We start from the raw sequence: 56346 nt of genomic DNA, 5'->3' as shown, positions 1-56346 counted from the left end.
ATCCGACCTCGATGACGCGGTGGCCGACGCGATCGCCTCCCACATGGGCGCGTGGTATGATGGCCCCTATCCGTCGAACGACCTGGAGGACCTCGTCCACACCGCCGACATGGTGGCGTCGACGGCGTCGATCACGCCAAAGGTCCAGGGACCGATTCCGGAGGAACTCGAGCACTGTGGGCTCGAGGCGACCGACCTTCGATAGCCCTAGAGTTTCAATACCTCTGACGTTCACGAACAGTTATGGGTGAGATTAGGCAGAAAACAATCGTGGTATTAGGTGCTTTCGGGGCCGCAGCTTGGATCCTCGAAGCAAGTGGTTATCGTGAATATCTCGGCGCGTCCTGGGGTGATACGCTATCAATGGTTCCGGCGGAAATTGCTCTCGTCTTAGGAATCATGGTCGGCGCGGCTCTTCTGTTCGACATCTAATCCGACCCATTTTATCCGACCACGCGGCCAACACCGGCGATGCACCCACAGGACGACCTGCTCATCGTCGAGGCGCTCATCGAATACGCTCGCGAACGTGAACTTCACGACCCCGACCGACGCGATCGGGCGCTGGCACTCGCCGAGGACGTCGCTGGCGAGCACGGGCTGGGGCTCGAGGACGCGCTGTGGCAGATCGAGTAACGCTAAACTGTAAAATAGGCATAGGGTTTAATATCCGTGGAGGTATCAGAGGGGTCAAACAATGGTAGGAAAAACAGCAAAGGGCGTATTGGCCGTGTCGACGCCGCTCGTTGCCACGATGTAGCTTCGAGGGGTGGCTCCGCCTGGGAGGACGACGAGCACGGCGACCGCCGCGATGGCCGCGGAGATACCGGGGAGGTAGCCGACGATGGCACCGGACAGTGCGCCGGCGATAGCCGTCACCAGAAGGAGCGGTCGGGACATCCGGAGCATCGTTCCTCCCTGTGGCGGGACGCCGCCGCCCCGAACGGCGTCGATCAACACCGGCGCGCCGAAGAGGCCGGCGAACAGCGGCGCGAGCATCCCGCCGGCCTCGAGCGGCGCGTCCGGCGACAGGTCGAGCGTCGCCCAGCCGAGTGTCGCCGCGAGCGAAAACGAGAAGAGACCAGCGAACCGGCGTCGCCACGAGGATTCCGAGAGCACGAGGGCGAGAACGATGACCGCGAGCAAGACCGAGAGATTAGCTCGAAGCTGGGGGTAGACGGCCGTGACGGCGACGGTCACGGGAATCGCGAGTGGAATCGCCACGAGGACGGCCAGCAGGCTCCCGACCGCCGAGAGCCGAATCGCCTCGAAGCCCCGGCCCTCGAGTACCAGCTGGTGACCCGGCAGCGCCGTGACGGCCATCTCGGCGTCGGGGACTCCGAGCGCCATCGCCGGGACGGCGTTCAGGAAGGTGTGGACGACGCCCGCCGAGAGCATCGCACAGCCGACGAACAACGTCGGCCCCGGAATGGAGGGGGCGACGCCTGCGAGCAGGAGCGCGAAGTTATTCGCGTGCAGCCCGGGAATGAGGCCGCTGACCGAGCCGAGGGCGGCACCGCCGAGAATCCAGCACAGGAGGGCGACCGTGAACCGCGGGTCCACGGTCACCTCGAGGAACGCCTGTGCCATTGGTCGCGTTTGGGCGCGTTTCGGTACTTAAACTCGAGGAGTGTACAATGGTTGCTCGAGTGAGAGCGGTCGATAGTCAAAATAGGTGAAAACTGAACATAGGTGCGATTGCCAATCTGACTAACGTTACTAAATAGGCGACCAACCCCGTAGTAACGCAAGTACCTCACCAGCGGCTATAGCTCGACTGTGACTGCGGTTGCGACTCTCATTACGTGTGCGCGTCGCGCCAAAAAAATCGATGTGACTGTAAAACGTCGAAACCCGACTTAGCCGAAGAGTTCGCCGAGACCCTCGCCGCTGGCCTCCTCTTCCTCGTCATCGTCGTCGTCCGTCGTGTCCGGCACGTCGCTGGTCTCTTCGGCTTCCTCCTCGCCACCCTCCTCAGCGCCAGCAGCAGCCGCACCGCCGGCTGCAGCGCCGGCAGCGGGAACCGCGGCGGCCTCGGAGACGGCCTCGTCGATGTCGACGTCCTCGAGCGCGGCGACGAGCGCCTTGACGCGGGACTCCTCGACTTCGACGCCGGCGGCCTCGAGCACGCCGGTCAGGTTGTCTTCGTTGATCTCTTCGTCGGTCTCGTTCAGGATGAGTGCTGCGTAAACGTATTCCATTGGTCTAATCCTCGTAGTGTGTCTGTGTTTGTATCTGTGTTATCCGAACATTGCGCCGAGTCCTTCTGCGCCGTCATCGTCGTCGTCATCGTCCTCGTCTTCGTCGGCGGCCTCGGACTCGTCGCCGTTCTGGTCGTCGCTCGATTCTTCCTCAGACCCTGCCGCACCCGCGTCCGCAGCGGGGACCTCGACGCCCTGGAGTTCCTCCGGGAGCGCCTCCTCGTCGTCGATCTGGGCCGCAATCGCGCGCAGTTGCGCGTCGGCCTTGCGGACGAGGTCGGGCATGAGGTCGTCGTTCTCGATCGCCGCGTGCAGGCCGAGGCTCTTCGCCTCGCCCGTCGCCTTCGCGATGATCGTCGGCACGGTCTGGGCCGTCGGGTAGCCCGCGTTGATCGAGAGATTGCGTGCGAAGGCCGCGGCCGTCTGCACGTCGCTCTCGTAGGCCTCGACGTCGATGTCGAGGTCCTCGGGATCGAACAGCACGCCCTCGGAGAAGACGGCGCGCAGGTCGAGACCCACTTCCTTGGGCTCGATGCCGAGTTCGTTGAGGACGTTCGCGAGATCAGCCGAGACCTCCTCGCCGGTCTCGAGGACGGTCGAGTCCTCCATGACCTGGATCGAACCGTCTTCGATCCGGGCGTTGGCACCGATCTGCTGTAGATCGCCCACGAACGGACCGGGGTCGACCCCCGTATCACCCTCGGGGATGACGATGTCGTTTGGGGCCACCTCGCCAGCGTTGATCGGGGCGGGCGTCTTCGAGGCCTCGAGTTCCTTGTACAGGGCGAACGGGTTCGCGTTCGTCGCGACGAGGCCGACCTGTCCGTCGACGTGTTCGACGAGATCGTCGAGTCCGCCGGACTCGAGCGCGCGTCGTTGCAACGTGTTGCGACTGACGCGGACCACGGCGGTGCCGTGGAGGCCGCGACGCATGTCCTGCAGCTGCTTCGAGGGAATCCCGGTGATGCCGATGACGCCGACGCTCTCGTAGTCCTCGATGAGGGTCTCGAGTTCGTCGACCTCCTCGCGCTTCCACTCGGGAAGGTTCTCGGTCTTGCGTTCGGCTTCCGCCTGTGCTTCGGCGCTCATCTCAGGCCACCTCCACGGACGGCCCCATCGTCGTCTTCACGTAGACGGAATCGATGTTCTGGGGGCCCTTCTCGAGGTCGGCGTGCAGGCGTCGGAGGATGACGTCGATGTTGTCGGCGATCTCCTCGGCGCCCATATCCTCGGCACCCACGCGCGTGTGGAACGTGCGTCGGTCCCGTGAGCGAACTTGCACGGTGTTCTTCAGCCGGTTGACCGTCTCGACGACGTCGTCGTCGGGCGAGAGTGGGTCCGGCATCTTCCCTCGCGGGCCCAGGATCGTCCCTAGATGCCGCGCGATGTCCTGCATCATCGCCTCCTCGGCGATGAAGAAGTCGGTTTCGTCCGCCAGATCTTTGGCGTCGTCGTCGTCCAGATCGGCCACGTCACTCCCCGAAAGGACCTGGTCCGCGACCTCCTCGGCGCGGACGGCGGTCTCGCCTTCGGCGATGACCACGATTTGGGTCTCCTGGCCGGTTCCAGACGGCAACACGACGGACTCGTCGACGCGATTCGACGGTTCGTTGAGGTCTAGATCGCGCAGATTGATCGCGAGGTCGACCGTCTCGGTGAAGTTCCGATCGGGCGCGTCCTCGAGTGCGCGAGTGACTGCTGTTTCGATATCCGAATTTGCCATCGTTCACCTCCGTAGTACGCAGGGTATGCTCCTACGGGTCAGTGAAACAGGCCATGCCTGTCTCGCTTTGAGAAAGTGTCATGGCGAACTTAAACCCGTCGAACTCCGCGCCTCGAGGAGCGAGGAGTTTCGTGGCCTCGAATTAATCCAGTTGGACGCCACTCGAGCGTGCGGTTCACCCGGCTGAATTATCCAGATTGACCAATTAGAAATTGTGAATGTGCAACTGACCGAAATATACATTATCGTGGCAAGTGTAGGACGTGACAATGGGGCCGATAGATTTATACGCTATCGTTGGGGGCGTCGGGAGAGGGGGCGAGGGCGGGTCCGTTCGCGTCTACGAACAGGCGGTCGCGGCGTTCACCGAGCTGTCGCCGCTCGAGCAAGCCGCGATACAGGCCGTCGCGATCGTCCTGATCGGCGGGGTTGCTCTCGGAATCCTCCGGTATTCGGGACGGAAAACGCTCGAGGTTTCCAGACGGAGCCCGGTCATCTCCCTATGTATCGGGGTGCCAGGCGCGCTCGTCCTCGGCGGCCTGTTCTACACTGGCATCCTGCTTTCGTCCTCGTCGGTCGGAATTTTCTTCGCGATTCCACTCGTCGCCATCGGCGTGATCGTACTTCCGGTGAGTGCGGCGCTTGGCTACGTCGCTATCGGCGCGACGATTTCGACGCGGGTCGGCCTGTCTCGGACCCCCGCCTGGGTCATCGCTGGCGGCCTCCTCGGGGGAGTCGCCATGCTCGTTCCGGTCTTCGGGATCGCACTCGTCACGATAGCCACCGCGCTGGGAGTCGGTGCCGGTACTCGAGTGCTCGTCGGGAACGGTGGCGTTCGCCAGCCAGAAGAGCGGGTCGTACCACCAGCGAACAAGGTGTAAGGACTCGAGCGATTGCCGTATCAGACTTTGTTAGTGATGTGACGAAACGAGAACGATCGCGGCTACTACTCGAACCACCGAACGTTTGAGAAGTGGGTGACAGCTCGAAACTCGAGTCGTCACTCGACGAGAACGTCGTCGTACTCGCCGTCGTCGACTTTCGCTTTGAACTCTCGAGCATCGACGCCTTCGATGGTGACCCCCATCGAGGCGCAGGTACCGACGACCTCTTTGGCCGCGTTCTTCGTGTCGTAGGCGAGCAGGTCGGGCTTTTTCTGCTCGGCAATCGTCTTGACCTGATCGATCGAGAGGTCGGCGACGAAGTCCTTCTGGGGCTCGCCACTTCCCGTGTCGAATCCGGCCTCGTCCTTGACGAGAGCGGCCGTCGGTGGGACACCGACGTCGATCGAGTAGCTGCCGTCGTCTTCGTACTCGATGGTAACCGGCACTTCGGTGCCGTCGAAGGCTTCGGTCTGTTCGTTGATGTCGTTGACGACCGCCTGTACGTCGACGGGCGTCGGTCCGAGCTCGGGACCGAGCGGCGGGCCAGGATTGGCCTGGCCACCCGGGACGAGCGCTTCGATGGTTCCAGCCATACCCGAATGAATCCTCGCTCGAGTTTTAAGGGTTGCCATTCGGTCCAGTCCGGCTCGATAAACGTGTGAGAGGGTGACGTAGCGAGTTAGACGAGATGAGTAATCCTCGATGAGACTGTACTGAGTCAGCTCGAGGGGAGCCACTCGAAGGTTATCCGTGGCCCACCCACCCCACTGTGTCGAGTGTTTCCCTGCGTCGGCGGGGAACGGTCAGAATAGGAGAAGACGTCCAAAATATTCGGGCATCTGGGTGACCTACCCACCGTGTCGAGTGTTTAATCGGGCGACCGTCCGTCTCGAATCACATTCAATCGAACGAGGGTGAATATCCGTTGGCTTGAGGACAGGAAGTCTGCAGGTACACCCCCACCCCACTGTGTCGAGTGTTCTGCGAACGCTAGTGGAGGTTCGAAAAAGAGGTACTCGAGGGACTGCCAGGGAGCATCTCAAGAGTCGACGGAAGACGACGACTCGACGACTGGGATCAAGAGAGATCGACGGCGAGTAAACGGATCAATTGAGATTTACGGCGGCTCGAGTTTGCGATCTAATCAACTCGAACGGACGAGTAGCTCACAATCAGGTAGCTATCGTTCAGGCGGTTGTCGATCATAGTACTTCCCGCAGCCATCATACCCCCGCAGTCATCGTATTCCCCATAGTCACCGCATACCTGCAGTCACCGTAATCCACGTAGTTTCGCCCCACGAACCGCCTCGAGTGAGATGTCGACGTCCTCGAGTTCGTCGACGACGTCGAGGGCCAACTCGAGGGTCACGTCGAGGTCGTACTCGTAGTACTGCCCACCAGACCGACCGTGGTTGCGAGCGTACCGCTTCAAAATTCCCTGCATGGCCAGATCGGAGAGGTGGTCGTGCATCCGCCGGCGAACGAGTGGCTTCGTCCCGAACCGTTCGGCGATCGCCGAGTACTCGGGGTAGATTTCGCGAACGCGGGCGGGCGTTTCGTCGCCGATCGCGATGCTGAGCACCGCCGCCAGCGCCAGGTGACCGTGACGGGTCAACTCCATCATGCCCTGACGGATCTGTCCGCGCTCGAGCGCCTGCTGGGCGTCACGCACGTGCGATTCTCTAATGGTCGTCTCGTCCGCCGCACGCGTGATGTCCCCTGCCTTGTAGAGCAGATCCAGTGCCTGTCTCGCACTGCCGGTGTCCTGGGCAGCGAGTGCCGCACACAGCGAGAGTACGTTCGTCTCGTAGGCGGTTTCGTACAGGGCGTTCTCCGCTCGCTGCTCGAGAATCGAGCGCAACTCGCCGGCGGTGTAGGGTGGAAAGTGAACCTCCTCCTCACAGAGAGTGTCCTTGACCTTCGGGGAGAGACTGTCGTGAAAACTCAGGTCGTTACTGATGCCGATGATGCCGGGTTTGACCGACGAAAGATAGCCGTTCGCTCGAGCACGTGGGAGTTCGTAGAGGATGCCGTCGTCGTCGCCGATGTGGTCGATCTCGTCGAGGACGATCAGGACGGTACCGCCGATGCTCTCGAGTTCAGTGTAGAGCATGTCGAAGACCGTCTGTCGTGGGTAGCCAGTCGTACTGATCTGTTGGCTCGGCGGTCGCAGTTCGTTGACGAGATTCGCGGCGACCTGGTAGGAAGAAGAGAGGTTGTTACAGTTGAGCCAGACGACGGTCAGTGCGACGTCGTCGTAAGCGTCGACGTCACGCTCGAGGTGAGAGAGAAGATAGCGGGTGACGGCCGTCTTTCCGACGCCGGCCTTGCCGTAGAGAAAGAGGTTCCGTGGCTGTGCTCCGTTGATGACGGGCTGGAGGGAAGCCATGTACGTGTCGATCTCTTCGTCTCGTTCCTGGATCGACTCCGGTTGATAGTCCTCCCGTAGCACGTCCTCGTCGGAGAAGATCGACGTGTCCCGATCGAACAGCGGCATTAGTTGGACTGCTCGCTGCAAGATATATAAAACCACCGTGTCGAGTGCGTCGAGTGTTCAACGGAGCGTCCCCAATCGTCCCTACCGCCCCTCGATGAGATGGACACCCCACCGTGTCGAGTGTTCCGGACCGTTCCAGGAGCTCGAGTTGATCACCTTTCCGGATCAACCTATGGCACGTTGCGAGCGATCGTACCGAGATGCCAGATAGGCTGTCTCGATAGCCGAGTTCACCCCTCGAGTTTCCCACCGCATGCGTAGCCGGGAAACCCCTCTTCCAGTGACGTACGCTCGATTCCGATCTCTCATCTGCATTGACGGTCCCAATGAGCCATCCGAGTGAATCGCTCGTTACGTTCCGTTAATGGGAGTTTGCGTTCGACGATGACTATCTTTTCGATATTGCGATGCCGACGTTATTTTCTTCGTTGGTGATGTTACTATCACCTCCCCTGCCAGGAGCCTCACTGTCGAGGTACCGTCCTCTTTCTCGAGGTACCGTCCTTTTTTAGACCACTCCCCCAAAGATGCCTTGAGTTTACCCACCCTGGCCTCCTTCATCGGAGACGCCTCCGATTTGCTCGCCTCGCAGACATCACCACCCCCTGACCCGAAACACTCGACAAAGTGGGGTCTCTCACCCTACCACCCCTCAGACGACGGCCGGCCTCACTCCAAAAAACACTCGACACTGTGGGGTGGGACACCTCACAAAATGCCGACCGACCGTTCCGACCTCGAATTGGCCGTCCTCTTGCTTTAAGTCATCTGGACGAACATCTTCGCTCGTATTCCCAGCGGCTAATAACTGGCGTGACCCGCTATACTACGGGAGTTCATACGTTCGGGTGTACATGACCGATCACATCGGAGCCCCTGGAATTGGTATCTCGCGGCGGGAATATCTGGCTGCAACCGGCGGAACCGGTGCTGCCGTTCTCGCCGGCTGTCAGTCACCGATGAACCTGAGTTCCAAAGCAACTGCCCAATCAGACCTCCCGACGACGAGCCCACCGTCGGTCGTCCAGGTCGACGAGCAGGGCGGGGAAGTCACGCTTCGAAGCGTCACCTCCCGACACCCCGTGCACCCGCTCGAGTCGATGGGCGGTCCAATCGAGTTCCCACAGGTCTGGGCGTTCCAGGCCGACGACAGGGAACCCAGCGTTCCGGGGCCGATCCTGCGAACGACCGAGGGCAACGACATGGAAGTGACGCTCGACAACACGGACGGGAGTCACCCGCACACGCTTCACTTTCACGGCTCACACAAGACATGGGAGAACGACGGCGTGCCGACGACGACGGGTATTCGCGTCGACCCGGGCGAGAAACACACCTACACGATTCCGGCGAACGTTCCGGGGACGCACCTCTACCACTGTCACTACCAAACGAACCGGCACATCGACATGGGGATGTACGGCATCTTCCGCGTCGACCCGAAGGGGTACGAACCAGCCGACAAGGAGTACTTCATGACGGTCAAAGACTGGGACTCGCGCGTCCCCAGGCAGATGAACGGCGAGGACGTCGACTACAGCCCTCGCCAGCGTAACCCCGACGTGTTCACGATCAACGGAAAGAGCCTCCCCCGGACGCTCCATCCCGAAGACGGTTCACCGATGATCGTCGATTCGGGCGACACGGTCAGACTCCACTTCGTCAATGCGGGGTACATGTCTCACCCGCTGCACACGCACAACCACCGTTTCCGTCTGGTCGAGAAGGACGGCGGCCAGATCCCCGAAGCGGCGCAGTACGAGCGCGACATCACCAACGTCGCGCCCGCGGAGCGCCACACGATCGAGTTCGAGGCGAACGCCGATCCCGGCATCTATCTGATGCACTGTCACAAGGTCGACCACGCGATGAACAGGAACTTCTACCCAGGCGGCATGGTCAGTGCGATCGTCTACCGAGACGTCATGGACACCGACATCTTCAGCGACCTCATGGGGTACGCCGGCTACGAGGGCTGAGCAAGCTGCGCCCACTCTCGGACGCGCTCTCCTGTCTCTCTTTTTTGTCTCTCCCTCCTTACCTTTCCTCTTCTACCTTCTTCTCCTCATCTTGTATCGGCCTCTCCTCGAGTTCGACTCTCGTCTGAGTCTCGCTCTCCGCATCCCGTTCGATCACCGACCTCGCTCGAGACTGTTTCTCGAAGAAAAGGATCACTACCTCGACGAAGCCTCGATTACCCGCCGTAACAGTCGCTTCACGTTATTCCGGTGTCAGGAGTTGTTCTCGAAGGGACATGAAACCACACGACAACGGACGGGCACCTGACAACGAACAGGCGTCCGACACCGCACGGACGACACTCGACGGGGAATTACGCGACGGAACGAGTCGACGAACGTGGCCGTCACGACGAACCTTTCTCCGGGCGACCGCTACGGCGGGCGCCGTAGCCGGCCTCAGCGGACTCACTGTCGCCCAGGAAGAAACGACGTTCGAACTCGGCGGCGTCACCTCCGGCTGGGAGGGGCGGTCGCCATCCGATATCGAAGGGGAGACGAATCCGACGCTGACGCTCGAGGCCGGCCAGACGTATTCGATAACCTGGGAGAACGTCGACGGCCTTCCACACGACATCATTATTCTCGACGCGGACGGGAACGACATCGTCGGGACGGAAATAATGAGCGAGCAGGGCGAAACCCAAACCCTCGAGTTCGAGGCGACCGAGGAGATGGCGGAGTACTACTGCTCAGTCCATCCGGGATCGATGCGCGGCGACATCCAGATCGGCGAACCAGCCGACGGTGCCGACGGCGACGAGACTGAGGAGGACGTGAGCGACGTCATCGGCGAGGGCCCCACGATCGGCCTCGAGCGCGTCGCCGGTGGGTTCGTCTCGCCGGTCGGGTTCGAGGTGGCACCCGGGCAGCAAAATTGCTACTACGTACTCGATCAACCGGGTCAGATCTACCACGTCGATGCCAACGGTAGCGAACCGACGGAGTTCCTCGACCTCACCGACCGAATGGTCGAGGTCGGCGCCGCGACGGATGCGGGGTTCGACGAGCGCGGCCTCCTCGGCCTCGCATTCCACCCCGAGTACCAGGAGAATCGCCGGCTCTTCGTCTACTACAGCGCGCCCCTGCGTGAGGACTCGAGCGACGGTAGCGCCGAGAGCGGGGACGAAGCCGAAACCGGTGACGACTCGAGCGACGATGCGAACGAAACCGACAGTACCACAGACGAGAACGCGAGTGACGACAGCGAGGCCGACGACGAAAACGCAAGCGACGACGAGAACGGCAGCGAAGACTCGAGCGAGGAGGACGAAGCGGAAGAGTCCTACGACCACACGGCCGTCCTCGCCGAGTTCCAGGCGACGGAGGACTTCGCGTCGGTCGACCTCGATTCGGAGCGGATTCTCATCGAGGTGGACCAACCGCAGTTCAACCACAACGGCGGCCCCGTCGTATTCGGGCCGGACGGCTACCTGTACTGGGCACTGGGCGACGGCGGCGGAGCGGACGACATCGGCTTCGGCCACCTGGAAGACTGGTACGACGAGAACGAGGGCGGCAACGCCCAGAACACGACCGAGACCCTGCTCGGCGGGATTCACCGGATCGACGTCGACAGCGAAGGCGAGGACGACAAACCCTACGCCATCCCGGACGACAACCCGTTCGTCGACAGCGAGGATGGCTTCGACGAGTACTTCGCCTGGGGGCTTCGCAACCCGTGGCGTGTCTCGTTCGACGGCGAGGGTCGTCTCTTCGTCGCAGACGTCGGGCAGAACCTGTACGAAGAGGTCAACATCGTCGAGAACGGCGGCAACTACGGCTGGAACGTCAAGGAGGGCATCGAGTGCTTCTCGACGGCCGATCCGAACGCTCCGCCCTCGGAGTGCCCGTCGCAAACTCCCGATGACGTTCGCGGCGGCGAACCGCTGCTCGATCCCGTCATCCACTACCCACACCAGGTCGGCGAGGAGACCATCGGCATCTCGATTACCGGCGGCTACGTCTACGAGGGCGAGGCGGCACCGGCGCTCGAGGGCCACTACGTCTTCGGCGACTGGAGCGACGCGTTCGAACGACCGTCGGGGGCGCTCTTCGCGTCGCCGCTCGAGGAGTACGAGCCGATGGCCGATCGAAGCGAGGAGGACCTGTGGGACATCATCCGGCTTTCGGTTGCCAACGCGCCCGAGAATGCGATCAACCGATTCGTCCTCTCGTTCGGTCGGGACCACGACGGCGAACTGTACGTCCTGACGACGGCACGGTACACCGACGGCGAAACGGGCGAAGTGTACCGTATCGTCTCGGAGGAAGATGGCGAGGAGATCGAACCGCACGAAGATTCGGTCGCACAGGAGACGGGTGAGGAAGAAGGCGACGAAGAAGACGGTGAAGGAGACGAAAGCGAGACGGACGACGATGAAAGCGATGCGGGTGACGATACGGAGCAGGACGAAGGAACGGACGACGGGAACGAGACCGCCGACGGAAACGAGACCGCCGACGGAAACGAGACCGAATCAAACGGGGGTGACGAGAACGATACCGCGTGATCGTGATGGTTGCGTAACTTCGTCTCGGTAGGCGACGCAACTCGACTTTCGCCTCGGAAACGAAACGCAACTTCGCCTCGAGGCCAGAGACAAAACGCTGCACCAGTAACGGCGACGAACCTCCCTCGTGTTAGGGCGACCAGGCTCGAGACGGTTCGTGAGCCCAGCATACTGATCTGGGAATTCTCGACCTGTACCACAGTCTATTGTGCGGCAGTTGAGCGCCTGTCCATCAATTCCACCACGTCTGAAGAGGCAAGCCTGGGTATTACACAGCGATTTCCCGTGAGGTAGGATATGCCGAATACCTTCTCGATCGACGCAGACTGGAACGCACTCTACATAGACGGCGAATGGACGGAATCAGACGGCGACGAAGAAATCTCTGTCGATGATCCCTCGAGTCGCGAGGAAATCGCCCGCGTCCCTGCGGGGACGGAAGCCGACGTCGACGCAGCGTTCGAGGCCGCGGCATCGGCACAGGCCGAGTGGCGAGAGGCCCCACCCATCGAGCGCGAGCGCGTCGCCCTCGAGGTGGCGAACCTGCTTCAGGAGTACGAAGACGAAATCGTGGACCTCCTGGCCCACGAGGCGGGCGGCTCTCGGATCATGGGCGAAACGTCGGTCCAGATCGCCGCGGACCAGGCGATGGAGGCCGCGACGCTCCCCCGCCGCATGAAGGGCGAGCAGGCCGACTCGAACGTGCCGGGCAAGGAAAACCTCGTCAGGCGAGAACCGCAGGGCGTCGTCACGGTCATCTCGCCGTGGAACTTCCCCCTCAATCTCTCGGGGCGGGCCGTCGCGCCCGCCATCGCGACCGGCAACGCCGTCGTGCTCAAACCCGCGTCGAACACGCCGATCACGGGCGGGCTCCTGATCGCGAAACTGTACGAAGAGGCGGGCTTGCCGGATGGCCTCCTGAACGTCGTCACCGGGAGCGGTTCAGAGATTGGCGATCCGGTGGTCGCTCACCCCGAGAGCGACGTCGTCGCGTTCACCGGTTCGACCCCGGTCGGCCGCGGCGTCGCGACGACCGGCGGCGAGAACCTCTCCGTGATCGCGCTCGAGTTGGGCGGAAACAACGGACACATCGTGACTGCCGACGCCGACCTCGAGGCGGCCGTCGATTCGGCGGTCTTCGGGACCTTCGTCCACCAGGGACAGGTCTGTATCTCCATCAACCGCCACATCGTGCACGAGGACGTCTACGACGAGTACGTCGATCGGCTCACCGACCGCGCTGAATCTCTCCCGGTCGGCAGCGCTCACGACCCCGATACGGTGGTCGGCCCGGTCATCGACGAATCCCAGCGCGACGAGATGCTGGGCTACGTCGAGGAGACGGTCGAGGCCGGGGCGACGCTCGAGACGGGCGGCGAGACGGTACCGATGGATAGCGGTGGCGATGGAGGACCTGACGAGCGCGAAAACGGACCCAGCGACTCCCTGCTCGTCGCCCCAACTGTACTCTCCGGCGTCACGAACGACATGGCCGCCGCGTGCAACGAACACTTCGGCCCCATCGCGCCGGTGATCAGCGTCTCGAGCGTCGACGAGGCGATCGAGGTCCACAACGACACCGAGTACGGCCTCTCGGGATCGGTCCACGCCGGCGACGTCGGAACGGGAATGCAAATCGCCGAGCGGATGGAGACGGGAATGGTCCACGTCAACGACCAGCCGGTCAACGACGAGGCTCACGTTCCGTTCAGCGGCACGAAGGCGTCCGGTGTCGGCGGCTACAACGGGACTGACATCATGGACGAGATGACCGAGAAGAAGTGGATCTCGCTCCAGCACGACCGTCGGGAGTATCCGTTCTAATACGTACGCGTGAGCGATCCTCCGCTCGAGTTCGGTGCGAGCGATATTTCTCGACTCCAAACGCAGTCATAGACCTCTCGAATCCATACGCAGCCACAGACTTCTCGACCTCGAACGTAGTCACAGAAAGGAGTGTCTCACTCGAGCGTGACACGACCGTCGGAGTGGACGGTGACGTCGTAGCCACGGTACTCGAAACTCACTTGCCTGAACGGTGCCGCTGGTCCCGTCTCCAGGAAGATCTGGTCGAGAGCGGACGGGTCGACGACGTCGTTGAGCGGTGGTTTACAGGCTTCTGGATCGATTCCGTCGGCCTCGGCGACGGTTTCGATGACGCGCAAACTCGGATCCGTCGCCCACGAATCGGGTGCATCGTCTGGTGCCATGCTCATGGTTAGACCAGGAGCTGGATGTCCGACTCAGCCATGTGCTGGAGCGCCGTCGCGGCCCCGACGCCGGTCGTCACGCCGTCGTAGAAGTCGTCCTCGTCGTAGTCCATCAGCTCGATGGTCATCTGGCAGGCCTGGAGGTCGACTCCACTCTCGAGGGAAAGGTCGATAAGCTCCTCGATGGTAGCCGTGCCGTTCTCGTCGATTTTCTTCTGCATCATCTTCGTCGCCATCGAGTCCATTCCGGGGAGCGCGGCCAGCGCGTTCGGCATCGGCATGTTCGGGTTACCGACGGCGCTCAGCTTGAGGTTCTGGGACTTCTCCTCGTGGAGAATGTCGAGCCCCCAGAACGTGTGGAAGACGACGACGTCCCAGCCGAAGGCGGCTGCCGTGCTCGCGAGGATCAGTGGCGGGTACGCCATGTCGAAACTGCCCTGCGTCGCGACGATCGTCATCTTCTTCTGGTCGTCGTCCAGGTCGGCGACGGTGTCCTCGAGTTCCTCGACGCGCTCGAGCAGGGCCTCCACGTCGGCGGCGTCGAACTCGCTACCGTCGATCGATGGGGTTGCGTTGTCGGTGCTCATGTTACTCGGTTTTCTTCACGTAGTGCGTGTAGAGGTCGTCCGATTCGACCTGGTCGAGGAGTTCGACGCCGTCGATTCCCTCGGCCCAGCCCCGAATGTCGCTCATGCTACCCGAGTCGGTCGCCACGACCTCGAGAACGTCGCCGTCGTCGAGGTCGTCGATGGCCTGCTTGGTCTTCACGATGGGTATTGGGCAAGACTGTCCTTTCACGTCGAGCGTCTCCGTAACGGTGTATTCTGAACTCATTGGTTATCGTGTGCTATGTATTGGATCTACCCCACAATACCATACAGGGGAATAAAAGCGTATCGATTATTGCCTCTCTCGTGAACCACCGCAATGTAGGGTGATGACTATAATTGCTCGTTCACACCACTACACGCGTTATTCAGGATATCGTCGACCAGACGGCAAAGATAGTATTGCATATATTTGGAACTACTATACAAACTCTTAAGTGGGGGCGCCAGGTACAGAGGGATGTACACCATGAGCGAAATGGACTTTCCAACGCCCGACGTTGCAGTCGATTCGATCACACCTGTGGAGTTGAAAGCCAGCATCGACGATGGAGAATCAGTCACAATCCTCGACGCCCGTATGCAGTCGGATTACGACAAGTGGCGCATCGAGGGTGACACCGTCGAGACGATCAACGTCCCGTACTTCGAATTTCTGGACGACGAAATCGACGACGACGTGCTTGCACAGATTCCGGACGACCGCGAAGTCACCGTCCTCTGTGCGAAAGGCGGCGCCAGCGAGTTCGTCGCCGGGGCGCTCGAGGAGCGCGGCTACGACGTCAACCACCTCGAGGACGGGATGAACGGGTGGGCGCGCATCTACGAGGCCCGCGAAGTCACGAACTACGACGGCGCCGGCACCCTGCTCCAGTACCAGCGTCCCTCCTCGGGCTGCCTGGGCTACCTGCTCTACGACGGCGACGACGCCGCCGTGATCGACCCGCTGCGTGCCTTCACTGACCGCTACCTCGAGGACGCCGACGACCTCGGTGTCAACCTGACGTACGCGTTCGACACGCACGTACACGCGGACCACATCTCGGGACTTCGATCGCTCGCCGAGGAGGGCGTCGTGAGCGTTCTCCCCGCGCCCGCGGCCGACCGCGGGGTCACCTACACCGACGACGTGACGCTGGCCGAGGACGGGGACGAATTTGCGGTTGGCGACGCCACGATCGAGGCAGTCTACACGCCCGGACACACCTCAGGGATGACCTCCTACCTGATCGACGACGGCCTGCTCGCGACCGGAGACGGCCTGTTCGTCGAGAGCGTTGCCCGGCCGGACCTCGAAGAGGGCGACGACGGCGCGGAAGACGCCGCGCGCACGCTGTACGAATCGTTGCAAGAGCGAGTGCTGACCCTGCCCGAGGACACGCTCGTCGGCGGGGCTCACTTCAGCGACGCGGCCGTCCCCGCCGAGGACGGGACGTACACGGCGCCGATCGGCGACCTCGTCGACCGCATGGACGCCCTCACGATGGACGAAGACGAGTTCGTCGATCTGATCCTCGCGGACATGCCGCCCCGTCCGGCCAACTACGAGGACATCATCGCGACGAACCTGGGACAGCAGACCGCCGAGAACGACGAGGCGTTCGAACTCGAGCTCGGCCCGAACAACTGCGCCGCCAGCCAGGATTCCCTGGCTGACGACTGATCCAGATACCCGTGATCGCTGAACTCCTGTCCCTACAACTGTACCCGCAACTGCCCTTACAACTGCACCTGCCACTGCAACTGACGCCACCCGCCGACCTCTTCCCGAACGGCATTTCGCGGTACGCCGCCGGGGGCTTACTCGTCGGTCTCGGCGCGGTCGCAATCTACCTCGGGACGGGCATCGCCGCCGGTGCGAGCACGTTCCTCGAGTCGACGCTGTCGTACGTCTCGGACCAGTCCCGGTTCCAGCAGTATCGGGCGTCTCGAGACTGGCGCGTCGTCTTCACCCTCGGGATCGTTCTGGGGGCGGCGGTCTACGCCGTCGTCTGGCAGGGCGGCGCCTGGACGACCGACGTCCAGCCGTGGCGACTCCTGGTCGGCGGCGTGTTCGTCGGTATCGGCACGCGCGTCGGGAAGGGCTGTACGTCGGGTCACGGCGTTTGCGGCGTCGGCTCGGCCTCGAAGACCTCGATCGTCGGCGTCGTGACGTTCCTGGCGGTGGCGATCGTGACCGCACAGCTGGTCTCTGCACTGGGGGTGAGCCCATGAGCGCGAGTGGGCCCGAACGGCACCCGCTGTTCATGCCGTTGATTCTCGTCGGCGGCCTGATCTTCGGGTTCGGCCTCGCCTACAGTCACATGGCCCGGCCGGAAGTCGTGCTGGATTTCCTCCAGTTCGACGACTTCGGCCTGCTGTTCGTGATGTTCGGCGCGGCGATCATCTCGGGCATCGCGTTCTGGATCACGCCGCGCCTTCGCGAACGGGCGCCGCTGACCGGCGACACCTACGGCCGTCGCCTGAAGTCGTTCGACCGGAACGTCCTGATCGGCGGCGCCATCTTCGGCGTCGGCTGGGGCCTCTCCGGGATCTGTCCCGGCGCGGCCTACGCCAGCCTCGGGATCGGAAACGTCACGATCCTGTGGGCGATCGGCGGGATGTTCGCCGGCGCCTACCTCCAGGGTGTCTAGCGGAGCCAGCGCGCCTCGAGCGGGACGACACCGTCGAGCGCGGACTGATACGCGACGACCGACTCCCCTTTACCAACGACCGACGACCTACGTTCCACGACCCGCGTCCACGCTCCACGACCAACGACCCACGCATCCCTCGAGCGAAGGACCAGCTCTCGAGCCAACGACCAGATTTTCGACATACACGTCACCAACGATGGACCCCACAACGATTGCGCTCTTCAGCGTCGCGGCACTCGCCAGTCTATTTATGGCCTGGGTGATCGGCGCCGGCTCGAGCGGCGCGACACCGTTCGCCCCGGCGGTCGGCGCGAACGCCATCTCGACCATGCGGGCGGCGTTCGTGGTCGGCATCCTCGGATTCGCTGGCGCGGTTACACAGGGTGGAAGCGTCTCGGACGCCGTCGGCCGCGGCCTCGTGCAGGGAGTCACGCTCCCTCCCAGCGCCGTCATCATCGTTCTCCTGATCGGTGCCGGCCTGATGGCGATTGGCATCGTAACGGGGTATCCGATCGCGACCGCGTTCACCGTCACGGGCGCGGTGATCGGCGTCGGGTTCGCCCTCGGCGGCCAGCCCGCCCCTCGAAGTATACCGAAATCGGGGCGCTGTGGGTCCTGACCCCGTTCGTCGGCGGCGGGATCGCCTACGGAATCGCGAGTGTCCTGCCACGCGATGACGTCCCCGAACGGGTGAGCGTGCCGATCCTGGCCGCGATCGTCGGCGCCGTCGTCGCGAACCTCGAGTTCGCGTTCCTCGCATCCGCAGGCGGGACGCTGGCGGCGGCCGGCAGCCGGTTTATCCCGCTCGAGGGACTCGTCGGACCGGCGGTCGCAACTGCGCTCGTCGCGATTTCGGTGGGCCTGCTGGTTCGCTGGGACGTCAGCCGCGACCAGGCCGGAGGGCTTCGCCGGTTCCTGCTCGCGCTCGGTGGCCTCGTCGCCTTCTCTGCGGGGGCGAGTCAGGTCGGACTCGCGGTCGGGCCCCTGCTGCCACTGCTCGAACAGGAGTCGGCGATGGCCGTCTCGACCATCGCGATCCTCACCGGTGGCGGTCTCGGGATCCTCGTGGGCTCCTGGACCGGTGCGCCGCGAATGATCAAGTCGATCTCCCAGGAGTACGCCTCACTTGGCCCGCGACGTTCGATTTCGACGCTCGTTCCCTCGTTTCTGATCGCACAGACGGCCGTCCTGCTCGGCGTTCCCGTCTCGTTCAACGAGATCATCGTCAGCGCGATCATCGGTAGCGGACTGGCCGTGGGTGGGAGCGGCGGCGTCAGTCCTCGAAAACTCGGCGTGACGGTCCTCGCCTGGATCGGGTCGTTCGTCCTGGCGTTCGGCCTCGGGTAGGGAGTCGTCGTTCTGTAACATAGGTTCAACCCGTCCACCGACGTTCTCGAGCTTCTGGAACTGACGATTCGGCTGTCAAAATTGAGTTCACACCATTGACGACCCGATTAACGGACTCGAGGAGCATGATTGACCGACTCGAGGAACAATCGACACGAGGTCGTGCTCGAGTTCGACCAGGCTTTCGGAAGCTCCAGTTCTCTACCGAGTTTGCGTTACCGCCGGCAGGCTGAGTTACCGCCACCGCTTCCAGACTGGATAACCGTCACCTCCGCCGGGCCGAACGCAGCTACCGCCGTCGGGTCTCGACTGCGGTACCAGAGAGGTTGACCCAGAGCATTCCCTCGCCCATCTCCTCGTAATCGAAGGATGCGCCGACGATGGCGTCCGCACCGAGTTCCGCTGCGCCCGCTCGCACGTCCGTGATCGCCTCCCGGCGTCCCGCTTCGATCTTCTTCTCGTAGGAACCGCTCCGTCCGCCGACAACGTCGCGGATTTCCGCCGCGATGTCGCTGATGACGTTCGCGCCGATGACGGCTTCCCCGGAGACCACGCCCAGGTACTCCGTTACTTCCCGTCCCTCGAGTCCGTCCGTCGTCGTGATGGTGATGTCAGACATACGATCCTCTCTCGGAATTGGACCGACAAGAAACTCACTCTCTCCATCGAACTCCACACAGTATCAGACCCTACCCAATCGTCAGCACGCGGTCGGCGTCGGTCACCATCTCGAGTAAGTCGCTCATCGTCGAAACTGGACACACGTCGCTGCCCTCGCTGTTTCGGATCTCGAGGCAGGTTCCGCAGGCGAGGAGGTCGCCACCGGCGTCGGCGAACGCCTCCATTCGCTCGCGGACGTCGAACTGCCCTCCGGAGATCGTTTCGGCCTCGACGCCTTCGCCGAGGAGGAACACGGAGACGTCGTGACCGTCCTCGAGAGCGGTGATGCCGAACCGAAACGCGTTCCACGCCCGTTCGGGGTCGGCGGTCTCGAGGACGATGCCGATTCGATCGGCCACGTCGGTTCGTGCGTGTGCTCGTTCGTTCTCGTCCACCGTATCTGACATAGTTGTGTATTATTATCCCAATACCATAAAACCTCGGCCCAATAACCCTCACGGCGTTCGTGTTCGACGAACCACCGCTAGATGAACGCCAGCGGCACCATCACCAGAACCCCCGCGACGATCCCACCAGCGAGCTCCGGTTTTCCGCCGCGTGGCAACGCCGAACCGATGTCGAGCGCTTCGGGGATGAATTCGCTCACGACGAGGTAGATCATCGCTCCCGCGGCGAACCCAAATCCGAACGGGAGGAAGTCGCGGGCCACCTGGACGAACGCGAAGGCGATGACGGCTCCAATTGGCTGGGGGAGACTCGAGAAGATGGCCCACCAGACCATCTTCCAGCGGCTGACACCCATCGACTTCAGCGGGATCGAAATCGCCGTTCCCTCTGGGATGTTGTGGATGGAGATAGCGATCGTCATGAACACCGCCAGCAGCGGAACGGTGAATCCGAGGAATCCGAACCCACCCTCGAGTCCCAGATCGGCAAAGGAGACGCCGACGGCGATTCCCTCTGGAAAGCTGTGTACCGTCAAGATGCCGAGGATGAGCACGAGCTTTTTGAAGTCGGCCTCCTCGTACTCTCGAGGGTCGAGATCCGCGTCGAGGAGCACGTCGTGAGCGATGACGACGAGGACGACGCCGACCGCCATTCCGACCGCGATCTCGAGGGCGGTCCCCTCGGCCAGCCCCTCCTCGATGAGGCCGAACACCGACGCCGAGACCATGATCCCGGATGCGAGCCCCCAGAGGACGACGTTGTGCCGGTCGCTAATGTCGTCGAAGAAGAAAAACGGGAGTGCCCCGAGCCCGGTCGCGAGGGCAGTCACGAATCCGGCGACGAACACCAGCGTCAAATTCTCGAGGAGACTCATCGTCGGTGATCGGTTCGGATTGGAGATACGTACCTGTTGTGTCTACTGGCCGTCGATCGAACTCGAGCGCGACGGTCGACGCGTCACTCCCGTCGACCGGGACGAGGGGGAAGTCGTACATGGAGAGGATTCGACCGGGATGGCCATAATTGTGAGGCGTTTCCAGATCGGTTCTGGATCGACGTCGACGACGGGTCACAGAGATTTGACGAACTGCTACCGAGGTCCGAGAACTGCTACAGAGATCCGATGAACGGCTATCGAGACCAGACGACGGGTACTAAAGTGCGACGACCTGGACCATTAGAGCGACCGAACCACCCCAGACCCAGCGACGCTATTCGTGCCACTACTCGCGTCTCTATTCGCGTCTACGCGAAGAATCTGGATCGCCGGCCTGGAACTCCTCCGTCTCGAGCGGATCTTCGAACGCCCCGACGATTGCCTCGAGGGCGTCGGTCGCGGTCATCAGGCCGATGATCTGCTGGTCCGTCTCGGAACCGTTCCCGCCGCCGACGGCGTCGCTCTCTCGAGACGCACGTTCGTCACCCGCGAATGCGCCGGCATCGACCGACTCGCCATCGGCCCCGACGGCCGTCTGAACGAGGCCCAGTTCCTGGTTTTCGGCCTGCAACTCGTCGATCGCCTCGCTAACCGGCGTGTCGGGCGCCAGCGACATCGGCGGCGTCGAGATATCCTCGAACGAGGTGTCGCCCGACCGAAGCGCATCGATCCGATCGACGACCGTCGGCACGTAGACGATCCCGACGTATCGCTCGAGGTCCCCTTCGACCAGTGGGAATCGCGTGTGTGGGCTCGATCCCATCCGCTCGAGGTTCTCGGCGACCGAGACGTCAGTCGAGAGGAAGACGATGTCCCCTCGGTCGGTCATGACGTCGCTCACCCGCAGTTCGTCGACGGCGAGGGCGTTGAAGACCTCCTCTCGTCGTTCCCTGGACAGTTCGCCCTGCTCGAGGACGGAGCCGAGTTCGCGGTGGAGTTCGGCGCGCGTCTCGATCCGCTCAGTTTCGGCCTCGAGCCAGGCGCCGGTCATCTCGACGCCGAAGAGCCTGAGCGTTGCCTTCGCCGTCCAGTCGCCGACGGCGATCAGCGGGGAGATCACCCACGCGAACCAGTACAGTGGCCCGGAACCGTATCGTGCGACCTGTTTCGAGCGTTCGACGCCGAGGTAGGTCGGCGTCTGCTCGCCGTGGGTGAGGTGGATCATGTTGATGATGAAGAACGCCAGCAGGGAACCGGCGCCGACGGACGCGAGAAACGAGTTCTGGAAGACGGGTTCGAAGATGGCCGCCAGCCCCGGTTCGGCGACGATACCGAGCGCGATGCTGGTCCCCGAAATCCAGATTTGACAGGTTGTCAGGTAGAACTCGAGGTCCTCGGTCATCTCCCACGCCCGTCGAAGTCCCGGTGTGTCGAACTCCGACTCCGGATACTGCCTGACGCGAGTGAGCGCGAACTCGGTGGCGACGAAGTAGGCGTTCACCAGAATCAATCCAGCCCCGGCGAGCAACCTGAGACCGATCTCGAGACTGTTCACTCGAGGATGGTTCAACGAGCGCGTACAAACGTCTTGATGCCGTGACAGCCGTAGAGTAGACGGTCAGCGTGAACGGTCAGAGTGGTCAAGAGGTATCCGATTCCACGACTCGACCCGCTCCCGTTTTCTCGTTCGAGATTCTGAGGACGGTACCGTTTGCTCGACGGACCGAAAGGCCAGGATGGTAGTTCACTCCCAGACCGATCGAACTCGAGACTGCTCCCAAAAGAGGACGGGGGATGAGGAATGGAAGGGGGGGGGGGGGGGTTGAAACGGTAACCACGGCACCTGAAGCGAAATTCAGCGATCGATAGCTAAAACTATTTGTCCTTGCACTTTGTTTAGATACTGACGATACTATGGTCGCAATTCAAATAAATTCGCTCACACGACGGTTCGGCGACGTCACGGCCGTGGACGGGCTCGACCTCGAGGTCAGGCGGGGTGAAGTGTACGGGTTCCTCGGTCCGAACGGCGCCGGGAAGTCGACGACGATCAACATGCTCCTCGGGTTCACCCCGCCGACGTCCGGAACCGCGACGGTTCTCGGTCACGACATCGTGGACGAATCGCTCGCCATCCGACAGGCGACTGGGGTCCTCCCGGAAGACTTCGGCATGTACGACCGGTTGACCGCGCGAAAGCACGTCCAGTTCGCGATCGACACGAAAGGCGCGAGTGACGACCCCGACGTACTACTCGAGCGAGTCGGACTCGAGGACGCCGCTGACCGGAAGGCAGGTGGCTTTTCGACCGGGATGAAACAGCGCGTCGCGCTCGCGATGGCGCTCGTCGGTGAGCCCGACCTCCTCATCCTCGACGAACCCTCGTCGGGACTCGACCCGAACGGCGCCCGCGAGATGCGCCAGATCATCCTCGACGAGGTCGACCGCGGGGCGACGGTGTTCTTCTCGAGTCACATCATGGAGCAAGTCGAGGCGATCTGCGATCGGGTTGGGATCATGCGCGACGGCCAGCTCGTCGCCGAAGACACGATTGACACGCTAAAGGATCAGTTCGACGCCGAATCACGCCTCGTCCTCACCGTCGATTCGGTGCCGGACGGGATCCTCTCGCCCCTCCGATCCATGGCGAGCGTCTCGGACGCACAGGTCTCGGGAACCGACATCGTCGTCAGCCTGCGGGACTCGGACCAGAAGGCGGCCATCATCAACGCCGTCGAGGAACGAGGCGTGAAGATCACCGACATCACCTCGAAGGAACCGTCGCTCGAGGAACTGTTTGCCGTGCTCACGACCTCGGATTCCGGCCGACTCGAGGACGACAACGCCAATTCGGCGGAGGTCAACGCATGAGCTGGATGCACGTCGCCAGCAAGGACTTCGCCGACGCCGGTCGATCGATGATGTTGTGGGCGCTCACCGTCGTGTTAGTCCTGCTCGTCGCCGGCGTGTCGGCGATCCCGTACCTGCTTGCTGAAGAGATGACGCCGACGTTCGAAGCGGCGCTTTACTTCCTCTTTACGCCGATCGGCTTGCTCATACCGATCATCGGATTAGTCGTCGGCTACCAGGCGATCGTGAGCGAACGCGAATCGGGGAGCATTCGCTTCCTCCTTGGTCTCCCAAATACCCGTCGCGACGTGATTCTCGGGAAGGTTATCGGGCGCGTCGGCGTCGTCGCCGTTCCGACCCTGATCGGCTTTCTCGTCGGTGCGGTCGTGATCGGCGCGCTGTACGACGGTTTCATCGTTTCAGATTACCTCGGCCTCCTGGTCTTCTCGCTGGTTATGGGTCTCGTCTACGTGTCGGTGGCCGTGGGTATTTCGGCAAGCGTCAGTTCTCGAGCGAAAGCACTCGCGGGTGTGCTGGTGTTCTTCGTCATCTTCGACTTCCTCTGGGAGTTCATCCTGATGGGCACGTACTGGGCCCTCGAAGGGAGCTTACCGGGATTCGATGGACTCCCTGCCTGGTACCTCTTCGTTCTTCGACTGAGCCCAGGGCAGGCACTGGGTGCGATAGCGCTGACCCTCATCGAGATCGCGGGAGCGGAGGATCTCGACCTCACCGCTGCTGGTCGCGTCGCGGGCGAAGTCCCGTTCTACCTCGAAAACTGGTTCGCGTGGATCATCGTGGTCCTCTGGATCGTCGTCCCGGTCAGCCTCGGGTATCTCCGCTTCAAAAACGCGATCCTGAGCTGATCGTCGAGTCGCGAAAACCGCGAATCGTCTCACCTTACTGGTCTCATAGATCGACGACGCAGATCCCGTTTTGCAGATTGGCGCATTCGATTCCGGGAAGAAACACACCTCGACGCAATTCTCTCGAGGCACGAAGCTACAAATACGCCCGTTCGCACGACCTCGAGGATCGCAAGTCGAATTGACTACCCTCGGACTCCTCGGAGTCCCTCCCTCTCTAGCGACTCACTCGTAGAGCGGATTCGCCGCACACAGCTCGTCGACCGACTCGCTCACGTCGGCGATCACGTCCTTGTCCTCGGGCGAATCGATCACGCGCGCGATGAGGTCGCCGACGGTCCGCAGGTCGTCCTCGTCGAAGCCACGGGTCGTCAGCGCCGGGGTCCCGGCCCGAATGCCGCTCGGGTTGAACGCCGAGCGCGTCTCGCCGGGGACGGTGTTCGCGTTGAGGACGATGCCGGCGTCCTCGAGCGCCTCTTCGGCGTCACCGCCGGTCGTATCGGGGTGAGACTCCCGGAGGTCCACGAGCACGAGGTGGTTGTCCGTGCCGCCCGAAACGAGCGAAAACCCGTGGTCGGTGAGCGTCTCGCCGAGGGCCTTCGCGTTGGCGACCGTCCGTTCGGCGTAGGTCTCGAACTCGGGCTCGAGCGCCTCGCCGAAGCCGACGGCCTTGCCGGCGATGTTGTGCATGAGCGGGCCGCCCTGACCGCCGGGGAACACGGCGGAATCGACGTCGTCGGCGTACTCCTCGCTCGTCATGACGATGCCGCCACGTCCGGAACGAATCGTCTTGTGGGTCGAGCCGGTCACGAAGTCTGCGACGCCCACGGGCGAGGAGTGGACGCCCGCGGCCACGAGACCCGTGATGTGGGCGATGTCGGCGAGGTGGAGCGCGTCGACCTCCTCGGCGACGTCCTGGATGCGTTCCCACTCGACCTCGCGCGGATACGCGGAGTACCCCGAGACGATGACGTCCGGTTCGAACTCGGCGGCGTGGTCGGCGAGGCCGTCGTAATCGAGGTACCCCGTTTCGGGATCGACCTCGTACTGCTCGACCTCGTAGAGCTGGCCGGTGAAGTTCGCCGGGTGACCGTGACTGAGGTGGCCGCCGTGGGTCAGGTCGAGCGAGAGGATCTTGTCGCCGGGCTCGAGCATCGCGAAGTAGACGGCCTGGTTGGCCTGGGTGCCGGAGTGGGGCTGGACGTTGACGTGCTCGGCGCCGAAGAGTTCCGTCGCGCGGTCGATGGCGAGCTGTTCGACCTCGTCGGCGTACCGACAGCCGCCGTAGTAGCGCGCGCCGGGGTAGCCCTCGGCGTACTTGTTCGTGAGCGCGCTCCCCTGGGCGTCGAGAACGGCGCGGCTGACGTGGTTCTCGCTGGCGATCATCGACAGCGTGTCCTGCTGTCGTTCGATCTCACCTTCGAGCGCGTCGGCGACGGCGGGGTCGACCCCCCGGACGTGGTCGTGGTCCATATTTCCAGTGGCGCCCGGACGCTGTATAAGTGTACCTCTCCCCGGCAACGTGGGCCGCAACCCCACTCGAGGGCGAGTGCCTCGAAACTGTGCAGCAAGGCGGCGACGTAGAATACATAAACTATGCAACTAGTACGGCGATACAACTAACTTCACGGACGAAGATTCATCGAACCGAATGATAGAGTGGGAGGTGGCCGACGACGACACCCACCTGCGAGTGGTCGACGCGGACAACGCCGAACTCCGCGTGCAGGGGATCGGCCTCGACGTCGAAGGCCCCGGCCCGGACATCTCGCGGCCGGTCGACGACACCGTCGCAGTGACGGCAACCGCCTTCCGATTCCCCCACGCCGTCGTCTACGCGTTCTCGCTCGGCCGCGACGAACGATTCCACCTCGAGCCGGATCAACACTCGTTGACGCTTCCGCCCGGTGAGTACGTCCTTGACATCGACACGGGCATCAAGACCTACCTCCGGTTCTCGGGGGAGGCGGTCGTCCAGCGCGCACCGGACTATTCCTCGCTGGTCGTCTCCTTCCCCGAGCGCACGCGAACCATCCTGGGCTTCCGGAGCCGTCACGAATTGCCGGCCGAGACGATCACGATTCCGGACACGCCCGCCGGGTTCGCTCGCGGCCTCTCTGCGCTCTCGTCGTCGATCAAGACCGACTCACCTGATCGTACGTACCCGACGCTCCGCGGTCATCCACCGTTGCTCGAGACCGGCCCCACGTTTTCGGCACCCGACTCGGTCCTCGAGCAGGCGTCCCGGTCCGGCATCGAACTCGTCGTCCCGCCGTGTTACGACACGCTGTTCGTGACGGCGCCGCTCGCGTACTATCTGCAGGCGACGGTCAGGACCGAACCCGATGCGACACCACGAATTCGCTTCCCGTCAGTCGCCCGTGAACACGAACTCGCGCCGATGCCCGACCTCGAGCGGGACGTCGAACAGTGCCTGCGGCAGTGGTTCTTCCTGGACTGTCTCGTTCGCAACGCCGGTCCCTACGGCACCACGCTCGCGGAATCGAGTCTCCTGGATGTCCTCAACCTCGATGCAGAGCGACTGTACCACGTGACGCCCCAGGAACGGCTATCGACGTACCTCGACGTTCCGTACGCCGCGGTCAAACATCGCCTGCCGGAGTGGCACCTCTCGACGTACGTCGAGCCGAACGCCGCGAGCGTCGAAGCGATTCCCTACCTGCTCGACCGCCTCAGTCTGATCTTCATGCCCAGGACGTCGACGCTCGAGGGGCGAGAACTGGTCGAACGGTCGCTCACCGACTTCTACCGCAGCGGGTCGTCAGGAACCGGGAAGGTCGCCTCAGTCAACATCGTCAAACCGGAACTCCGCGGTGGACGCGCCCACGGCTGGCTCGCAGACGGTGTCCCCATCGACGTCTTCAAATCGACAGTCGGCGCCTACCGGAATCGCCTCCGATTCCTCGAGCGCGACACCGAGTCGACGTCGATCCGTGTCGTCCTGAACGACCCCGAGATGGCCGGCGAACGCGAACGGGTCGCCGAAATCTATCAACAGCGAGCGGAGGAACTCTCCCTCGACGTTCGCGTCGAGGAACACCTCACGACCGACGCGCTCGCTCGATTGCTCGAGGACGACCACGCGTTCGTCCACTACATCGGTCACTGCGAGACCGGCGGGTTCCGGTGTCCCGACGGATCGCTCTCGGTCTCGAGCCTCGAACAGTGTCGCGTCGAGACGTTCTTCCTGAACGCCTGTGGCTCATACTACGAGGGAATGGAGCTCATCGAACGCGGGAGCGTCGCGGGAGCGGTGACGTTCACGCAGGTACTCAACGAGCACGCACTAAAAGTCGGCGCGACGTTCGCAAAACTCCTCGTCCACGGCTTTAGCTTCGAGCGCGCGATGGGACTCGCACGCCGGCGAATCATGATGGGCAAAGACTACGCCGTCGTCGGCGACGGCACACACGCGCTGACGGGCGGCAACCTCGAGTTGCCGACGACGGCGACCATCGACCGGCTGGAGGACGGCCGGTACGTACTCGAACTCGAGTGTTACTCCACACGGGTCAACGGCCTCTACTACTTCCCGCACGCGGCCGACAACGAGTACAGCTACCTCTGTGGGTCGCCAGCGACGTTTACGCTCGACCGAGCAGAACTCGCGGCGTTTCTCGCGGAATCGAACGTCGCGGTCATCTACGACGGTGACGTCTACTGGTCGACCGAACTCGCCAGCAAGTTCGGCGGTCAGGGGCCTCCGTAAGTGCTGATTCGGCTGGACGCGTCGGTCGTCGTCTCGTGATCCTGAATCGGCTGTTCGAAGGATCCTCGCTCTCGTCCCCACGGTCGCGTATCCGTGACACCCATACGACAACAGGAATGGCATTCAGGGGAGTTAACTGTTGCTATTGTGTGACTATCTAGCACAGGTACGTCTCTATCCGTCACTGAGGGACGGAACGCAGGACGGGCCGTTGCCGGATGGCTTTCTGTATGCGTCTTGCTAGCTAAACTCTCGGTCGGTCGGAAGAAATGCCGAGAAAAGCGACAAAAATCACCTCATCTGGGCGTTAACCACAAGGTTTGGCGGAATTGGGGCCAACAATATTAAGTAGCTGGCCATCAATTACTTGTGTATACGCATGGCATCGAATTTACTCAACCACCAGATTGACGATATCCTCGAGTCCGTTCTCGGGGAGACGACAGGCGACGTATACATGATCAACCCGTCCTGGGACGCCATCGACGAGTTCGTCACCGTCGCGACGGCCTTCGACGGCGATCTCCCGACCGTCCACATGCTCGCGGACGACCGCACGCTCAAGGACGTCATGGACGACTTCATCGTCGCCTCGAACGCCGCCGACCTCATCGCCGACGGTGCCCTCGAGCTGCGAACCCTCGAGCAGGCCCCCGAAAACTCCCTGCTCATTACCGAAGACAGCGTCGTCGCCGTCGTCCACGCGGGCGACCGCGTTGGCGGCCTCGTCACCGAGGACGAGGAGTTCGTCGAGGCCGCGTTCGACACCTACGCCGGCCGCTGGGAGGAAGCCAACGACTTCAACCTCCGGACGCCGCCGATCACGCGCGTCCGCGAGACGCTCACCGACGAGATCAGCCCCGAGGCCGAGGAGGACTTCACGGCGATCCTCAACTCGCTCGAGACCGCCCGCGGTGACGGTGAGGGCCTCGACGAGGTCACCATCTCGCTGCTCGTCGCTGCCAGGAACGAGGCCCTGCTCTACGACATCAGCAAGTGGGGCGAGGACGTCGGCATCGCCAGCAAGGCGACGTTCAGCCGAACGAAGACCAAGCTCGAGGATATGGGCCTGATCGACACCGAGAAGGTCCCAATCGACGTCGGTCGTCCACGCCTGCGCCTCAAGATCGGCGACGAGCGCCTCGACGAGGCCGACAACGGCCAGCTGGCGACGGTCGCTCAGAGTATTCTGAACTAGAGAACCGACCTTTTACGCTGCGATTGTTTCGCGTCGACGCCTGCGTAGCTGGCGCACGACGCGCTGGCACTCGGTAAAAGCTCGATCAAAAGCACTCCTCCCTCCGTTCGTTCACTCCGTTCTCTCACATCGGTCGTCGGCCCGCTCGCTCATTTCTTCGCTCGCGGTACAAACTGGTGTGGGGCCTGCCCTCCCCCGAAACGCGGGACTCTCGCAATACTCGAGCCCCGCGTCCGGCCACGTCGGTTGCCCAGAGCGGTTCTCATCGGTAGCAATTCTCCACGTATACGGTCGCAAACCACAAGTCACCGCCGTCCCTTGAGACGCGTATGTACGAGGCCGTTCGCGTGGACCCCGACCTCGAGGCCGACGGCGGCTCGGTCGCCGAGGCCGTCTCGCGCATCGTCGAAACCGCCGCAAGATACGGCTTCGAGGGCGTAGTCGTTCGAAACCACGACGACTCGAGACTCGAGTTCGACGCCCAGGATCTGGCTGACGAGCACGGCATCGACGTCGTCGACGGCATCGAAATCCGGGCCGACGACCCGCACCAGGCCAGCGGTTCGGTGGGGAACTACCGACCGCAGTACACGATCCTGGCGATCCACGGCGGCACGAACGCGCTCAACCGGTTCGCCGTCGAAACCGACAAAGTCGACGTGCTCGCTCACCCCATGGACGGCTCCGGCGACGTCAACCACGTACTCGCGAAGGCCGCCGCGGCCAACGGCGTCCGCCTCGAGTTCTCTTTCGCGGAGATCCTCCGGACCACGGGCGGTCGGCGGGTTCGAGCGATCCAGTCTCTTCGCAAACTCCGGGAGATCGTCGACTACTACGACGCGCCGTACGTCGTCAGCGGCGATCCCGAGGGGCCACTCGAGGTACGGGCGCCGAGGGAACTCTGCGCGCTCGGCGTCGAACTCGGCTTCGACCGCGAGTGGATCGTCGACGGCCTCGCGGAGTGGGGACGACTGGCGGCGCGCAACCGACGGACCCAGTCCGATTCGTTCATTGAACCGGGGGTCGAACGTGGACGATATGAAACGAAGCGTGGCGGATCACGCGGCTCGATTCGACGAGAAGGCGAGTGAGTACGACGACTCGGGCAGCGAGGAGTATCGCGCGTGCGCGAATCTGGTTATCGAACACGCGGCCCCCGAATCCGACGATTCGGTCCTCGACCTCGGTGCCGGAACCGGAGCTATCGCCCTCGCACTCGCTCCCGACGCCGAGGCCGTGATTGGCCGGGACATCAGTGAAGGCATGATGGACGAAGCGCGCGCGAAAGCCGAGGAGCGCGGCCTCGAGAACGTCTCTTTCGACTACGGAACCTTCCGCGAACCCGACGTCGACGGCGTCTCCGTCGATATCGTCACCTCGAACTTCGCCATGCACCACCTCGCAGACGACGAGAAACGCGAGGCGATCGACGTCATCGCCGCCCTCGAGCCCCGACGATTCGTCCTCGGGGACGTGATGTTCTTCGGCGAACCGGACCCGAGCGAGCCGTTCTACGACCCATCGGTCGACGATCCGGCGACGGTCGGTACGCTGGCAGACGCGTTCACCGACGCCGGCTTCTCGCTGACGGCGGTCGAGCGCGTTCACGACCAGGTCGGCGTCCTGGTTGCCGAGCGTGCCGAGAACCAGGAGGCGTGAGTCGCTGTACCCACCCATGAAACACCTCCCCAAACACCTCCGGCCGCGCTGGCGGTACCTCGCCGTCACCCTCGAGACCCGGCCCGACGTCGCCATCGGTCGGCGGGCCTTCCAGCGTGAGGTCTGGTACGCCGGGCAGAACCTCCTCGGCGATCCGGGGAGCGCGGACGCCGACCTGGCGGTCGTCCGGTTTCGCTTCGACGCCGATACAGGGAGCGGGGAGGCGATCATCCGCGTCCGCCACGGCGAGATCGAACGCGCTCGAGCCGCGGTCGCCTGCGTTCACAGCGTCGACGACGCGCCGCTGGGTCTGGTCGTTCGAGGGGTGAGCGGGACGATCCGGGGGGCCGAATCGCACCTGTGACGGCCCGCTCGTCGACGAGGCCCCAGTTTCTCGAGCCCGACGCCCAGTCTCCGTTCGCGGGACTTCCGCCCTCCGTGACCGCCGCTCGAGACGAACACTCGAAACGAACGCTCGAGACGAACGCTCGAGACGAATACACCCCCGGACCGCGGTAAGCGAGACCGGAGGAAGAAAACTATTTAGGACGCCGCCGGTAAGGTCGAGTAGAGAGATTCGTCGTGTTCGACATCGCTGACCGAGTCGTCGGGCGAACGAGCGTCGTTTCCATCCTGTGGCGATGACTGGTGCCGATAGCGGTCTTCCGGGGGCAGTCACCCGGCCCGATGGAATCGGTGCCGGCGCCGTTTCACCGCGACTCGATGACGCGACCGTCACACCACGACACCCCTCGATTCCGATCTAACGTTAACGTGATACTATGCAGGGACAAGCCCAACAGCAGGCGTACGACCGCGGCATCACGATCTTCTCGCCAGATGGCCGACTCTACCAGGTAGAGTACGCCCGCGAGGCGGTCAAACGTGGCACCGCGAGCATCGGCATCCGAACGGCTGGCGGCGTCGTCCTGGCCGTCGACAAGCGGATCCCGTCGCCGCTGCTCGAGGACTCGAGCGTCGAGAAGATCCACAAAGCCGACGACCACATCGGCATCGCGAGCGCCGGCCACGTCGCCGACGCCCGCCAGCTCATCGACTTCGCCCGGCGGCGCGCACAGGTCAACCACCTCCGCTACGGCGAACCCATCGGCGTCGAGAGCCTGACCAAAGAGATCACCGACCACATCCAGCAGTATACCCAGGTCGGCGGCGCCCGCCCGTTCGGCGTCGCGCTCATCGTCGGCGGCATCGAGAACGGCGAACCCCGCCTCTTCGAGACCGACCCGTCGGGAACGCCCTACGAGTGGAAAGCCCTCGCCGTCGGCGCCGAACGCGGCGAACTCCAGGGCTTCCTCGAGGACAACTACGACGAAGAGGCGGACCTCGACAGCGGCGTCGCGCTCGCCCTCGAGGCGCTCGCGTCGGTCAACGACGACTCCCTCCTGCCTACCGAAGTCGGCCTGGCGACGATCGACGCCGAGACGGAGTCGTTCGTCCAGTTCGACGACGACCGTATCGAGGAGTACCTCGTGGAGAACGAACTGCTCGACGAAGGCGACGACGAAGACGAGACCGACGAGTAACCTTCGCATCGCGACCGCAACCTCGATTGCAACTGCGGCCGCGACCACAACCGCAACCTCGACTGCAACCACCGCCGACGAACCCACCGTCACCGCCCGACGGGAAACACTCTTGTAACCGCCCGCGGATATCTTCGGGTATGATATCGCTCGACGAGGCAGTCACCGCGCGACTCGAGTCACACGGCGCGCGCTTCGAAGTGCTTGTCGACCCGGACGCGGCACTGGCGATCAAACGCGGCGAGTTCGACGGCGACCTCGAGGACGTCATCGCCGCGGAGGACGTCTTCGACAACGCCTCGACGGGCGACCGGCCGGCCGAGAACGACCTCGAGGACGTGTTCGACACCACGGATCCCCTCGAGATTATCCCCGAAGTCATCGAACGTGGAGAGATCCAGATCACGGCCGACCAGCGCCGCGAGATGCAAGAACAGAAGCGAAGGGAACTGATCACGACTATCGCGCGAAACGCCATCAACCCGCAGATGGACGACGCGCCCCATCCCCCCGAGCGGATCGAGAACGCCCTCGAGGAGGCCGGATTCACGGTCGATCCGATGGAGCCGGCAAGCGAGCAGGTCGACGACGCCCTCGACGCCCTCCGTCCCGTCATCCCGATCCGGTTCGAGGAGATCACCATCGCCGTCCAGATCCCCCCGGAGTACGCCGGGAGTGCCCAGGCGAAGATTCGTCAGTACGGCGACCTCGAGCGCGAGGAGTGGCAACCCGACGGCTCCTGGATCGGCGTCATCACGTTCCCAGCGGGGTTGCAGAACGACTTCTACGACGTCGTCAACGAGAACACGAGCGGCGAAGCCGAAACGCAGATCGTCAGCGACAAGGGAGAGTTGAGTACGCGGTAGCGACAATTCGACGTGCGAAGTGGGGAAGAACAGTTATCCGCGACGGAAGCCGATCAGGAAGCCAGCCGTGAAGCCAGCCCCGACGGACATCGTCGAGATGAGCGACTCGAGGTAGCTCGGGTCCGCGTGTTCTGAGGTTTTGATCAGTCCGTTCGAGAGCGCGCTCCAGTCGACGATGAGGATCCCCTGTGACTCGAGGTACCGGAAGATGACCAGTTGGACGCCGATGATGACGGCGATGAGTTTCGCGATTTTCTTTGCAGCGAAGCCCATGAGAGCGCCGATGGCTGCACCACCACCGAACTCGAGTCCGAGGGCCGTTGGATCGATATTGACCATGTTAGAGAGAATTCGAGTCGGCTACCATGACTTTTGTGGTAGGTGGACATTCCCGGGAACCGGATGGGTGACTGTAGCGGGGGATGGACGACGACCACATTGCGGATTGGCACCGCGAACTATCGCTCGAGTTCGTGTGCGTGGCCGGCGTAGAGCGCCACCAGGTGGACGGCGAGGAGGGCAACGAACAGGCCCGTTCGTGTCCCGTCTGAACCGATGGCCAGTATCGGCAGGTACGCGATCGGCAGTACGATTGCCGTCCAGAAACTCGCGACGCGGAGGCGTTCGACGAAACTCTCGGTCGTGGATCTCCGCCTCCGCTCGCTTTCTCGCTCGGACGTGGAACCGGCTTCTACGGGCGCTTCCTGGTCGGTTGCGAGGCGACTGTTCTGTGTCGCTCGAGGCCCTGGCATTGGTTACCTGATCGCCGATACCTACGCCGTGGACGCGTAAATATCGGATACTGCGTTTCAGTGGAATCGATTCAGTTCACTGGTGTAAGCCGTGATTACTGGGTTGAGTCGATTCGACTCCCTCGAGAAAGAACTGATTACGATCGGCGGGAACCCGAATTACGCCGGTCGTACGGTCGTCCGTTTACTGGAACCCGATACGACTGCCCCGGCGACCCGTGCCGGGTTCGACTCGGTTTCCACCACCCTTGAACTGCTGTTCGATCTGGTCGTAGTACTCGAGGATGTCCTCGTTGATTGTCGGGCGCACGTTTTCCATCGCTTTCCGGAAGTGACGCATCTCGACGAGGTCGGCGTCGTCGTCCTCACGAAGGGCTTCGATCGCGGCCTCTCGACCGATCGACTCGAGGTCACTGCCGACGTACCCCTCCGTGATCTCGGCGATTTCGCGCAGGCTGACGTCCGCAGCCAGGGGGGTGTCGTCGGTGTGGATCTCGAGGATCCGTTCGCGACCCTCGGTGTTTGGTTCGCCGAGCATGACCAGCCGGTCGAAGCGACCCGACCGGAGGAGGGCGGGGTCGATCATGTCCGGCCGGTTCGTCGCGCCGATCACCATCACGTCCTCCATCTCCTCGAGTCCGTCGAGTTCGGTCAGGAGCTGGTTGACGACCCGTTCGGAGACGTTCGACCCGACCTCGCCACCGCGGCCGGGGGCGAGCGAGTCGAGTTCGTCGAAGAAGATCACCGTCGGGGAGACCTGCCGGGCCTTCCGGAAGGTCTGACGGATGGCCTTCTCGGACTCGCCGACCCACTTGCTGAGCAGTTGCGGGCCGCGTACGGATATGAAGTTGGCGTTGGTCTCGTTGGCGACGGCCTTCGCCATGAGCGTCTTTCCGGTGCCTGGCGGCCCGTAGAGCAGGACGCCCGCGGGTGGATCGATGCCCATCCGCTCGAATTTCTGTGGCTCGCGCAGGGGCCACTCGACGGACTCCTTGACCTGTTCTTTCGCCTCGTCGAGACCGCCGACGTCGTCCCAGCTAACCTTCGGCAATTCGACGAGGACTTCCCGCATCGCCGACGGTTCAACCTCGGCGAGGGCGCCGCGGAAGTCCTCGCGCTTGACGATCATTCGGTCGATCAAACTCGGCGGGATGTCCTCTTCGTCGAGATCGATCTCGGGGAGGTAGCGCCGCAGGGCCTTCATCGCTGACTCTTTCGTGAGCGACTCGATGTCCGCGCCGACGAAGCCGTGGGTCTCGTCGGCCAGGTGCGAGAGGTTAACGTCGTCGGAGAGTGGCATACCCCGGGTGTGGATCTGGAGGATCTCCTCGCGGCCCACCTCGTCCGGGACGCCGATCTCGATCTCGCGGTCGAACCGGCCCGGTCGTCGGAGCGCGGGGTCGACGCTGTCGACGCGGTTGGTCGCGGCGATGACAATCACCTGGCCGCGAGCCTCGAGGCCGTCCATCATGGTCAGTAACTGGGCGACGACGCGGCGTTCGACCTCGCCGGTGACGTCTTCGCGCTTGGGCGCGATCGAGTCGAGTTCGTCGATGAAGATGATCGCGGGTGACTCCTCGCTGGCGTCCTCGAAAATCTCCCGTAACTGCTGTTCGGACTCGCCGTAGTACTTCGAGATGATCTCGGGGCCGGCGATGGAGAAGAAACTGGCGGAGGTCTCGTTGGCGACGGCCTTCGCGAGCAGCGTCTTCCCGGTCCCCGGCGGGCCGTGCAGGAGCACCCCTTGCGGGGGCTCGATCCCCAGTTTCTTGAAGATCTGGGGGTGTTTCATCGGCAGCTCGACCATCTCGCGGACGCGCTGGATCTCGTTCTGGAGGCCACCGATGTCCTCGTAGGTGATCCCGCCGCCGGTCTTCTCGAAGCCGGAAATGGGCTCCTCGCGGAGTTCGACGTCGGTGTCCTCGGTGATGAGGACGACGCCTTCGGGATCGGTTTCGACGGCGATCAGCGGAATCGCCTGGCCCGGCGAGCGCATGAACGGGTGGTTCGTCGAGCTCATCACGGGGACGATGTCGTGGCCGACGACCGGCCGTTTGAGGATCTGGCGTTTCACCATGCCGGCGGCGTCGGAGCCGAACTGGACGGAGGCCTCTTCCGGGGGAGCGAGCACCAGCGTGTTCGCCTTCGTGGCCTCGGCCTTCCGGATCGTGACGCGCTCGCCGATGCCGACGTCGGCGTTCTGGCGCGTGAAGCCGTCGATCCGGACGGTGTCCGTGTTCCAGTCCTGCCGGTCCGCACGCCAGACCTTCGCAGCGGTCGTCTCCGACCCTTCGATCTCGATGATGTCGCCCGGACTCAGCTTCAGGTGAAGCAAGGTGTCCGGGTCGAGACGGGCGATGCCGCGGCCCGAGTCGTTCGGGTACGCTTTCGCGACCTCCAGTTGCACTTCGTTCATGGTTTGGGGTAGACGGGGATGTTCCTGACTCCGACTCGATGTCGGATAGGTGTTTTGCTCACAGCAGACGCATCGATCCGCGAACGCACCTGTGCTAGCGCCTGTCATATGTGACTGAGTCAGGGAGCTACATAGATGTACCGGCCTCGGTCGTTTTCCGAGACGGAACGACGGCCTTTCCCTGCGCGGGAGTGCGTGGGTTTTTGGTCACGCTGCCCGCCGTCCTAGCTATGACCAGGAGACTGCTCGCATTCGACGGCCGGATGGGCGCCAGCGGCGACATGGTACTCGGCGCCCTGCTCGCTGCGGGTGCCGACCGGACGGCCCTCGAGCCCGTCGAAGACGCGCTCGGCGTCGAGTATCGTATCGGGCACACCTCGAAGTGTGGGATCCACGCGACGACGGTCGACGTCGTGATCCCCACCTCCAGCAGCCAGGACGCCTACCTTGAGGTGGCCCGTCACGACGATAGAGAGCGCGGGGACGAGCATAAGGACGACGGTGTGCACGAGCAAGGTTCGGAAAGTGAGGTTACGGGTGGTCACCATCACCACGGACACGAAGACGAACACGGCCACGCCGCCGATAATGGCCATGGTCACGATCACAATCACAGCCACGGTAACGGCCACAATCACAGCCACGACCACGGAGACGACGACCACGACCACAACCACGGAGACGACGGTCACGTCCACGCCGAAGGCCACGGCCCCCACCGGAGCTACCTCGAGGTCTGTGACATCGTCCGAAACATGGACCTCGAGGAGGCAGTCGAAGCTCACGCGCTCGCCATCTTCGAACGACTCGGCGAAGCGGAGGCCGCCGTCCACGGCACCGACCTCGAGTCGATTCACTTCCACGAGGTGGGTGCCGACGACGCGATCGCAGACATCGTCGGCGCCGTCTTGCTGTTACACGACCTCGAGGCCGACCGCGTCGTGACGACGCCCATCTCGACTGGCGGGGGCACCGTCTCGATGAGCCACGGCGAGTACCCGATCCCCGCCCCGGCCGTCCTCGAGGTCGCGGAGCGGGCCGACTGGGAACTCTCCGGCGGCCCGGTCGAGGCGGAACTCCTGACGCCGACGGGAGCCGCTATCCTGGCTCACGTCGCCGAGGGAATCCAGGACCTCCCGACGATGACCGTCGAAAACACGGGCTACGGCGCCGGTGGCTACGACCTCGATCCCCACCCGAACGTGCTCCGCGCGCTGGTCGGGACGACTCGAGGGGGCCTCCAGCGCGAGGACATCGCCGTTCTCGAGACGAACCTCGACGACGCGACCCCCGAAGTGCTCGGCGGCCTCCAGGAGACGCTCTCGGATGCGGGCGCTCGAGACGTTTCCATCGTCCCGGTCACGATGAAGAAGTCCCGGCCGGGCCACCTGGTCAAGGTGATCTGCAGACCCGCCGACCGGGAACGCGTCGCCCGGCAACTCGCCGAGGAGACGGGAACCCTCGGTATCCGCGAGGCCGGCGTCACTCATCGCTGGATCGCCCAGCGCGCGTTCGAGACGGTGACGCTTGATGTCGGCGGCGACGCCTACGAGGTGACGGTCAAGGTGGCGAGCGACGAAGCCGGCGAGGTCTACGACGCGAGCGCGGAGTACGACGACGCCGTGGCCGTCGCCGCCGAGACAGGCGAGCCGATTCAGTCGATCGTGGCTCGAGCCGAGCAGGCGTTCTGGGCGGAGCGTTCGTCCTGATGCCAAAACTACACATATTATAGAATTTGATATATTTATTATAGTATTATACTACATATTTTGCAGTATTGGTTATCTCGTCTCTATACGTAGCCTCGAGTCACAACCTCGACATCAGTTCGCGTCGTCGTCGCTGCCGTCTTCTTCGTCGGCGCTGTCTCCCCCGTCGCCGCTATCCTCACCGTCGACATCGTTTCGATGCACCGCGAGCGCCTCCTCGACCGTCAACTCGCCGCTCGCGACTCGCCTGGCCAGGGTCTCGTCGATCGCCCGATTCGCCTCGCTTCGCTCGCGCGAGCGGTCCTTGATCACCTGGAGCTCTCCTGGCGTCGGTTCGATCTCGCGGGTGTCGATCGCCTCGCCCTCGAGTCGGGCGATGTTCACCGCTGCGAGGACGTCACCCATCCCTCTGGCACCGGTGCCGAGGTACGGCGTCGTCCCCGTCTCGTCGACCATCTCGACGCGGACGTCCTCGAGTTCGTTGATCAGTTTGGCGCCCTCGAGGCGCGACCCATCGCCGATGCGGACGACCGGGTCGACGGCGTCGTCGCCACGGACCTCCTCGAGGACGACGTCGACGGCGTCGCCCAGTGGCACCTGGAACGCGGCGACGACGGTCTCCCCCGCGAGCACGGCGATGCCGGGCTGGCGTCCGGGATCGACGCCGACGACGGTTCGACCGTGCTCGCCGCGGATGGTCGCGAGCGCCTGATCGACCGCCTGTCGGCTGTCGTCGGGGTCCACGACGATAGTCGGCGCGTCGGCGTCCGCGAACGATTCGGCGTGCTCCGCACCGGTGAGGACGACGACGGTTTTCGACGGGAGCGGGTCGTCGGGTTCGATCGTCGTGAAGGTCGCGCCTCGATCGCGAAGGTCGGCGACGACTTCGTGGTACACTTCGAAGTCCGCGGTGGCGACGACGATCATACCCACGCTTCGACTGCCACCGAATAAATTGCTCCGTCTCCGGACGAGCGATCGGTTCCGGGGGGTTTTTGCCCGCTACCTCCCAACTGAGCGCGTGAACGACGAGGCGATATCGACCGGCTGTCCCCCGGTCGACGCGTTGCTCGAGGGCGGGTTCGAACGCGGAGCCGTCACGCAGTTGTACGGCCCGCCAGCGTCGGGTAAGACGAACCTCGCGCTGTCGGCCGCCGTCGAGACGGCCGCCGCCGGTGGCACGGCCGTCTTCATCGACACCGAGGGCGTCTCGGTCGACCGGTTCGAACAACTCCTCTCCGCTCGCACCGACGACGTCGAGTCGGTCGCCTCCCGGATCATCATCGAGGACGCCTACGACTTCGACGAACAGGCCGAGGCCGTCCGCGACGCCGCGGACTTCGCGACCCAGGCCGACCTGATCGTCCTCGACAGCGCGACCGGCTTCTACCGAATCGAGCGCGCCGAAGACGGCGAGGCGGGTGACGCCCTCCGGCAGGTGGCCAGCCAGATCACCCATCTGCTCTCGCTCGCGCGCAAGCACGACCTCGCGGTGGTCGTCACGAATCAGGTGTTCGCCGATCCGGACAGCGACCGGACGCGCCCGCTCGGTGGGAATACCTTAGAGCACTGGACGGGCGTGGTGGTCCGCCTCGAGCGGTTCCGCGGCGGCAATCGTCGGGCGACGCTCACGAAACACCGCTCGAAACCGGCGGGCGAGTCGGTGACGTTCCGAATCACGGGGTCGGGACTCGAGGGAAGTGACGACGCTCGGCCGTAGCGGCTTATGCCAGTCGCCGCACGACGACGAGCACGGCGATGGTGGCGACGACGCCGATGATCGTCGGCACGAGCTGACCGGACCCCCACTCCCACCCGAGCACCTGGGTGCCGACGATGGCGACGATGGCGACGAGCAAGCCGAGCACGCTGACGATGGAGGATTGATCTCTGAATGCGGGCATAGCTACCCGAGACGACGAGCCCTAACGTGATAAAAATGTATAAGGTCTGCAGATCCCGTCCGAGCTCTTACTGTACTCCGGTCCTAGAGTTCGTTCAACTTCCGGAGCAACTGGCCGCGGTACTCCTCGTCGCTGCGGACGCCCTTGAGCTCTAAGACGTTTCGCTCGAGTTTGTCCAGGGCGACGCGGAACGAGTTCTCCGCGCCGTAGCCCTCGCCGGAGCCGGCGACCTGCGATTTGTTCGTCCGGAGGCGAATCTGACACTGGATCAGGGGCGTGCCGCGGAGCTTCTCCTTGTGCTCGTGGAATCGGACGTGGGCGTGGTGGACCTGCATGTCCGCGTACTTGTCGGAGACCTGCTCGATGCTCTGGACGATGGACTCCCGGGAGATGGTGTCCATGAGCGAGATGTTCGTGATCTGGACGTCCATGTGCTCTTCCTCGGTGAACGTCAGCGCCCGGAGCACGTCGGTCTTGGTGATCACGCCGTCGATGAGTCGGTCGTCGTCCGTCGGCGTGACGACGAGGCCGGCGTAATCGTTCTCGAGCATGGTTTCGACGGCCTCTCGAGCGGTCTTGTCCGCCGTCGTGGTCACCACGGGGCTATTCATGATGTCGTAGATCGGGACGTCGAGCATCCGCTGGTTGTCGCCGACGCGGTCGCCGGTCGTCATGCGCTCGTTCTCCCGGATGACGAAGTCGGCGATGTCGTGGGTCGTCACGACGCCGGTCAGGTAGCCGTTCTCGTTGACCACGGGGAGTCGGGAGATGCCGTGTTCGCGCAGGTGGTTGATCGCCTTCCCGACGCCGTCGTCCTCAGCGAGCGTGATCGGGTCGGTGGTGTAGATGTCGCCGACGGTGATCGCGTCGAGGTTCTCGAGGACGGCGGTGAGGAGGTCGTCCTCGGTGATGACGCCCCAGAGGTTGTCGCCCTCGAACACCGGCGCGACCTTGGTGTTGCCCTCGACGAGCATGCGGGCGACCTCCCGGACGTCCTCGTGCCGGTCGACTTTCGGGGCCGGGTCGTTGCGACTCGGCTTGATCAACGCCGCCACCTTGGCGTCGTCTTCGACGTGTGACTGGAGCACCTCGCGTTCGCTGATGACGCCAGCGTACTCTCCGTCGTCGGTTACGATCAGGCCCTTGGGGTTGCCGTCCTCGAACGTCGAACGGACTTTCCCCATTCGCGTCCCGACGTCGACCTCGATGTACTCCGTGGTGGCGATATCGGCGATATTCATCGTTCCACCTGCCCCTTCTCTCGCTGGACTATTTAACGTACCGCCCGCCCCTGTAACCCGTGACTACCGGGTGTTTTTATGTACCGCCGTTCTGGTCGTGACATGGCTCGAGACATTTCCGTCTTCGGCCGGTACACCTACCTCGCGACGGAGATTTTCTGGGGTGCCGTCGCGTTCGTACTGTTGCGACGGGCCGGCGCGCTCAAACGGGCCGCCGTGACCATCCTCGCGTTGTACCCGATCGCCTATTTCTGGGACTGGTACACGCTCGAGGTCGGCGTCTTCGACATTCAGTTGCGAACGGGCTACGAAGTCGGCGGCATCCCGATCGAGGAACACCTGTTCATGGCGGTCGTCCCCGGCCTCGTCATCGCCTTCCACGAGACGATTTTCGGCTCGAGTGCGGCCACCCGTCTCGAGGACGACCCATCGTCAGCCGAGCGGTAGTCCGCGCGTCGTCGCGAACGACTGCCTCGACGCGACCTCTCTCGCCAGACGACACTCACAATCGGTAGTTAGTTACTGTCGTTCGTGGAGATATACCTGTACCCATGAGCAGACGCGGTCGCCGACTCGAGCGGACGAGGTCGTCCAACGAGCGCCAGACGAACAGAGCGAGTCTGAACCTCACGTCGCTCGTGATGACCGCCGTTCTGATCGGCGCGATCGTTCTCGCGGGCGTCGTGCTCGCCCCGCAGGCCATCGCGTTCGTCGAGGACGAACTCGGCCCTTCCGTCGACCCGCCGGAACCGGGCGACCGAAACCCGCCTGTCACCGATCCCGACGACCCCGGCCACTCGAGCTACGAAACCGAGACTGAACGGGTCGACTCGAGCGCCGTCGAGGACCGAGTCCACGAACTCGTCAACGAACGGCGCGCCGAACACGGTCTCGAGCCGCTCGGGTGGGACGGGACGGTCGCCTCGGTGTCCCGCGCCCACAGCCAGGACATGCACGCGGACGATCGATTCGCCCACGTCAACGCAGACGGCGAGTCGCCGTACGACCGGTTCGGCGATGTCGCCGACTACTGTCGCGCCTACGGCGAGAACATCGCCCTCACCAGCGTAGGCACGACGGTCGAACGCTCTCACGACGGCGAACACGTCGAGTACCAGACCGCGGACGAACTCGCCGAAGGGCTCGTCGAGCAGTGGATGCACTCAGCGGAACACCGGGCGACGATCCTCGAGGAGAGCGACGGGATCGAGGGCTGGGACCGGGGCGGCGTCGGCGTCTACATCGACGACGACGGGCGGGTGTTCGCGACCCATAACTTCTGTACGGTGCGCAAACCCTTCGACTGGTAACACCTACGTCGTCGATACTTCACATACTCTTAAGTGCTCCTCGTGGAAGCCGACGGCATGAGCCACCCGTCGGACCGCGACGTTCGTACCATCGTACGAGGAGTCGTCGGAACCGCAAAAGAGCGAGAGATAACGTTCCTCGCCGCCGGATTCGCCTACTACGCGTTCGTCTCGCTCTTTCCGATGATCGTGCTGGCGCTCGTCGTCGGCACCCTCGTCGGCGGCCAGCAGGTCGCGGAGGACCTGATCGTGCTGGCCGGCGACTTCCTTCCCGACGCCGGCGAGGACCTCGTGCTCGAGGCGCTCACCGCCGAGTCGGGGCGAACCGAGGCGACCGTCGTCGCCCTCGCCGTCTCGACGTGGGGTGCGTTGAAGGTCTTTCGCGGGCTGAGCCTCGCGTTCGACCGCGTCTACGATACCGTCGCCGAGGACTCGCTGCTCGAGCAGATTCGCGACGGGATCACGGTCATCCTGACCATCGTCCTCGCGCTCTTGCTCATGATCCTCATCGGGGCGGTGATCGGCCTCCTCGCCGGGCGGGTTCCCTACGTCGGGGTCCTCAGCTGGCTCGGCTTGCTCCTTGGGCTCGTCCTGGTGTTCCTGCCGCTTTACTACGTGTTGCCCCCGATTCCCGTCGACATTCGTGAGGTGATTCCGGGCGCGTTCTTCGCAGCGATCGGCTGGGTGCTCCTCCAGGCTGGCTTCCAGCTCTACGCCGCGAACGCCGGGCAGTACGAGGCCTACGGAGCGATCGGCGCCATCCTGTTGTTCGTCACCTGGCTCTACTTCGCCGGCATCCTGATCCTGCTGGGGGCGGTCATCAACGTGGTGATGTCCCGACCGCGACTCGTCCCGACGTAGCCGCGGCCGCAGGAACGGCAGGCGACCGGAGGGCGAGGGGCGAGTTTCGTCCCTCCCGAACGGGGAAAATTTATGCCGGCTCGAGCGCCAGACGTGAGCGATGAGCGAGCACGACGGCGCGGACGACGATTCGGGGGAGCAGGGGGCCGAAAGCGAAGACAACGACCTGGGGGAGCAGAGGGACGGAAGGAAACGGGAGGGACCCGGCGGTGGGCCGAGACGAGTCGTCTCGAACACGAGCGTCGACGACATTCTCGACTCGCTGAACGGGACGAATGCTGGCGACACTCGCGCTCAACCCGACCCATCCGCTGACTCGAGGGAACGACTCGAGGACGAGACGAGCCTCGATGAGGCCGAAGGAGAGGGAACGGGGGCTGTCGAAGAGGAGGGGACGGGGGCCGTCGAAGGCAGCGATAGAGAAGCGGAAACCGAGCAATTGGAGACCGCCGACGAAAACGGTCGAACAGCGAAAACCGAGCAGGTACCGAACGACGAACCGATCCCGAGACCCTCGAGCCAGGACGACCTCTCGAGTCGCGTCGAGCGCGGAGCCGTGACGGGCGCCGACGTCCGGGCCGCCGAAGCCGGCGAGGGCCGGGAACGAACCCCGGACATCGACGAGATTGACCTTTCGCTCGACGATCTCGAGACGAGCCAGGCGTCCGAGTCCGCGACGTCCGGGTCGACCGCCGCTTCTCCTTCCAACCGGGCCGACGACCCTTCTCCCTCGAGCGACGAAGCCGACGACCGGGCGGACTCGAACGGACTGCTCGCTCGTCTGCGCAACTTGTTCTCGCAGTGAATCAATACGGTGAGTCGCCGGACACGGGTCGCGCCCGCCTCCGTACTATTCCCCGGTCTGCCCGACTATTCCCTTCGAAACGTCGCCGCACTATCGACTCCCTATGCAACCATATTACACGGTACGGCTCATATGAACCGTTAGGTTCCTCGAGCGACGACGTCGACCATGACGCGAATCGCACTGGTGTGCGTACAGAACGCCGGCCGCAGTCAGATGGCGACCGCCTACGCCGAACGGGAACGGGCGGCCCGCGGGCTCGAGGACGAGGTCGAGATTCTCTCCGGCGGAACCCACCCGGCCGACGCAGTCCACGACGAAGTGCAGGAAGCCATGGCCGAGGAGGGCTTCGACCTCGCCGGGCGGACGCCGACGTCGATCACCACCGACGAACTCGAGACCTGTGAGGTCGTGGCGACGATGGGCTGTTCGACGCTCGACCTCGACGCCGAGGTCGACGTTCGCGACTGGGCCCTCGAGGACCCTCACGGGAAAAACACTCGAGCGAGTACACGAGATTCGCGAGGACGTCCGGCGACGGGTCATCGCGCTATTCGACGAACTCGAGTCGGGGCGAGATCTCGAGTGACGGTGTGGGTAGCCGCACGCCACACGTGCGCACCGGCCGTGCACAGTATAGTTCTTTTCTGCCAGACGTGAAACCCTCAGATATCGAATTGTCGGTAGACACTCAGGCTTCTTCGGGTTCCTCTTGAATGAGCGCCATCCAAAACCCCTCGATTTCCTGGACGAATTCGATATAATCCTCCGGTTCAACTGGCTTCTGGACGAAGTGATCCACGTCGAGCCCCTGCGATTTGAAAATGTCCGCTCCAACCTCCGAACTCGTGAGGACGACAACCGGAATCTCACGGAGTGAGGGTTCGTTCTTCAGTTCAGCTAGGACGTCCGTACCACTTCTTCCGGGTAACTTCGGTTCGAGCAGGATGAGATCAGGACGCGGTTCATCTGCATACGCTCCTCGCTGATTGACAAAATCGAGGGCTGCGTCGGCATCAGCGACGGTGTAGAGGCTATTCTTGAGGTTCGCATCTTTGAACGATTCCGTAAAGAGACGGGTATCTCCGGGATTTGGTTCGACCAGTAATACGGTTACCAGCCTCCCCTCGTGCTCACTGTCTGAAGCCATTGTAGATGATTTTAGACGAACAGTGAAAAGGCTGCGGTCAGTTGGCAATGATCTGTGATTTCTCTGTATTAACCGCTCACTACTACGGTAATCGAGCAAACTCTCGTGCCTATTCGCGCTGTGCGTTCAGCACGCGACTCCTGTCAGAACCGAAGAGTTTCAACAGAGGCGTGCACAAACATCGGCTAACACGTGGCAACTATTCACGACCCAGTGTGTGAAACTCCTCGTTCGGTCGCATGTCCGCGAGCTGGGCCATTCGATTCGAGAGGTTGAAAAACGCCGCCACTGAACCGACGTCCCAGATCGCCTTCCGGCTGAACCCGTGATCCTCGAGGGCCTCCAGGTCCGCCTCCTCGACGGTCGCCTGGTCGGTCGTGAGCGCGACCGCCAGGTCGAGCATTGCCCGGTGTCGGTCGCTGACGTCGGCGTTCCGGTAGTTCGAAATCAGTTGATCGGCCAGCATCGGATCGTCTCCGTAGAGGCGAACGAGCGCCCCGTGAGCCGTGTTGCAGTAGTAGCAGTCGTTGGCTCCGCTGACGGCGACGATGATCATCTCGACCTCGAGCCGCGTGAGTTCGGTGTCCTCGACGAGCGCGTCGTAGTACTGGAAGAACGCCCGGAAGTGGGAGGGTCGGTAGGCGTAGGCGAGGAACACGTTCGGCGTGAAGCCGGCGCGTTCGGTCTCCTCCTTGATGCGTTCTCGAAGGTCTTCAGGGAGCTCGTTCACGTCTGGCACCGAAAACCGGGTCATCGGATCGACGTCGGTCATGGTCTCGAGGACGGGCGCCTCGAGGAAAACGTTCCGGGTCCGTCGGGCCCGAGTCGTCAGGGCGGCACTTCGACCTCTCACGATCATCGAACACCCCGAGCCGATCGTTCGGAACCTCGAGTCGGATCGAGACGAAGGTTCAGAAAGATTATGCCACGGCTGTTCGTGCTCTCGAGTAGAGGCTAATGTACCAACTCGGTCACTACGGCGTCGCCCTCCTCCTCTACGCGCCCGTCGCCGTCTGGCTCGGTTTCGCCGGCGAGGAGTTCGTCGCCCTCCTAGGGGCCGTCATCTGTCTCTCCTTCTCGACGCTTCCGGACTGCGACCACGGCCTGCCGTTCGTCGCCCACCGCGGGATCACCCACACGATCGGGTTCGTCCTCCTGGTCCCGGCCGTAGTCGCCGGCGTAGCGTACGCGGCCCTCGAGGTGACGATGGGATCGCCCGATCCGACCGTCGTGGGGTTCGTCTACGGCGTTACCGCACTGTCGCTCGGCTCACACCTGCTGGCCGACGCGCTGACGCCGATGGGAGTCACTCCCTTCTGGCCACTCTCCTCGTACCACGTCTCGCTCCGGGTTACTACCGCGAAGAATCCGATCGCCAACTACGCCCTGTTCGCGCTCGGGATCGCGGCGAGCGTCGCGTCGATCGTCGTCGTGACGGGTGGCTGGTAGCCGGTCCGGCGGGGCAGCCTCGTCGAGTCGGTTGTTCCGGTGCTCGGACTCGTCGACGATCGGTGGCGATCTCTCCTCGTAGACCCCCGATACCTTTCACCGCGGTTGTCGGAATACACGCCGGATGAGCGCCTACGAAATCGCGTTGATCGTCGTCGCCTTCGCCATCGTGGGCGCTGTGTTGCTCCCGCGGTTTTTGACAGACAAACCGCTCTCGCTCCCGATGATCTACGTCGGGTTCGGCGTGGCCCTGTTCTGGATCGTTCCCGGTCTTCCGACGCTCGATCCGGTCGCCAACTCCGGCGTGACGGAGCGACTCACTGAACTCGTCGTGATCATCGCGCTGATGGGGGCCGGGTTGAAAATCGACCGTCCGTTCGACGTGCTGGGGTGGGGATCGACCTGGCGACTCCTCGCGATCACCATGCCGGTGTCCATCGCGCTGCTGGCCGTTCTCGGGTGGTACGTCGCCGGGCTGCTCGTCCCGACGGCGATTCTCCTCGGTGCGGTTCTCGCGCCGACCGACCCCGTTCTGGCGTCGGACGTCGAGTCCGGCGCCCCGCTCACCGAACTCGAGGAGGAACGATCGGCCGAGCACGAGTGGGGATCCGTTCGATTCTCGCTCACGTCGGAGGCGGGCCTCAACGACGGACTGGCTTTTCCGTTCACGTACCTCGCGATTGCGACCGCGTCAGCGAGTACGGCCGGGTACGGCTGGCTGGCCGACTGGTTCCTGGTCGACGTGCTGTACAGGATCGGCGCGGGACTCGTCGTGGGATACGTCGTCGGACACGTCATGGCCCGGGTGGTGTTCTACGCGCCGTCGCTGTCGCGGCGAGAGGAAGTGATGGCCGGATCGGAGGCGCTCGCGGCGACGCTCTTCGCCTACGGATTGGCCGAGTTGCTCGGCGGGTACGGATTCATCGCCGTGTTCGTCGCCGCCCTCGAGCTCCGTCGGTTCGAGTGGGAACACGACTACTACCAACACTTACACGACTTCGCCGCTATCGTCGAACGACTCCTCATGGCGACGGTGCTGGTGCTGTTTGGCGGCGCGATCGCGGACGGCCTACTGACGCCGTTGACGTGGGATGGCGCAGCGCTCGGCCTCGCTTTCCTGTTCGTGATCCGTCCCCTCGCCGGCGGTATCGCCTTCCTCGGTTCCGACGCGCCGACGGGTGACCGCGCCGTCGTCTCGTTCTTCGGCATTCGCGGTATCGGCTCGTTTTACTACCTGTCCTTCGCGCTGGCCCACGCGTCGTTCGATGAACTCGAGTTGCTCGTCGCCGCGGAGTGGTTGTGGGCCTTCGTCGGCTTCGTCGTCCTCGTCTCGGTGTTCGTTCACGGGTTTGTGGCCAGTCCCGTGATGCGGGTCGTAGACGAACGCCGCCCCGCGGACGGATAGCGGTACTCTCGAGCGTCGGTTTCATGCCCTCGTTTCGGGCATCCATCTCGTGTCCCGAGGAGCGTGCGCCCACGATCCACCACTTTGCTGGTGGCGACTCACTCGAGGCCGACGCCCTCGGCCAGGAGTTCGTGGGACTGCAGCACGTCCTCGTGGTCGGCGACGAGGTTCTGGACCATCACCTCGGAGACGCCGACGCGGTCGGTCAGTTGCTCGAGGAGTCCCGCCAGCGTGTCCGGGTCGCCGGAGAGCGCTCGCGGCCACTGTCCGTCCTCGAGTTCTCGTGGCGTCGGGTCGGGCACGCCACCGAGCTCCGAAATCGCCGTCTCGACCGACGGCATGGAGCCGACGACGCCGCGTTGCATCCGCTTGTAGGAGGCTTCCGCGGTCGCTCGAAGGCGGGCCGCCTCCCGATCGGTCTCGGCGCACGCGGCGTTGACCGCCAGCATTCCGTGGGGGTCGTCGGGACCGGCGCCGATCGAGGAGGGGTCGAACGTGTCCCGGTAGACATCGAACGCTCGCTCGGCGAGCGTCGGCCTGATGAACGCCGCGAAGCAGTAGCGGAGGCCGAGTTTGCCGGCAATCTTCGCACTCGAGGGACTCGAGCCGAGCACCCAGAGGTCGGGCGGACCGGCGCCGGAGCGCGCTAGTGTGAGGTCGGCGTAGGCGTGGTCGTCCCCGAACCCGTCGTAGAGGTGGTTCGCGACGGCTTCGATCTTCTCGGCGTGATCGCGGTCGGGATTCTCGCTCACCCGCGAGGTCTGGAGCGCGCTGTCGGCGGCCGGGATTCCGGTTGCCCGACCGAGGCCGAGGTCGATCCGCCCGGGGGCGAGCGAATCGAGGACGCCGAACGCCTCGGCGACCTTGAACGGGCTGTAGTGGTTGAGCAGGACCGTTCCGGACCCGAGCCTGATCTCCTCGGTTCGGGCAGCGAGGTGGCCGATCAGCACCTCGGGGGTCGTTCCTGCGATGGAATCGGCCATCCCGTGGTGCTCGGCGACCCAGAACCGCTCGTAGCCCACTCGTTCGGCCAGTGTCGCGAGCGAGACCGTGTTCTCGTAGGCGTCGGTTGCCGTCTCCCCCTCGCGAACGGGTGAGAGGTCGACGATGGAGAGGTCCATGTCTCGAGGCTAGCGAGCGCGGTGGAAAAGGGTTCTCGAGGCGGAAATCCGGCCAATATGGAAGCATGGCTCGTTGAAACCTCAGCGAATGCCGATTTTTGCGACTCGAGTCGAACACGAGGCGAGCGGATCCGAGATTCGTCCGATTGTGCGAGCGTGGCAATCCAGTTCGGGGATTCTATCGATCACTGCAGTTCCAGTTCGTTCGCCGGATACGAAACAGGGGACCCATATTGTAGCACTTCGAACCTCCCGAGCAGACTGTGAGCACTCCATGGTAGCGGTTTCAGTTGAGACGGTCGTCGAGGTCGCTACGACGATTTTCGTCCTCGCGACGATGTTCTCTATCGGGATGGAACTATCACTCGAGCAGTTGCTGATCGCCCTCAACAAGCGACGGTTGATGGCGAAAGCATTGCTACTCAATCTCGTGGCAGTCCCAGTGCTTGCCTATCTATTCGTCCGTCCGGTTCCCGTGGAGCCGGGATATGCGGCAGGGATCGTCTTGATAGCTGTGGCGCCTGGGGCCCCTTTTGGGCCAAAGTTTGCGGAAATATCGAAGAGCGATATCGAGTTTGCAAGCGGTCTGATGGCCGTTCTCGGGATCATCTCGGTCGTGACGATACCGGTAAGTCTGGCACTGTTTCTGCCCGGGGACGTCACCGTAGATCCGCTTGGAATCGGATGGATGATCTGTGGCATTCAACTTCTCCCGTTGCTAGCGGGAATCGGGCTCGATTCCCGGTACCCCTCCGTGACGAACTGGCTGCATCCTCCTGTCCAACGGCTGTCCGACGTCTCGTTTCTCTTCTTGATCGTACTCCTCTTGGTCGTCTATAGCGACGAGATGATCACGCTCATCGGAACGGGAACGCTGTTCATTTCGGTCGTCGTCATCTGTGTGTCGTTATTTCTCGGGTACGTACTCGGCGGACCGGGACGGAACACACGAGAAGTGCTGGCGACGACGACCACCGCTCGAAACGCTGCGATTGCACTCTTTATCGCGACGACCAGCTTTTCCGATCCGGACGTTCTGATGGTCGTCCTTGCGTTTTCGTTCGTTGGCGTCGTTCTTTCGGGACTACTCGCCGGGATGTGGGGACGACGAACGAGGTGATGGAACAGTACGAAATCCGCGTTTCATTCTGATTCGGGACGCACACCCTACTACGTTCGCCGGATTACCGAGCAGTCAGTCCGTTGGATCTGGCAGAAATCAAACGAGGTTACCGCTATCGACGGTTTCGACGAGATCGATCATGCCCTCCTCGAGGGTTCAAATCGGACACGACCGACACGCTATCACGCCCCAGGGATTCCGACGATGCCTGCGAATCAACTCGAGTGCGGCGCACCGGACCGTTCGCCCCGCAGGTCCGCTCGACTCGCCCAGGCTCCGGCGAGGAGCGTCACGATCAAGGCGCCCGCGGCGAGCACGTAAAGCAGGTCGAGCGCCGGCGAGACGGTCATCACGGACTCGCGGCTGAGGAACAGCGTCACCGCGGTCAGCACGACGCCGGAACCGATCGCCACGCGAGGGAGCCGTCCCTCGAGAACGGCGCGGCCGACGACCGTCGCCAGCACGACGGCGCCGACGAGCGTCAGGAGCAACACCATCTGGATCGTCAGGGTCGTGGGCGTGTTCTGCGAAATGAACAGCGGGCTCAGGATTACCTGGGCCGGGACCGTGAGGGCCGCGACGACGAGCGCGGCGACGAGGTGCCGGCCCGTAAGCCGGCGGTGCAGGGCGATGACGAGCGCGAGGACGAAGCAGACGAAGATTACGATGGCCGTCCAGAAGTGGAGATTGAGAATCTCGTACTCGTAGGTGAGGACGGTTTCTCGACCGAGCAACACCTGGATCGGCGTCAACAGGGCGCCGGCGACGACGAGACCCGTGATCCGTCGATCGACGGCCTCGTCGAAGTACCCGACGAGCGCGGAGGCAACGATGGTGAACCCGGCGAACATCGCAACGAGGCGGTGGAACCACTCCCAGAAACTCGGCCGTCCCTGCGGGAGCAGGTTCAGGAAGCCGCCGTCACAGACCGGCCAGTTGGCGTCACAGGCCAGTCCGGAACCGGTCGTTCGCGTGGCGACGCCGAGAACGATCGTTCCCGCCACGAGCGCGACCGTCACGGTGAGCAGAGCGGAGAATCCCCGTCGACCGATGTCGATCGGTAATCGCGAGGAATCGGACGTGTGAGTATCGTACGACACGGTCTTTCAGCGGGGGTTAGGTGCGCCCGTATTTGAATCGTCCGCGTTCGTCCCACCGCGTGGGAACCGGGCTGAACACCGTCGACACGAAGCGCCAGCGACATCGAGACGCGCCCTTCGTCGGATTCAAGAACCCGCCACCCGACCCACCGGCATGGAAAAACTCGAACGACTGGACGCCACCCTCGAGGCGAAGGACCTGGCGTCGGTCTGGTTCGCCCACCCGAACTCGTTCGCGTGGTTGAGCGGCGGCAGCTCGGTCGTCGACCGCGAGGGTGACGTCGGCGTCGGGGCCCTCGGCTACGACGGCGACGAGGTGACGCTTCTCGCGAACACCATCGAGATCGACCGTCTCTACGAGGAGGAACTGCCCGACCTCGAGGCCACAGGTGTATCGGTGACCCGCGAAGCGTTCCCCTGGTACGAACGCTCGCTCGTGGAGGCTCTCGCCGACCGCGTCGAGGAACCTGCGGCCGTAGACGTCGACGTCCCCGGCCTCGAGCGCCTTGACCCCGCGACGGTTCGCCAGCCCCTGACGGCGACCGACCGCGAGCGCTACCGCGACCTCGGCCGGGAGACGGCGGCGGCGGTCGAGGCCGTCTGCCGGGAGCTCCAGCCCGGCGATACGGAAGACGAGGTCACCGCGGCGCTCACCGTCTCGCTCGCCGCCCGCAATATCGAAGCACCCGTCGTCCTCGTGGGCGGGTCCGAACGCGCACAAAAGTACCGCCACTACACTCCCAAATCCGTCGAGTTCGGCGACTACGCCCTCGTCTCGGTGACCACCCAGCGCCACGGCCTGCACGCCAGTTGCACCCGCGCCGTCGCCTTCGACCCGCCGGAATGGCTCGAGGAACGCCACCGTCACGCCGCCCGCGTCGAGACGACCGCCCTGGCCGCAACCCAGGACGCTGCCGCAGCGGGCGGCACCGCCGGTGACGTCTTCGCCGAGATTCAGGCGGCCTACGACGCCCTCGGCCACGCCGGCGAGTGGGAACGCCACCACCAGGGTGGTGCCGCCGGCTTCGCCGGACGCGAGTGGATCGCGACCCTAGGTCACGAGGCGCCTGTGATTGCGCCGATGGCCTTCGCCTGGAATCCGACCGTCCAGGGTGCCAAGAGCGAGGACACCGTCCTGGTCTCGGACGACGGCTTCGAAACGCTGACCGATGCCGGAACTGGAACCAGTACCGACGACGACTGGCCGACCATCGAGGTCGAGGCGGTCGGCGAGTACGACCTCGAACTCGAGCGGCCCGCGGTGCTCGGTCTCGAGTGAGTTGCGACCGGTTCTGATTTCGTTTTCGGTCTCGAGTGACCTGTTACCGACGTTGCTCTCGAGCAAGTAGCCTCGCGCTTCGACGCAGGTTCAGGTCATTATTCGCCGAACTACCGGCTCGGGCAACGCCTCGAACAGCCACGCGACCAGCCGCCAGCGCTGGGTGACGTAGACGTGTGAACGCTCTCGGCGAATCGCTCGAGCGATTTGTGCGGCCGCGGTCTCCGGCGAACTGACCCAGAACGGGTCCTCCGCGAGCATGAGGTCGGTGTCGACGTACCCGGGTTCGACGGTCGTGATCGTCACGTCGGCCGCCCGCTTCGATTGCCGATATCGGAGTCCCTCGAGGTACGTCGAGACGAACGCCTTCGAAGCGTTGTAGGCGGGCGAACTGGGGTTTCCGAACCGGGAGGCCACCGACGAGATGCCGACGAGGTGGCCGTCGCGCTCGCTCTCGAACGCCTGGCGATTCTCGAAGTGATCCATCGCCGCCGACGCCAGCGCGGTGAAGCCGCGGACGTTGACGTCGATCGTCTCCCGTTCGTGGTCCCACTCGAGGCCACGGTTGGGGCCGCCGACGCCGGCACTGAGGACGACGAGGTCGACCGGGGGCATGGCCTCGATCAACTCGTCGAAGCCGGCCCTGGCGTCCTCGACGTCGGTGACGTCCATCGTTGCGACGTAGGCACTCGTCGGCAGGGATTCGCCGATCGACGACAGCCGTTCGGTTCGCCTCGCCGCGAGTCCGAGTTCGTACCCTTCCGCGGCGAGTTCGCGGGCAAGTGCTTCTCCGATACCGGATGAGGCGCCGACGACGATTGCGCCTCGAGTCGTGGACATGGACGTGCATTCGGCGTCGAGGGTATAGTCGTGTTGACTCGAGCAGTCACTGACCAACAATCGGTGCATCCATCGGCCGTACCGACGTCTCGCAGCGTACGGCAGAAGGCGCTCACGTCTCAGGGGCCGGGAGTGTAACCGAGAACGTCGCCCCTTCTCCGGGTTCGGCATCGACCCAGATGTCGCCGCCGTGACGCTCGACGATGCGCTTACAGAGCGCCAGGCCGATACCGGACCCCGAGTACTCCTCGCGGCTGTGGAGCCGCTGGAAGACCTCGAAGACTCGACTGCCGTGTGACGGGTCCAGTCCGATCCCCTCGTCGCACACGGACACGACCCACTCCTCCCCGTCTCGTTCGGCTGCGACGCGTATCTGTGGCGGTTCGTCGCCGCTGTAGGTCATCGCGTTGTCCAGGAGGTTCTGGAACAGCTGGCGGAGTTGCGTACGGTCTCCTCGGACCTGGGGAAGCGAATCGGACGTGATGGTGGCGTCGCTCCGTTCGATCTGTACCTCGAGGTCGTCGAGTACGTCCTCGAAGACGGCGTCGAGATCGGTCGGCTCGAGTGGCTTTCCTTCCGTCTCGATACGGGAGTACTCGAGCAGCCCCTCGATCATCGCCCGCATCCGGTCGGCCCCATCGACGGCGAACTCGAGGTAGTCCATCCCGTTGGCGTCCAGGTCGTCTTCGTAGCGCTGTTCGATCAACTGGAGGTAACTCGAGACCATCCGCAGGGGCTCTTGCAGGTCGTGGCTGGCCGCGTGGGCGAACTGCTCGAGGCGTTTGTTCGACCGTGTTAGCCGCTCGTTCGCTCGCTCGAGTTGTCGTTCCCGTTTTTTCCGGTTCGTGATGTCCCGGATGACGCCGGTGAAGTAGCGGTCGTTCTCGTAGACGATTTCGCTGAACGTGATCGACAATGACACCACCGAACCGTCGGCGTGCTGACCGTCGAGTTCGACGTAGTCCCAGTCGAGGGTCCGCTCGTCGGTCTCGAGATACCGCTGCAGCCCCGCCCGATGACGAACCGCGAGGTCGTCGCGCATGAGCGTCGTAAGCGACTCACCGACCAGTTCGTCGGGTTCGTAGCCGAAGACGTCCTCGACGGCGGGGTTCACCGAGCGGATCGTGCTCTCGGCGTCGATCGTCACGATGACATCGTTGGCCGCCTCCGTCAGCGCCCGGTACCGCTCGAGTTCCAGTTCGTGCTGTTTACTCTCGGTGATGTCGCGAAAGTAGACGGAGACGCCCGTTTCGGAGGGGTAGAGGCTCGCCTCCACCCAGAAGTCGAGTGGGTCGAAGTACAGGTCGAAGCTGGTCGGTACCTGGTCGTTCAGCGCCGTGTGAAACGCGTCCCAGACCTCGTCCACCGCCGCCGCTTCGGGGTACATTTCCCAGAGGTTCTCGCCGAGTAACTCCGCTCTCGGTCGCTGGAGTAGTTCCGCGGCGCGCTCGTTGACGTGTGTGAACCGGAATTCGTCGTCGACGGCGTAGAACGCGTCGGTAACTCGTTCGAGCATCTCCTCGAATTCGCTCTCGAGGCGCTTCTGGTCGGTGACGTCGGTAAGCGCGAGAACGGCACCGGTCGCGTCGCTGCCGTCGCCATCCACGTCCAGCGGGGCGCCGTTCACCGTCACCCAGATGCGTTCGCCGTCGGGACGGCGCAGCCCAACCTCCATGTCGAAGATCGGCTCACCGGTTTCGATTACCCGCATGAACGGCGTTTCGTCTCCGGAGAGAGGAGTTCCGTCGGCGTCGGTCAGCCGCCAGCGCGGGTCGTCGTACGCGACCGACTGGATCTCTTTGCGGTCTCGTCCGAGGATGTCCTCGGCGTGTTCGTTCGCGAACTGCAGGTCGCCTTTCGCGTCGAATACCACGATCCCGACGGGGCTGGTCTCGACGATCTGTTCTTTGACCTCCTTTTCAGCCTCGAGGGATCGTTTCGCCCGCCTGGTTTCGATGGCGGCGGCGAGCACGTTCGCGATGCTCTGGACGAAATTCACGTCGTACTCGGTGAATGCCCGGCGGTCCGTCGTGTGCGTACCCAGGACGCCCCACGGGTCCTCGAGCGAGCCGATGATGACGCTAATTCCGCTGACGACGTCGTGGTCGACCAGCAGGTCGGGCCCGGAGAAGCGGTCTTCGGTCCGCAGGTCGTCGACGACGACGGGCTCCTCAGAGAGGAGCGTATAGCCCGCCTGCGAGTCCAGATCGGTGGGCGCCGTCGCCGTTCCGACGAGTCCGTCTTGCCAGCCGACCCCCTGCCGAAGAAGGACCTCGTCACCACCGGGGAGCAGTTCGAGCACCTTACAGTACTCGACGTCGAGCGTCTCCGCGACGGCGACTGCGGCGTCGTGTAGCAACTCGTCGAGGTCGTCGGTCTCGAGCGCCCGCTGGCCGAATTCGGCGACGACTTCCTGCTGGTGGACCCTCGTGCGGAGTTCGCTATCTGTACCCGAACTCGAATCCATTGCCATTGAACTATTCGCGTCCGTCTGTAAATCCTTTCGTTCGGTACGACTGGCTTATAATACTGGACCGAGCCGAACGAGCAGTCGACGCTCTCGCTGATTGGCGAGTGTACCGTC

At 63.5% G+C, this 56346-nt stretch carries 52 protein-coding genes and 4 pseudogenes (1 of these 56 running past the window's edge); 30 read left to right on the top strand and 26 right to left on the bottom strand.

Annotated features, from left to right (window positions below; translation table 11 throughout):
• Both J1N60_RS14380 and J1N60_RS14375 read left to right on the top strand, forming a co-directional pair.
• Positions 1 to 205 carry the final stretch of an HDIG domain-containing metalloprotein gene (locus tag J1N60_RS14380; RefSeq protein WP_312908477.1) on the top strand. Its footprint begins 347 nt before the window's first position, so only the last 205 of its 552 coding nucleotides appear in the window; the start codon falls outside the window, past its left edge; its stop codon occupies positions 203 to 205.
• 266 nt (positions 206 to 471) lie between these two features.
• A complete protein-coding gene (locus tag J1N60_RS14375; protein WP_312908475.1) occupies positions 472 to 636 on the top strand; it encodes a hypothetical protein in 165 nt (54 codons plus the stop codon).
• Positions 637 to 696: 60 nt separating this feature from the next.
• Here the strand turns inward: J1N60_RS14375 and J1N60_RS14370 are convergent.
• The 4 genes and pseudogenes from J1N60_RS14370 to J1N60_RS14355 form a co-directional block, all read right to left on the bottom strand.
• Positions 697 to 1590, bottom strand: a pseudogene (locus J1N60_RS14370) (tripartite tricarboxylate transporter permease); the annotation flags it as partial.
• Between the two features lie 269 nt (positions 1591 to 1859).
• Entirely contained in the window at positions 1860 to 2201 is a 342-nt protein-coding gene (rpl12p, locus tag J1N60_RS14365; RefSeq protein ID WP_312908473.1) for a 50S ribosomal protein P1, read from the bottom strand.
• 39 nt (positions 2202 to 2240) lie between these two features.
• Positions 2241 to 3290: a 50S ribosomal protein L10 gene (locus tag J1N60_RS14360; RefSeq protein WP_312908471.1), complete on the bottom strand. Its 1050-nt coding sequence runs from the start codon at positions 3288 to 3290 to the stop codon at positions 2241 to 2243.
• Position 3291: 1 nt separating this feature from the next.
• Positions 3292 to 3924 (bottom strand): 50S ribosomal protein L1, encoded by a 633-nt coding sequence (locus J1N60_RS14355; RefSeq protein ID WP_312908469.1) that lies wholly within the window; start codon positions 3922 to 3924, stop codon positions 3292 to 3294.
• A 269-nt stretch (positions 3925 to 4193) separates the two neighbouring features.
• Between J1N60_RS14355 and J1N60_RS14350 the strand changes: the two genes are divergently transcribed.
• Complete coding sequence (locus J1N60_RS14350; protein ID WP_312908468.1) at positions 4194 to 4805, top strand: hypothetical protein; 612 nt, start codon at positions 4194 to 4196, stop codon at positions 4803 to 4805.
• Positions 4806 to 4924: 119 nt separating this feature from the next.
• Here J1N60_RS14350 and J1N60_RS14345 read toward each other — a convergent pair whose 3' ends face one another.
• Entirely contained in the window at positions 4925 to 5401 is a 477-nt protein-coding gene (locus tag J1N60_RS14345) for a 50S ribosomal protein L11 (RefSeq protein WP_312908467.1), read from the bottom strand.
• 679 nt (positions 5402 to 6080) lie between these two features.
• On the bottom strand, positions 6081 to 7307 hold the full coding sequence (locus tag J1N60_RS14340) for an orc1/cdc6 family replication initiation protein (RefSeq protein ID WP_253436010.1): 1227 nt from the start codon (positions 7305 to 7307) through the stop codon (positions 6081 to 6083).
• Between the two features lie 854 nt (positions 7308 to 8161).
• On the opposite strand from J1N60_RS14340, the gene J1N60_RS14335 reads away from it, so the two are divergent.
• The 3 genes from J1N60_RS14335 to J1N60_RS14325 all read left to right on the top strand — a co-directional run bounded on the left by J1N60_RS14335 (position 8162) and on the right by J1N60_RS14325 (position 13662).
• On the top strand, positions 8162 to 9286 hold the full coding sequence (locus J1N60_RS14335) for a multicopper oxidase domain-containing protein (RefSeq protein WP_312908464.1): 1125 nt from the start codon (positions 8162 to 8164) through the stop codon (positions 9284 to 9286).
• 275 nt (positions 9287 to 9561) lie between these two features.
• The gene (locus J1N60_RS14330; RefSeq protein WP_312908462.1) at positions 9562 to 11838 is read left to right on the top strand and encodes a PQQ-dependent sugar dehydrogenase; all 2277 of its coding nucleotides are present in this window, start codon (positions 9562 to 9564) and stop codon (positions 11836 to 11838) included.
• A 297-nt stretch (positions 11839 to 12135) separates the two neighbouring features.
• Positions 12136 to 13662 carry an aldehyde dehydrogenase family protein gene (locus J1N60_RS14325; protein WP_312908460.1) on the top strand — a complete coding sequence of 509 codons (1527 nt, stop codon included), beginning with the start codon at positions 12136 to 12138 and terminating at the stop codon, positions 13660 to 13662.
• Between the two features lie 137 nt (positions 13663 to 13799).
• Here the strand turns inward: J1N60_RS14325 and J1N60_RS14320 are convergent, their stop codons facing one another.
• Genes J1N60_RS14320 through J1N60_RS14310 form a run of 3 tightly spaced genes read right to left on the bottom strand, consistent with a single transcriptional unit; the run spans position 13800 to position 14882 of the window.
• The gene (locus J1N60_RS14320) at positions 13800 to 14054 is read right to left on the bottom strand and encodes a HalOD1 output domain-containing protein (RefSeq protein ID WP_312908458.1); all 255 of its coding nucleotides are present in this window, start codon (positions 14052 to 14054) and stop codon (positions 13800 to 13802) included.
• Between the two features lie 2 nt (positions 14055 to 14056).
• Positions 14057 to 14635, bottom strand: coding sequence for a DsrE/DsrF/DrsH-like family protein (locus J1N60_RS14315; protein ID WP_312908457.1), 579 nt, complete (start codon positions 14633 to 14635; stop codon positions 14057 to 14059).
• 1 nt (position 14636) lies between these two features.
• Positions 14637 to 14882, bottom strand: coding sequence for a sulfurtransferase TusA family protein (locus J1N60_RS14310; RefSeq protein WP_312908455.1), 246 nt, complete (start codon positions 14880 to 14882; stop codon positions 14637 to 14639).
• A 243-nt stretch (positions 14883 to 15125) separates the two neighbouring features.
• Here J1N60_RS14310 and J1N60_RS14305 point away from each other — a divergent pair, with 243 nt between their 5' ends.
• The 4 genes and pseudogenes from J1N60_RS14305 to J1N60_RS14290 all read left to right on the top strand — a co-directional run bounded on the left by J1N60_RS14305 (position 15126) and on the right by J1N60_RS14290 (position 18639).
• Complete coding sequence (locus J1N60_RS14305; protein WP_312908454.1) at positions 15126 to 16319, top strand: MBL fold metallo-hydrolase; 1194 nt, start codon at positions 15126 to 15128, stop codon at positions 16317 to 16319.
• A 62-nt stretch (positions 16320 to 16381) separates the two neighbouring features.
• On the top strand, positions 16382 to 16870 hold the full coding sequence (locus J1N60_RS14300) for a YeeE/YedE family protein (RefSeq protein WP_312912590.1): 489 nt from the start codon (positions 16382 to 16384) through the stop codon (positions 16868 to 16870).
• Entirely contained in the window at positions 16867 to 17289 is a 423-nt protein-coding gene (locus J1N60_RS14295; RefSeq protein WP_312908452.1) for a DUF6691 family protein, read from the top strand. The genes J1N60_RS14300 and J1N60_RS14295 overlap by 4 nt, the downstream gene beginning before the upstream one ends.
• A 199-nt stretch (positions 17290 to 17488) precedes the next feature.
• A pseudogene (locus tag J1N60_RS14290) lies at positions 17489 to 18639 on the top strand (anion permease).
• Positions 18640 to 18928: 289 nt separating this feature from the next.
• On the opposite strand, the gene J1N60_RS14285 reads toward J1N60_RS14290, so the two are convergent.
• The 4 genes from J1N60_RS14285 to J1N60_RS14270 all read right to left on the bottom strand — a co-directional run bounded on the left by J1N60_RS14285 (position 18929) and on the right by J1N60_RS14270 (position 22139).
• A complete protein-coding gene (locus J1N60_RS14285) occupies positions 18929 to 19258 on the bottom strand; it encodes a YbjQ family protein (protein WP_312908450.1) in 330 nt (109 codons plus the stop codon).
• 70 nt (positions 19259 to 19328) lie between these two features.
• A complete protein-coding gene (locus tag J1N60_RS14280; protein WP_312908448.1) occupies positions 19329 to 19706 on the bottom strand; it encodes a DsrE family protein in 378 nt (125 codons plus the stop codon).
• A gap of 77 nt (positions 19707 to 19783) precedes the next feature.
• Positions 19784 to 20581, bottom strand: coding sequence for a ZIP family metal transporter (locus tag J1N60_RS14275; RefSeq protein ID WP_312908447.1), 798 nt, complete (start codon positions 20579 to 20581; stop codon positions 19784 to 19786).
• Positions 20582 to 20942: 361 nt separating this feature from the next.
• Positions 20943 to 22139 (bottom strand): hemolysin family protein, encoded by a 1197-nt coding sequence (locus J1N60_RS14270; protein ID WP_312908446.1) that lies wholly within the window; start codon positions 22137 to 22139, stop codon positions 20943 to 20945.
• A gap of 359 nt (positions 22140 to 22498) precedes the next feature.
• Here J1N60_RS14270 and J1N60_RS14265 point away from each other — a divergent pair, with 359 nt between their 5' ends.
• Together J1N60_RS14265 and J1N60_RS14260 are read left to right on the top strand one after the other, a co-directional pair.
• Positions 22499 to 23455, top strand: a complete 957-nt coding sequence (locus tag J1N60_RS14265) for an ABC transporter ATP-binding protein (RefSeq protein WP_312908445.1) — start codon at positions 22499 to 22501, stop codon at positions 23453 to 23455.
• Complete coding sequence (locus J1N60_RS14260; RefSeq protein WP_312908444.1) at positions 23452 to 24300, top strand: ABC transporter permease subunit; 849 nt, start codon at positions 23452 to 23454, stop codon at positions 24298 to 24300. Before J1N60_RS14265 ends, J1N60_RS14260 begins: the two co-directional genes overlap by 4 nt.
• Positions 24301 to 24525: 225 nt before the next feature.
• Here the strand turns inward: J1N60_RS14260 and glyA are convergent, their stop codons facing one another.
• Positions 24526 to 25773, bottom strand: a complete 1248-nt coding sequence (glyA, locus tag J1N60_RS14255) for a serine hydroxymethyltransferase (RefSeq protein WP_312908443.1) — start codon at positions 25771 to 25773, stop codon at positions 24526 to 24528.
• Between the two features lie 178 nt (positions 25774 to 25951).
• On the opposite strand from glyA, the gene J1N60_RS14250 reads away from it, so the two are divergent.
• From J1N60_RS14250 to J1N60_RS14220, 7 genes and pseudogenes are all read left to right on the top strand, one after another.
• Positions 25952 to 28030: a hypothetical protein gene (locus J1N60_RS14250; RefSeq protein ID WP_312908441.1), complete on the top strand. Its 2079-nt coding sequence runs from the start codon at positions 25952 to 25954 to the stop codon at positions 28028 to 28030.
• A gap of 379 nt (positions 28031 to 28409) precedes the next feature.
• Entirely contained in the window at positions 28410 to 29228 is an 819-nt protein-coding gene (gene tbsP, locus J1N60_RS14245; protein WP_312908440.1) for a transcriptional regulator TbsP, read from the top strand.
• Positions 29229 to 29557: 329 nt separating this feature from the next.
• Positions 29558 to 30319, top strand: a complete 762-nt coding sequence (locus J1N60_RS14240) for an RNase P subunit p30 family protein (RefSeq protein WP_312908438.1) — start codon at positions 29558 to 29560, stop codon at positions 30317 to 30319.
• Positions 30267 to 30887, top strand: coding sequence for a class I SAM-dependent methyltransferase (locus J1N60_RS14235; protein ID WP_312908437.1), 621 nt, complete (start codon positions 30267 to 30269; stop codon positions 30885 to 30887). Before J1N60_RS14240 ends, J1N60_RS14235 begins: the two co-directional genes overlap by 53 nt.
• A gap of 16 nt (positions 30888 to 30903) precedes the next feature.
• Positions 30904 to 31245, top strand: a pseudogene (locus J1N60_RS14230) (Rpp14/Pop5 family protein); the annotation flags it as partial.
• A gap of 424 nt (positions 31246 to 31669) precedes the next feature.
• Entirely contained in the window at positions 31670 to 32431 is a 762-nt protein-coding gene (psmA, locus tag J1N60_RS14225) for an archaeal proteasome endopeptidase complex subunit alpha (protein ID WP_312908435.1), read from the top strand.
• A 140-nt stretch (positions 32432 to 32571) separates the two neighbouring features.
• On the top strand, positions 32572 to 33297 hold the full coding sequence (locus tag J1N60_RS14220; protein ID WP_312908434.1) for a ribosome assembly factor SBDS: 726 nt from the start codon (positions 32572 to 32574) through the stop codon (positions 33295 to 33297).
• 33 nt (positions 33298 to 33330) lie between these two features.
• Here the strand turns inward: J1N60_RS14220 and J1N60_RS14215 are convergent, their stop codons facing one another.
• The 3 genes from J1N60_RS14215 to J1N60_RS14205 all read right to left on the bottom strand — a co-directional run bounded on the left by J1N60_RS14215 (position 33331) and on the right by J1N60_RS14205 (position 36465).
• Positions 33331 to 33636: an FUN14 domain-containing protein gene (locus J1N60_RS14215; RefSeq protein ID WP_312908433.1), complete on the bottom strand. Its 306-nt coding sequence runs from the start codon at positions 33634 to 33636 to the stop codon at positions 33331 to 33333.
• 119 nt (positions 33637 to 33755) lie between these two features.
• Positions 33756 to 34049, bottom strand: a complete 294-nt coding sequence (locus J1N60_RS14210; protein ID WP_312908432.1) for a DUF8028 family protein — start codon at positions 34047 to 34049, stop codon at positions 33756 to 33758.
• Between the two features lie 184 nt (positions 34050 to 34233).
• On the bottom strand, positions 34234 to 36465 hold the full coding sequence (locus J1N60_RS14205) for a CDC48 family AAA ATPase (RefSeq protein WP_312908431.1): 2232 nt from the start codon (positions 36463 to 36465) through the stop codon (positions 34234 to 34236).
• Positions 36466 to 36695: 230 nt separating this feature from the next.
• On the opposite strand from J1N60_RS14205, the gene larC reads away from it, so the two are divergent.
• Complete coding sequence (larC, locus tag J1N60_RS14200; protein WP_312908430.1) at positions 36696 to 38174, top strand: nickel pincer cofactor biosynthesis protein LarC; 1479 nt, start codon at positions 36696 to 36698, stop codon at positions 38172 to 38174.
• A 114-nt stretch (positions 38175 to 38288) separates the two neighbouring features.
• On the opposite strand, the gene J1N60_RS14195 is transcribed toward larC, so the two are convergent.
• Positions 38289 to 39101 carry a hypothetical protein gene (locus tag J1N60_RS14195; protein ID WP_312908429.1) on the bottom strand — a complete coding sequence of 271 codons (813 nt, stop codon included), beginning with the start codon at positions 39099 to 39101 and terminating at the stop codon, positions 38289 to 38291.
• A 94-nt stretch (positions 39102 to 39195) separates the two neighbouring features.
• Between J1N60_RS14195 and radB the strand changes: the two genes are divergently transcribed.
• Positions 39196 to 39894 carry a DNA repair and recombination protein RadB gene (radB, locus tag J1N60_RS14190; protein WP_312908427.1) on the top strand — a complete coding sequence of 233 codons (699 nt, stop codon included), beginning with the start codon at positions 39196 to 39198 and terminating at the stop codon, positions 39892 to 39894.
• 4 nt (positions 39895 to 39898) lie between these two features.
• On the opposite strand, the gene J1N60_RS14185 is transcribed toward radB, so the two are convergent.
• Both J1N60_RS14185 and J1N60_RS14180 read right to left on the bottom strand, forming a co-directional pair.
• Complete coding sequence (locus J1N60_RS14185) at positions 39899 to 40078, bottom strand: multidrug transporter (protein WP_312908425.1); 180 nt, start codon at positions 40076 to 40078, stop codon at positions 39899 to 39901.
• Positions 40079 to 40161: 83 nt separating this feature from the next.
• Complete coding sequence (locus J1N60_RS14180; protein ID WP_312908424.1) at positions 40162 to 41319, bottom strand: CBS domain-containing protein; 1158 nt, start codon at positions 41317 to 41319, stop codon at positions 40162 to 40164.
• A gap of 102 nt (positions 41320 to 41421) precedes the next feature.
• On the opposite strand from J1N60_RS14180, the gene J1N60_RS14175 reads away from it, so the two are divergent.
• From J1N60_RS14175 to J1N60_RS14155, 5 genes and pseudogenes are all read left to right on the top strand, one after another.
• On the top strand, positions 41422 to 41766 hold the full coding sequence (locus tag J1N60_RS14175) for a lycopene cyclase domain-containing protein (RefSeq protein WP_312908422.1): 345 nt from the start codon (positions 41422 to 41424) through the stop codon (positions 41764 to 41766).
• Positions 41767 to 41870: 104 nt separating this feature from the next.
• Positions 41871 to 42629 carry a CAP domain-containing protein gene (locus J1N60_RS14170; protein WP_312908420.1) on the top strand — a complete coding sequence of 253 codons (759 nt, stop codon included), beginning with the start codon at positions 41871 to 41873 and terminating at the stop codon, positions 42627 to 42629.
• Positions 42630 to 42686: 57 nt separating this feature from the next.
• A complete protein-coding gene (locus tag J1N60_RS14165) occupies positions 42687 to 43490 on the top strand; it encodes a YihY/virulence factor BrkB family protein (protein WP_312908418.1) in 804 nt (267 codons plus the stop codon).
• Positions 43491 to 43590: 100 nt separating this feature from the next.
• Positions 43591 to 44295, top strand: coding sequence for a hypothetical protein (locus J1N60_RS14160; RefSeq protein WP_312908417.1), 705 nt, complete (start codon positions 43591 to 43593; stop codon positions 44293 to 44295).
• A gap of 168 nt (positions 44296 to 44463) precedes the next feature.
• Positions 44464 to 44884, top strand: a pseudogene (locus J1N60_RS14155) (arsenate-mycothiol transferase ArsC).
• A 102-nt stretch (positions 44885 to 44986) separates the two neighbouring features.
• Here the strand turns inward: J1N60_RS14155 and J1N60_RS14150 are convergent.
• Positions 44987 to 45445, bottom strand: a complete 459-nt coding sequence (locus J1N60_RS14150) for a response regulator (protein WP_312908415.1) — start codon at positions 45443 to 45445, stop codon at positions 44987 to 44989.
• Positions 45446 to 45644: 199 nt separating this feature from the next.
• Positions 45645 to 46217, bottom strand: a complete 573-nt coding sequence (locus J1N60_RS14145) for a peroxidase-related enzyme (protein WP_312908414.1) — start codon at positions 46215 to 46217, stop codon at positions 45645 to 45647.
• A 185-nt stretch (positions 46218 to 46402) separates the two neighbouring features.
• On the opposite strand from J1N60_RS14145, the gene J1N60_RS14140 reads away from it, so the two are divergent.
• Together J1N60_RS14140 and J1N60_RS14135 are read left to right on the top strand one after the other, a co-directional pair.
• The gene (locus J1N60_RS14140; protein ID WP_312908413.1) at positions 46403 to 46894 is read left to right on the top strand and encodes a metal-dependent hydrolase; all 492 of its coding nucleotides are present in this window, start codon (positions 46403 to 46405) and stop codon (positions 46892 to 46894) included.
• Positions 46895 to 47018: 124 nt separating this feature from the next.
• Positions 47019 to 48299, top strand: coding sequence for a cation:proton antiporter (locus J1N60_RS14135; protein ID WP_312908412.1), 1281 nt, complete (start codon positions 47019 to 47021; stop codon positions 48297 to 48299).
• Positions 48300 to 48397: 98 nt separating this feature from the next.
• Here the strand turns inward: J1N60_RS14135 and J1N60_RS14130 are convergent, their stop codons facing one another.
• Positions 48398 to 49420 carry an LLM class flavin-dependent oxidoreductase gene (locus tag J1N60_RS14130; RefSeq protein WP_312908411.1) on the bottom strand — a complete coding sequence of 341 codons (1023 nt, stop codon included), beginning with the start codon at positions 49418 to 49420 and terminating at the stop codon, positions 48398 to 48400.
• 352 nt (positions 49421 to 49772) lie between these two features.
• Here J1N60_RS14130 and J1N60_RS14125 point away from each other — a divergent pair, with 352 nt between their 5' ends.
• Positions 49773 to 50540 (top strand): bile acid:sodium symporter family protein, encoded by a 768-nt coding sequence (locus J1N60_RS14125; protein ID WP_425499296.1) that lies wholly within the window; start codon positions 49773 to 49775, stop codon positions 50538 to 50540.
• Between the two features lie 218 nt (positions 50541 to 50758).
• On the opposite strand, the gene J1N60_RS14120 is transcribed toward J1N60_RS14125, so the two are convergent.
• On the bottom strand, positions 50759 to 51643 hold the full coding sequence (locus J1N60_RS14120; protein ID WP_312908407.1) for a COX15/CtaA family protein: 885 nt from the start codon (positions 51641 to 51643) through the stop codon (positions 50759 to 50761).
• Positions 51644 to 51797: 154 nt separating this feature from the next.
• Between J1N60_RS14120 and J1N60_RS14115 the strand changes: the two genes are divergently transcribed.
• Positions 51798 to 52922, top strand: coding sequence for a M24 family metallopeptidase (locus J1N60_RS14115; RefSeq protein WP_312908405.1), 1125 nt, complete (start codon positions 51798 to 51800; stop codon positions 52920 to 52922).
• Between the two features lie 90 nt (positions 52923 to 53012).
• Here the strand turns inward: J1N60_RS14115 and J1N60_RS14110 are convergent, their stop codons facing one another.
• Both J1N60_RS14110 and J1N60_RS14105 read right to left on the bottom strand, forming a co-directional pair.
• The gene (locus tag J1N60_RS14110) at positions 53013 to 53762 is read right to left on the bottom strand and encodes an SDR family NAD(P)-dependent oxidoreductase (RefSeq protein ID WP_312908404.1); all 750 of its coding nucleotides are present in this window, start codon (positions 53760 to 53762) and stop codon (positions 53013 to 53015) included.
• A gap of 112 nt (positions 53763 to 53874) precedes the next feature.
• Positions 53875 to 56229 carry a PAS domain S-box protein gene (locus tag J1N60_RS14105; RefSeq protein ID WP_312908402.1) on the bottom strand — a complete coding sequence of 785 codons (2355 nt, stop codon included), beginning with the start codon at positions 56227 to 56229 and terminating at the stop codon, positions 53875 to 53877.
• Between the last annotated feature and the right edge of the window lie 117 nt (positions 56230 to 56346).

It is taken from the genome of Natronosalvus caseinilyticus (genome assembly GCF_017357105.1).
In the GTDB taxonomy this organism is placed as follows: Archaea; Halobacteriota; Halobacteria; order Halobacteriales; family Natrialbaceae; genus Natronosalvus; species Natronosalvus caseinilyticus.
Note: the sequence above shows the minus strand (reverse complement) of the source record. Positions and strands in the feature narration are given on the sequence as shown.

Coding starts and splice junctions, on each gene's coding strand:
- J1N60_RS14135 (WP_312908412.1), top strand. CDS start 47,019: ATGAGCGCCTACGAAATCGCGTTGATCGTCGTCGCCTTCGCCATCGTG.
- J1N60_RS14250 (WP_312908441.1), top strand. CDS start 25,952: ATGATAGAGTGGGAGGTGGCCGACGACGACACCCACCTGCGAGTGGTC.
- J1N60_RS14185 (WP_312908425.1), bottom strand. CDS start 40,078: ATGCCCGCATTCAGAGATCAATCCTCCATCGTCAGCGTGCTCGGCTTG.
- J1N60_RS14140 (WP_312908413.1), top strand. CDS start 46,403: ATGTACCAACTCGGTCACTACGGCGTCGCCCTCCTCCTCTACGCGCCC.
- J1N60_RS14360 (WP_312908471.1), bottom strand. CDS start 3,290: ATGAGCGCCGAAGCACAGGCGGAAGCCGAACGCAAGACCGAGAACCTT.
- J1N60_RS14215 (WP_312908433.1), bottom strand. CDS start 33,636: ATGGTCAATATCGATCCAACGGCCCTCGGACTCGAGTTCGGTGGTGGT.
- J1N60_RS14355 (WP_312908469.1), bottom strand. CDS start 3,924: ATGGCAAATTCGGATATCGAAACAGCAGTCACTCGCGCACTCGAGGAC.
- J1N60_RS14375 (WP_312908475.1), top strand. CDS start 472: ATGCACCCACAGGACGACCTGCTCATCGTCGAGGCGCTCATCGAATAC.
- larC (WP_312908430.1), top strand. CDS start 36,696: ATGACCAGGAGACTGCTCGCATTCGACGGCCGGATGGGCGCCAGCGGC.
- J1N60_RS14310 (WP_312908455.1), bottom strand. CDS start 14,882: ATGAGTTCAGAATACACCGTTACGGAGACGCTCGACGTGAAAGGACAG.
- J1N60_RS14205 (WP_312908431.1), bottom strand. CDS start 36,465: ATGAACGAAGTGCAACTGGAGGTCGCGAAAGCGTACCCGAACGACTCG.
- J1N60_RS14320 (WP_312908458.1), bottom strand. CDS start 14,054: ATGAGCATGGCACCAGACGATGCACCCGATTCGTGGGCGACGGATCCG.
- J1N60_RS14130 (WP_312908411.1), bottom strand. CDS start 49,420: ATGGACCTCTCCATCGTCGACCTCTCACCCGTTCGCGAGGGGGAGACG.
- J1N60_RS14330 (WP_312908462.1), top strand. CDS start 9,562: ATGAAACCACACGACAACGGACGGGCACCTGACAACGAACAGGCGTCC.
- J1N60_RS14340 (WP_253436010.1), bottom strand. CDS start 7,307: ATGCCGCTGTTCGATCGGGACACGTCGATCTTCTCCGACGAGGACGTG.
- J1N60_RS14110 (WP_312908404.1), bottom strand. CDS start 53,762: ATGTCCACGACTCGAGGCGCAATCGTCGTCGGCGCCTCATCCGGTATC.
- J1N60_RS14170 (WP_312908420.1), top strand. CDS start 41,871: ATGAGCAGACGCGGTCGCCGACTCGAGCGGACGAGGTCGTCCAACGAG.
- J1N60_RS14275 (WP_312908447.1), bottom strand. CDS start 20,581: ATGAGTCTCCTCGAGAATTTGACGCTGGTGTTCGTCGCCGGATTCGTG.
- J1N60_RS14280 (WP_312908448.1), bottom strand. CDS start 19,706: ATGTCAGATACGGTGGACGAGAACGAACGAGCACACGCACGAACCGAC.
- J1N60_RS14195 (WP_312908429.1), bottom strand. CDS start 39,101: ATGATCGTCGTCGCCACCGCGGACTTCGAAGTGTACCACGAAGTCGTC.
- J1N60_RS14145 (WP_312908414.1), bottom strand. CDS start 46,217: ATGACCGACGTCGATCCGATGACCCGGTTTTCGGTGCCAGACGTGAAC.
- J1N60_RS14210 (WP_312908432.1), bottom strand. CDS start 34,049: ATGCCAGGGCCTCGAGCGACACAGAACAGTCGCCTCGCAACCGACCAG.
- J1N60_RS14150 (WP_312908415.1), bottom strand. CDS start 45,445: ATGGCTTCAGACAGTGAGCACGAGGGGAGGCTGGTAACCGTATTACTG.
- J1N60_RS14345 (WP_312908467.1), bottom strand. CDS start 5,401: ATGGCTGGAACCATCGAAGCGCTCGTCCCGGGTGGCCAGGCCAATCCT.
- J1N60_RS14240 (WP_312908438.1), top strand. CDS start 29,558: ATGTACGAGGCCGTTCGCGTGGACCCCGACCTCGAGGCCGACGGCGGC.
- J1N60_RS14285 (WP_312908450.1), bottom strand. CDS start 19,258: ATGTCTGACATCACCATCACGACGACGGACGGACTCGAGGGACGGGAA.
- glyA (WP_312908443.1), bottom strand. CDS start 25,773: ATGGACCACGACCACGTCCGGGGGGTCGACCCCGCCGTCGCCGACGCG.
- J1N60_RS14260 (WP_312908444.1), top strand. CDS start 23,452: ATGAGCTGGATGCACGTCGCCAGCAAGGACTTCGCCGACGCCGGTCGA.
- J1N60_RS14295 (WP_312908452.1), top strand. CDS start 16,867: ATGAGCGCGAGTGGGCCCGAACGGCACCCGCTGTTCATGCCGTTGATT.
- J1N60_RS14165 (WP_312908418.1), top strand. CDS start 42,687: ATGAGCCACCCGTCGGACCGCGACGTTCGTACCATCGTACGAGGAGTC.
- J1N60_RS14160 (WP_312908417.1), top strand. CDS start 43,591: ATGAGCGAGCACGACGGCGCGGACGACGATTCGGGGGAGCAGGGGGCC.
- J1N60_RS14175 (WP_312908422.1), top strand. CDS start 41,422: ATGGCTCGAGACATTTCCGTCTTCGGCCGGTACACCTACCTCGCGACG.
- J1N60_RS14305 (WP_312908454.1), top strand. CDS start 15,126: ATGAGCGAAATGGACTTTCCAACGCCCGACGTTGCAGTCGATTCGATC.
- psmA (WP_312908435.1), top strand. CDS start 31,670: ATGCAGGGACAAGCCCAACAGCAGGCGTACGACCGCGGCATCACGATC.
- J1N60_RS14350 (WP_312908468.1), top strand. CDS start 4,194: ATGGGGCCGATAGATTTATACGCTATCGTTGGGGGCGTCGGGAGAGGG.
- rpl12p (WP_312908473.1), bottom strand. CDS start 2,201: ATGGAATACGTTTACGCAGCACTCATCCTGAACGAGACCGACGAAGAG.
- J1N60_RS14115 (WP_312908405.1), top strand. CDS start 51,798: ATGGAAAAACTCGAACGACTGGACGCCACCCTCGAGGCGAAGGACCTG.
- J1N60_RS14335 (WP_312908464.1), top strand. CDS start 8,162: ATGACCGATCACATCGGAGCCCCTGGAATTGGTATCTCGCGGCGGGAA.
- J1N60_RS14235 (WP_312908437.1), top strand. CDS start 30,267: ATGAAACGAAGCGTGGCGGATCACGCGGCTCGATTCGACGAGAAGGCG.
- J1N60_RS14265 (WP_312908445.1), top strand. CDS start 22,499: ATGGTCGCAATTCAAATAAATTCGCTCACACGACGGTTCGGCGACGTC.
- J1N60_RS14105 (WP_312908402.1), bottom strand. CDS start 56,229: ATGGATTCGAGTTCGGGTACAGATAGCGAACTCCGCACGAGGGTCCAC.
- J1N60_RS14220 (WP_312908434.1), top strand. CDS start 32,572: ATGATATCGCTCGACGAGGCAGTCACCGCGCGACTCGAGTCACACGGC.
- J1N60_RS14325 (WP_312908460.1), top strand. CDS start 12,136: ATGCCGAATACCTTCTCGATCGACGCAGACTGGAACGCACTCTACATA.
- J1N60_RS14315 (WP_312908457.1), bottom strand. CDS start 14,635: ATGAGCACCGACAACGCAACCCCATCGATCGACGGTAGCGAGTTCGAC.
- tbsP (WP_312908440.1), top strand. CDS start 28,410: ATGGCATCGAATTTACTCAACCACCAGATTGACGATATCCTCGAGTCC.
- J1N60_RS14125 (WP_425499296.1), top strand. CDS start 49,773: ATGGAACTATCACTCGAGCAGTTGCTGATCGCCCTCAACAAGCGACGG.
- J1N60_RS14180 (WP_312908424.1), bottom strand. CDS start 41,319: ATGAATATCGCCGATATCGCCACCACGGAGTACATCGAGGTCGACGTC.